This window comes from Pseudomonas sp. D4002, from assembly GCF_013385665.1.
GTDB lineage: Bacteria > Pseudomonadota > Gammaproteobacteria > Pseudomonadales > Pseudomonadaceae > Aquipseudomonas.
In genome coordinates, this window is record NZ_JACAPN010000009.1 from 379 (window position 1) to 55,893 (window position 55,515).

At 60.4% G+C, this 55,515-nt stretch carries 58 protein-coding genes and 1 pseudogene (1 of these 59 only partly in view); 23 read left to right on the forward strand and 36 right to left on the reverse strand.

What is annotated here, in order from left to right:
* Positions 1–51 precede the first annotated feature (51 nt).
* Positions 52–807: a spermidine synthase gene (locus HX824_RS02545; RefSeq protein WP_134326001.1), complete on the reverse strand. Its 756-nt coding sequence runs from the start codon at positions 805–807 to the stop codon at positions 52–54.
* A 118-nt stretch (positions 808–925) separates the two neighbouring features.
* On the opposite strand from HX824_RS02545, the gene HX824_RS02550 reads away from it, so the two are divergent.
* The gene (locus HX824_RS02550) at positions 926–2,272 is read left to right on the forward strand and encodes a class II 3-deoxy-7-phosphoheptulonate synthase (RefSeq protein ID WP_003218681.1); all 1,347 of its coding nucleotides are present in this window, start codon (positions 926–928) and stop codon (positions 2,270–2,272) included.
* Here the strand turns inward: HX824_RS02550 and HX824_RS02555 are convergent.
* Complete coding sequence (locus tag HX824_RS02555; RefSeq protein ID WP_177054103.1) at positions 2,252–3,481, reverse strand: winged helix-turn-helix domain-containing protein; 1,230 nt, start codon at positions 3,479–3,481, stop codon at positions 2,252–2,254. The genes HX824_RS02550 and HX824_RS02555 overlap by 21 nt on opposite strands.
* A 45-nt stretch (positions 3,482–3,526) precedes the next feature.
* Positions 3,527–3,733 carry a DUF1127 domain-containing protein gene (locus HX824_RS02560; protein WP_003218685.1) on the reverse strand — a complete coding sequence of 69 codons (207 nt, stop codon included), beginning with the start codon at positions 3,731–3,733 and terminating at the stop codon, positions 3,527–3,529.
* 70 nt (positions 3,734–3,803) lie between these two features.
* Between HX824_RS02560 and HX824_RS02565 the strand changes: the two genes are divergently transcribed.
* Entirely contained in the window at positions 3,804–4,685 is an 882-nt protein-coding gene (locus tag HX824_RS02565; protein WP_023659060.1) for a LysR family transcriptional regulator, read from the forward strand.
* Here the strand turns inward: HX824_RS02565 and HX824_RS02570 are convergent.
* Positions 4,675–5,424 carry a sulfite exporter TauE/SafE family protein gene (locus HX824_RS02570; protein WP_087693650.1) on the reverse strand — a complete coding sequence of 250 codons (750 nt, stop codon included), beginning with the start codon at positions 5,422–5,424 and terminating at the stop codon, positions 4,675–4,677. The two genes, HX824_RS02565 and HX824_RS02570, sit on opposite strands and share 11 nt — an antisense overlap.
* 108 nt (positions 5,425–5,532) lie before the next feature.
* Between HX824_RS02570 and HX824_RS02575 the strand changes: the two genes are divergently transcribed.
* From HX824_RS02575 to HX824_RS02590, 4 genes are all read left to right on the forward strand, one after another.
* Positions 5,533–6,483, forward strand: a complete 951-nt coding sequence (locus HX824_RS02575) for a LysR family transcriptional regulator (protein ID WP_008437773.1) — start codon at positions 5,533–5,535, stop codon at positions 6,481–6,483.
* A gap of 77 nt (positions 6,484–6,560) precedes the next feature.
* The gene (locus tag HX824_RS02580) at positions 6,561–7,013 is read left to right on the forward strand and encodes a MarR family winged helix-turn-helix transcriptional regulator (RefSeq protein WP_003218693.1); all 453 of its coding nucleotides are present in this window, start codon (positions 6,561–6,563) and stop codon (positions 7,011–7,013) included.
* 252 nt (positions 7,014–7,265) lie between these two features.
* Positions 7,266–7,685, forward strand: coding sequence for an organic hydroperoxide resistance protein (locus tag HX824_RS02585; protein ID WP_003218695.1), 420 nt, complete (start codon positions 7,266–7,268; stop codon positions 7,683–7,685).
* Between the two features lie 25 nt (positions 7,686–7,710).
* Entirely contained in the window at positions 7,711–8,727 is a 1,017-nt protein-coding gene (locus tag HX824_RS02590; RefSeq protein ID WP_102368442.1) for an alpha/beta hydrolase, read from the forward strand.
* Between the two features lie 67 nt (positions 8,728–8,794).
* Here the strand turns inward: HX824_RS02590 and HX824_RS02595 are convergent, their stop codons facing one another.
* Positions 8,795–9,367, reverse strand: coding sequence for an elongation factor P (locus tag HX824_RS02595; protein WP_003218698.1), 573 nt, complete (start codon positions 9,365–9,367; stop codon positions 8,795–8,797).
* Between the two features lie 49 nt (positions 9,368–9,416).
* Positions 9,417–10,550, reverse strand: a complete 1,134-nt coding sequence (gene earP, locus HX824_RS02600; RefSeq protein WP_003218700.1) for an elongation factor P maturation arginine rhamnosyltransferase EarP — start codon at positions 10,548–10,550, stop codon at positions 9,417–9,419.
* A 131-nt stretch (positions 10,551–10,681) separates the two neighbouring features.
* Between earP and HX824_RS02605 the strand changes: the two genes are divergently transcribed.
* Both HX824_RS02605 and HX824_RS02610 read left to right on the forward strand, forming a co-directional pair.
* Complete coding sequence (locus HX824_RS02605; RefSeq protein ID WP_003218702.1) at positions 10,682–11,050, forward strand: hypothetical protein; 369 nt, start codon at positions 10,682–10,684, stop codon at positions 11,048–11,050.
* Positions 11,051–11,065: 15 nt separating this feature from the next.
* Entirely contained in the window at positions 11,066–11,548 is a 483-nt protein-coding gene (locus HX824_RS02610; RefSeq protein WP_003218705.1) for a GreA/GreB family elongation factor, read from the forward strand.
* Between the two features lie 5 nt (positions 11,549–11,553).
* Here the strand turns inward: HX824_RS02610 and cysB are convergent, their stop codons facing one another.
* From cysB to HX824_RS02635, 5 genes are all read right to left on the reverse strand, one after another.
* On the reverse strand, positions 11,554–12,528 hold the full coding sequence (gene cysB, locus HX824_RS02615; protein WP_003218707.1) for an HTH-type transcriptional regulator CysB: 975 nt from the start codon (positions 12,526–12,528) through the stop codon (positions 11,554–11,556).
* A gap of 104 nt (positions 12,529–12,632) precedes the next feature.
* Positions 12,633–13,133 (reverse strand): universal stress protein, encoded by a 501-nt coding sequence (locus HX824_RS02620; RefSeq protein ID WP_003218709.1) that lies wholly within the window; start codon positions 13,131–13,133, stop codon positions 12,633–12,635.
* A gap of 63 nt (positions 13,134–13,196) precedes the next feature.
* Complete coding sequence (locus tag HX824_RS02625; protein ID WP_003218711.1) at positions 13,197–14,114, reverse strand: 5'-nucleotidase; 918 nt, start codon at positions 14,112–14,114, stop codon at positions 13,197–13,199.
* Between the two features lie 14 nt (positions 14,115–14,128).
* Positions 14,129–15,091, reverse strand: coding sequence for a putative 2-dehydropantoate 2-reductase (locus HX824_RS02630; protein ID WP_102368441.1), 963 nt, complete (start codon positions 15,089–15,091; stop codon positions 14,129–14,131).
* Positions 15,088–15,480, reverse strand: coding sequence for a hypothetical protein (locus HX824_RS02635; protein WP_003218715.1), 393 nt, complete (start codon positions 15,478–15,480; stop codon positions 15,088–15,090). Before HX824_RS02635 ends, HX824_RS02630 begins: the two co-directional genes overlap by 4 nt.
* Here HX824_RS02635 and HX824_RS02640 point away from each other — a divergent pair.
* Positions 15,479–15,913 (forward strand): PilZ domain-containing protein, encoded by a 435-nt coding sequence (locus HX824_RS02640; protein WP_003218717.1) that lies wholly within the window; start codon positions 15,479–15,481, stop codon positions 15,911–15,913. The two genes, HX824_RS02635 and HX824_RS02640, sit on opposite strands and share 2 nt — an antisense overlap.
* 133 nt (positions 15,914–16,046) lie before the next feature.
* Positions 16,047–17,123: a 3-deoxy-7-phosphoheptulonate synthase gene (locus HX824_RS02645; protein WP_003218719.1), complete on the forward strand. Its 1,077-nt coding sequence runs from the start codon at positions 16,047–16,049 to the stop codon at positions 17,121–17,123.
* Between the two features lie 114 nt (positions 17,124–17,237).
* On the opposite strand, the gene HX824_RS02650 is transcribed toward HX824_RS02645, so the two are convergent.
* Positions 17,238–17,519, reverse strand: a complete 282-nt coding sequence (locus tag HX824_RS02650) for a GNAT family N-acetyltransferase (RefSeq protein WP_003189869.1) — start codon at positions 17,517–17,519, stop codon at positions 17,238–17,240.
* Positions 17,520–18,145: 626 nt separating this feature from the next.
* Between HX824_RS02650 and oprI the strand changes: the two genes are divergently transcribed.
* Entirely contained in the window at positions 18,146–18,397 is a 252-nt protein-coding gene (oprI, locus tag HX824_RS02655; RefSeq protein ID WP_003172710.1) for an outer membrane lipoprotei OprI, read from the forward strand.
* 132 nt (positions 18,398–18,529) lie between these two features.
* Here oprI and HX824_RS02660 read toward each other — a convergent pair whose 3' ends face one another.
* The 3 genes from HX824_RS02660 to HX824_RS02670 all read right to left on the reverse strand — a co-directional run bounded on the left by HX824_RS02660 (position 18,530) and on the right by HX824_RS02670 (position 20,528).
* Positions 18,530–19,498, reverse strand: a complete 969-nt coding sequence (locus HX824_RS02660; RefSeq protein WP_177054104.1) for a L,D-transpeptidase family protein — start codon at positions 19,496–19,498, stop codon at positions 18,530–18,532.
* Positions 19,499–19,570: 72 nt separating this feature from the next.
* Entirely contained in the window at positions 19,571–19,864 is a 294-nt protein-coding gene (locus tag HX824_RS02665) for a hypothetical protein (protein WP_003218723.1), read from the reverse strand.
* A gap of 58 nt (positions 19,865–19,922) precedes the next feature.
* Entirely contained in the window at positions 19,923–20,528 is a 606-nt protein-coding gene (locus tag HX824_RS02670; RefSeq protein WP_003218725.1) for an arylesterase, read from the reverse strand.
* Positions 20,529–20,538: 10 nt separating this feature from the next.
* Here HX824_RS02670 and HX824_RS02675 point away from each other — a divergent pair, with 10 nt between their 5' ends.
* The gene (locus tag HX824_RS02675; protein WP_003218726.1) at positions 20,539–21,222 is read left to right on the forward strand and encodes an ABC transporter ATP-binding protein; all 684 of its coding nucleotides are present in this window, start codon (positions 20,539–20,541) and stop codon (positions 21,220–21,222) included.
* A complete protein-coding gene (locus HX824_RS02680; RefSeq protein WP_102605077.1) occupies positions 21,222–23,732 on the forward strand; it encodes an ABC transporter permease in 2,511 nt (836 codons plus the stop codon). Before HX824_RS02675 ends, HX824_RS02680 begins: the two co-directional genes overlap by 1 nt.
* A 46-nt stretch (positions 23,733–23,778) precedes the next feature.
* Here HX824_RS02680 and greB read toward each other — a convergent pair whose 3' ends face one another.
* Complete coding sequence (greB, locus tag HX824_RS02685; protein ID WP_008437752.1) at positions 23,779–24,252, reverse strand: transcription elongation factor GreB; 474 nt, start codon at positions 24,250–24,252, stop codon at positions 23,779–23,781.
* Positions 24,253–24,404: 152 nt separating this feature from the next.
* Positions 24,405–25,634 carry a hypothetical protein gene (locus HX824_RS02690; RefSeq protein WP_003218731.1) on the reverse strand — a complete coding sequence of 410 codons (1,230 nt, stop codon included), beginning with the start codon at positions 25,632–25,634 and terminating at the stop codon, positions 24,405–24,407.
* Between the two features lie 304 nt (positions 25,635–25,938).
* Between HX824_RS02690 and HX824_RS02695 the strand changes: the two genes are divergently transcribed.
* The 3 genes from HX824_RS02695 to HX824_RS02705 are packed head-to-tail and all read left to right on the forward strand — an operon-like array spanning position 25,939 to position 29,408.
* A complete protein-coding gene (locus HX824_RS02695; RefSeq protein ID WP_023659064.1) occupies positions 25,939–26,865 on the forward strand; it encodes an ABC transporter ATP-binding protein in 927 nt (308 codons plus the stop codon).
* Entirely contained in the window at positions 26,862–27,587 is a 726-nt protein-coding gene (locus tag HX824_RS02700; RefSeq protein ID WP_003218734.1) for an ABC transporter permease, read from the forward strand. The genes HX824_RS02695 and HX824_RS02700 overlap by 4 nt, the downstream gene beginning before the upstream one ends.
* A gap of 15 nt (positions 27,588–27,602) precedes the next feature.
* Complete coding sequence (locus HX824_RS02705; protein WP_177054105.1) at positions 27,603–29,408, forward strand: Gldg family protein; 1,806 nt, start codon at positions 27,603–27,605, stop codon at positions 29,406–29,408.
* A 4-nt stretch (positions 29,409–29,412) separates the two neighbouring features.
* Here HX824_RS02705 and HX824_RS02710 read toward each other — a convergent pair whose 3' ends face one another.
* The 3 genes from HX824_RS02710 to HX824_RS02720 form a co-directional block, all read right to left on the reverse strand.
* A complete protein-coding gene (locus HX824_RS02710; protein WP_003218736.1) occupies positions 29,413–29,721 on the reverse strand; it encodes a hypothetical protein in 309 nt (102 codons plus the stop codon).
* Positions 29,722–29,977: 256 nt separating this feature from the next.
* Positions 29,978–30,412 (reverse strand): DoxX family protein, encoded by a 435-nt coding sequence (locus HX824_RS02715; protein ID WP_134325988.1) that lies wholly within the window; start codon positions 30,410–30,412, stop codon positions 29,978–29,980.
* Positions 30,413–30,516: 104 nt separating this feature from the next.
* A complete protein-coding gene (locus HX824_RS02720) occupies positions 30,517–31,938 on the reverse strand; it encodes a transglycosylase SLT domain-containing protein (protein ID WP_177054106.1) in 1,422 nt (473 codons plus the stop codon).
* 238 nt (positions 31,939–32,176) lie between these two features.
* On the opposite strand from HX824_RS02720, the gene HX824_RS02725 reads away from it, so the two are divergent.
* The 3 genes and pseudogenes from HX824_RS02725 to HX824_RS02735 all read left to right on the forward strand — a co-directional run.
* Entirely contained in the window at positions 32,177–32,983 is an 807-nt protein-coding gene (locus HX824_RS02725) for a TatD family hydrolase (protein WP_003218739.1), read from the forward strand.
* Between the two features lie 96 nt (positions 32,984–33,079).
* Positions 33,080–34,561 carry a methyl-accepting chemotaxis protein gene (locus HX824_RS02730; protein ID WP_177054107.1) on the forward strand — a complete coding sequence of 494 codons (1,482 nt, stop codon included), beginning with the start codon at positions 33,080–33,082 and terminating at the stop codon, positions 34,559–34,561.
* Positions 34,562–34,669: 108 nt separating this feature from the next.
* Positions 34,670–34,927 (forward strand): annotated as a pseudogene (locus HX824_RS02735) (terminase); the annotation flags it as partial.
* 19 nt (positions 34,928–34,946) lie between these two features.
* On the opposite strand, the gene HX824_RS02740 reads toward HX824_RS02735, so the two are convergent.
* From HX824_RS02740 to HX824_RS02750, 3 genes are all read right to left on the reverse strand, one after another.
* Positions 34,947–35,744: an acyl-CoA thioesterase II gene (locus HX824_RS02740; RefSeq protein ID WP_008437738.1), complete on the reverse strand. Its 798-nt coding sequence runs from the start codon at positions 35,742–35,744 to the stop codon at positions 34,947–34,949.
* Positions 35,745–35,845: 101 nt separating this feature from the next.
* On the reverse strand, positions 35,846–36,610 hold the full coding sequence (locus HX824_RS02745) for a CHAD domain-containing protein (protein WP_087693691.1): 765 nt from the start codon (positions 36,608–36,610) through the stop codon (positions 35,846–35,848).
* A gap of 80 nt (positions 36,611–36,690) precedes the next feature.
* Positions 36,691–36,969 carry a hypothetical protein gene (locus HX824_RS02750; RefSeq protein WP_003218744.1) on the reverse strand — a complete coding sequence of 93 codons (279 nt, stop codon included), beginning with the start codon at positions 36,967–36,969 and terminating at the stop codon, positions 36,691–36,693.
* 217 nt (positions 36,970–37,186) lie between these two features.
* Here HX824_RS02750 and HX824_RS02755 point away from each other — a divergent pair, with 217 nt between their 5' ends.
* Positions 37,187–38,224 carry a patatin-like phospholipase family protein gene (locus tag HX824_RS02755; protein ID WP_087693690.1) on the forward strand — a complete coding sequence of 346 codons (1,038 nt, stop codon included), beginning with the start codon at positions 37,187–37,189 and terminating at the stop codon, positions 38,222–38,224.
* Between the two features lie 128 nt (positions 38,225–38,352).
* Here the strand turns inward: HX824_RS02755 and HX824_RS02760 are convergent, their stop codons facing one another.
* The 6 genes from HX824_RS02760 to kdpF all read right to left on the reverse strand — a co-directional run bounded on the left by HX824_RS02760 (position 38,353) and on the right by kdpF (position 46,357).
* Positions 38,353–39,048 carry a response regulator gene (locus HX824_RS02760; protein WP_177054108.1) on the reverse strand — a complete coding sequence of 232 codons (696 nt, stop codon included), beginning with the start codon at positions 39,046–39,048 and terminating at the stop codon, positions 38,353–38,355.
* Between the two features lie 37 nt (positions 39,049–39,085).
* The gene (locus tag HX824_RS02765; RefSeq protein WP_177054109.1) at positions 39,086–41,737 is read right to left on the reverse strand and encodes a sensor histidine kinase KdpD; all 2,652 of its coding nucleotides are present in this window, start codon (positions 41,735–41,737) and stop codon (positions 39,086–39,088) included.
* Positions 41,738–41,880: 143 nt separating this feature from the next.
* Entirely contained in the window at positions 41,881–42,426 is a 546-nt protein-coding gene (gene kdpC / locus HX824_RS02770) for a potassium-transporting ATPase subunit KdpC (RefSeq protein WP_087693688.1), read from the reverse strand.
* A 67-nt stretch (positions 42,427–42,493) separates the two neighbouring features.
* Entirely contained in the window at positions 42,494–44,551 is a 2,058-nt protein-coding gene (gene kdpB, locus HX824_RS02775) for a potassium-transporting ATPase subunit KdpB (RefSeq protein ID WP_003218752.1), read from the reverse strand.
* Positions 44,552–44,563: 12 nt separating this feature from the next.
* Positions 44,564–46,258, reverse strand: a complete 1,695-nt coding sequence (gene kdpA, locus HX824_RS02780; protein WP_177054110.1) for a potassium-transporting ATPase subunit KdpA — start codon at positions 46,256–46,258, stop codon at positions 44,564–44,566.
* A 9-nt stretch (positions 46,259–46,267) separates the two neighbouring features.
* The gene (kdpF, locus tag HX824_RS02785; RefSeq protein WP_003218754.1) at positions 46,268–46,357 is read right to left on the reverse strand and encodes a K(+)-transporting ATPase subunit F; all 90 of its coding nucleotides are present in this window, start codon (positions 46,355–46,357) and stop codon (positions 46,268–46,270) included.
* A 343-nt stretch (positions 46,358–46,700) separates the two neighbouring features.
* On the opposite strand from kdpF, the gene eat reads away from it, so the two are divergent.
* The 3 genes from eat to HX824_RS02800 all read left to right on the forward strand — a co-directional run bounded on the left by eat (position 46,701) and on the right by HX824_RS02800 (position 49,021).
* Positions 46,701–48,065 carry an ethanolamine permease gene (gene eat, locus HX824_RS02790; protein ID WP_003218757.1) on the forward strand — a complete coding sequence of 455 codons (1,365 nt, stop codon included), beginning with the start codon at positions 46,701–46,703 and terminating at the stop codon, positions 48,063–48,065.
* A gap of 110 nt (positions 48,066–48,175) precedes the next feature.
* Positions 48,176–48,343: a DUF2897 family protein gene (locus tag HX824_RS02795; protein ID WP_008437727.1), complete on the forward strand. Its 168-nt coding sequence runs from the start codon at positions 48,176–48,178 to the stop codon at positions 48,341–48,343.
* A gap of 99 nt (positions 48,344–48,442) precedes the next feature.
* Positions 48,443–49,021, forward strand: coding sequence for a TetR/AcrR family transcriptional regulator (locus HX824_RS02800; protein ID WP_008437726.1), 579 nt, complete (start codon positions 48,443–48,445; stop codon positions 49,019–49,021).
* Positions 49,022–49,049: 28 nt separating this feature from the next.
* On the opposite strand, the gene HX824_RS02805 is transcribed toward HX824_RS02800, so the two are convergent.
* The 7 genes from HX824_RS02805 to HX824_RS02835 all read right to left on the reverse strand — a co-directional run.
* A complete protein-coding gene (locus tag HX824_RS02805; RefSeq protein ID WP_008437725.1) occupies positions 49,050–49,382 on the reverse strand; it encodes a ComEA family DNA-binding protein in 333 nt (110 codons plus the stop codon).
* Between the two features lie 111 nt (positions 49,383–49,493).
* Positions 49,494–51,488, reverse strand: a complete 1,995-nt coding sequence (locus HX824_RS02810; protein WP_008437723.1) for a nucleoside-diphosphate sugar epimerase/dehydratase — start codon at positions 51,486–51,488, stop codon at positions 49,494–49,496.
* Between the two features lie 164 nt (positions 51,489–51,652).
* On the reverse strand, positions 51,653–52,831 hold the full coding sequence (locus HX824_RS02815; RefSeq protein ID WP_177054111.1) for a DegT/DnrJ/EryC1/StrS aminotransferase family protein: 1,179 nt from the start codon (positions 52,829–52,831) through the stop codon (positions 51,653–51,655).
* Between the two features lie 99 nt (positions 52,832–52,930).
* Positions 52,931–53,557 (reverse strand): acetyltransferase, encoded by a 627-nt coding sequence (locus tag HX824_RS02820; RefSeq protein WP_177008086.1) that lies wholly within the window; start codon positions 53,555–53,557, stop codon positions 52,931–52,933.
* Entirely contained in the window at positions 53,554–54,150 is a 597-nt protein-coding gene (locus HX824_RS02825) for a sugar transferase (protein WP_177054112.1), read from the reverse strand. Before HX824_RS02825 ends, HX824_RS02820 begins: the two co-directional genes overlap by 4 nt.
* The gene (locus HX824_RS02830) at positions 54,147–55,364 is read right to left on the reverse strand and encodes a glycosyltransferase family 4 protein (RefSeq protein WP_177008088.1); all 1,218 of its coding nucleotides are present in this window, start codon (positions 55,362–55,364) and stop codon (positions 54,147–54,149) included. The genes HX824_RS02825 and HX824_RS02830 overlap by 4 nt, the downstream gene beginning before the upstream one ends.
* Before the next feature lie 2 nt (positions 55,365–55,366).
* Positions 55,367–55,515 carry the end of a heparinase II/III-family protein gene (locus HX824_RS02835; RefSeq protein WP_371136004.1) on the reverse strand. The gene runs 1,396 nt beyond the window's last position, so only the last 149 of its 1,545 coding nucleotides appear in the window; its start codon lies beyond the right edge, outside the window; it ends in the stop codon at positions 55,367–55,369.

Below are 55,515 nucleotides of genomic sequence, written 5' to 3' on the forward strand. Positions count from 1 at the left end.
GAACCATAAGCGGCCGTTACCGCAGCAACGGATATGTACACAATCAAAACCCTACGTAGCCGGCCGAATCGCCTTGATCAGCGACTGCAACGAATACCCCAACCGCGGCGCCAACGCCTCAGCCCGCGCAGACAACGCCGCCACATCAAGCACCTGATCCAGATCCGCCGGCACCAGCAAAATCACATTCCCCTCCTTCACCGGCAACTCCCAATAATGCCGGTGATACAACCCACGCAACAACGCCGCTCCCAACGGCTTCCCATCATCCGTAGCCCACTGATTAATCACCAACCACCCCCCCGGGTTCAGCTTCTTCTGGCAGTTCTCCAAAAACGTCCAAGCCAGATGCCCAACGCCCGGGCCAACATCCGTATACAGGTCGACAAAAATCAGGTCCGCCGACTCAGCCGAAGGCAGCAATTCCAACGCATCCCCAACGCGGATATACAGCCGAGGATCATCATCCAGCCCCAAGTACTCAATGGCCAGACGCGGCACATCAGGCCGCAGTTCGATGGCCTCAACATCTTCCAAAGGCAAAAACTTCAGACAGGCCTGGGTCAACGTCCCAGCGCCCAAGCCCAGGAACAACGCACTCTCCGGCTGCTCATGGCACAACGCCCCAATCAGCATCGCGCGGGTGTAGTCATACTCCAACCAGCTCGGGTCAGCAGTAAACACACAACTCTGCTCGATGGCATCGCCAAACTCGAGAAAGCGGTAATCGGCCACTTCCAGCACGCGGATCATGCCGAAGTCATCATGGACCTCGGCCAGCAGGCGCTCGACGCGCTCCTCAGACATTGCAACTCCTAACGGCGTGCCAACGGGAAAGCCGGGATTGTGGGCGAACCGGCGGCAGCAGGTCACGTACTAATTGCTGATAACATGACGGCCCGACCGCAAATCACTCGAGTTCATGATGAGCCAACCCTGGAGCCCCGACAGCTGGCGCGCCCTGCCGATCCAGCAACAACCCCAGTACCCTGACGCCGCGCATTTGTCGCAGGTCGAGCAAAACCTGGCGAGCTATCCGCCGCTGGTGTTTGCCGGTGAAGCCCGTGAGTTGCGCCGTCAGTTTGCCGAGGTGACCCAGGGTCGCGCCTTCCTGTTGCAAGGCGGCGATTGCGCCGAGAGTTTTGCCGAGTTCTCGGCGGCAAAAATCCGCGACACCTTCAAGGTGCTGCTGCAGATGGCGATTGTGATGACCTTCGCTGCCGGCTGCCCGGTGGTCAAGGTCGGGCGTATGGCGGGCCAGTTCGCCAAGCCGCGCTCTTCCAACGATGAAACCATCGACGGCATCACCCTGCCCGCCTACCGCGGCGATATCGTCAACGGTATCGGCTTCGACGAAAAAAGCCGCGTGCCCGATCCGGACCGCCTGCTGCAGTCCTACCACCAGTCCACCGCCACCCTGAACCTGCTGCGGGCGTTTGCCCAGGGCGGTTTTGCCGACCTGCACCAGGTGCACAAGTGGAACCTGGACTTCATCGCCAACTCCGCCCTGGCCGAGAAGTACAGCCAACTGGCCGACCGCATCGACGAAACCCTGGCCTTCATGCGTGCCTGTGGCATGGACAGCTCGCCGCAACTGCGCGAGACCAGTTTCTTCACCGCCCACGAAGCGCTGCTGCTCAACTACGAACAAGCCTTCGTGCGCCGCGACAGCCTGACCAACGACTATTACGACTGCTCGGCACACATGCTCTGGATCGGTGATCGCACCCGCCAACTTGACGGTGCCCACGTCGAATTCCTGCGCGGGGTGAACAACCCGATCGGGGTCAAGGTCGGCCCGAGCATGAACCCCGACGACCTGATCCGCCTGATCGACATCCTCAACCCGGACAACGACCCGGGCCGCCTGAACCTGATTGCGCGCATGGGTGCCAACAAGGTCGGCGACCATCTGCCCAACCTGATCCGCGCGGTACAGCGCGAGGGCAAGCAGGTGCTGTGGAGTTCCGACCCGATGCACGGCAACACCATCAAGGCCAGCAGCGGCTACAAGACACGGGACTTCGCGCAGATTCTCAGTGAGGTGAAGGAGTTCTTCCAGGTGCATGAAGCCGAAGGCACTTACGCCGGCGGGATTCATATCGAGATGACCGGGCAGAATGTCACCGAGTGCATCGGTGGCGCACGGCCGATTACCGAAGACGGGTTGTCGGACCGCTACCACACCCACTGCGACCCACGGATGAATGCCGATCAGTCGCTGGAATTGGCATTCCTGATCGCCGAGACGCTAAAACAGGTCAAGCGTTAAAAGCTCTACCCGCAACCGTGCCGCACTGGCCCGCTGGCAATTGAGCTGTATCTGCTCAAGCCCGAGCCAGTCGGCCATCTGCCGCAGATTCAGGGCCAGCGCGCGCATGCCCTCCTCGCCCAGCCCCGGCTCTTCCTCGTGAACGGCATGCACCGCCAGGCGTCCGGCCGCCCGCTCCGCCCGCAGATCCACGCGCGCGGCAATCCGCTCGTTGTGCAGGAACGGCAGCACGTAGTAGCCATATACCCGCTTGTCCTGGGGCGTGTAGATCTCCAGCCGATAGCGGAAATCGAACAACCGCTCGGTACGGCTGCGCTCCCAGATCAGCGAATCAAACGGCGACAACAACGCGCTGGCAGGCACCTTGCGCGGGACTTTCGGCTCGGGCAGGCAATAGGCCGGCTGTTTCCAGCCCTGCACGTCGCAGGTGATCAATTGCCCATCCTCGACCAGCTCCGCCAGGCGCCCACGGCTGTCGGCCGGGTCCAGACGGAAGTAGTCGCGCAGGTCTTTTTCAGTGCCCACCCCCAGCGCCGTGGCGCTGTGCAGCAGCAAACCGCGTTGCGCCTCTGCCTCGCTCAACGGGGCTTGCTGGAGAATGTCGGCCGGGATCACACGCTCCGGCAGGTCATACAAACGCTCAAAACCCCGCCGCCCGGCGACGGTCACCTGGCCGGCGGCGAACAACCATTCCAGCGCATGCTTTTCATCGCTCCAGTCCCACCACGGGCCGGCGCGCTCCTCGCGGGTCGACAAACTGCCCGCACCCAGGGCGCCTTGTTGTTCGACGATGCCCAGCACCCGGGCGATGGTGGCCTGCTGCTCGCGACCAAAACGCGCCATTTGCTGATAGATCCCCTGCCCCCGGGCCGCCCGTTCCATGCGCCAGCGCATCAATGGGTACAACGCCATTGGCAACAACGACGCCTCATGGCCCCAATATTCGAACAGCGAGCGGCGCCGCCCCGAACTCCAGGCGGCCTGCTCTAGAATCAACGGAGAGTAATGCCCCAGACGGGAAAACAGCGGCAGGTAGTGCGAACGCACCACCGCATTTACCGAATCAATCTGCAACACGCCCAAACGCTCAACCAGGCGATTGACCTGCGCCGCCTTGATCAACGCCGGCGGCTGGCGCCCGGAAAAACCCTGGGCGGCCAGCGCCAGGCGTCGCGCCTGCTTGAGGGAAAAGGACAGTTCTGCGGGCATGGGCATCTCCTTGTGTGCTCGCGAACCACCCTACTGCATCCCGAGTCATTTTCGCAGCGGGTCTTCCCAAAAATGCCGGCGGCTTTCCTGCTCGACATCGCCACGGTTGAGCCCGATGTCCTTGAGCGCCTCATCGCTCATGCTCATCAACAGCTGACGCTCACGGTGCACGGCCATCCACCGGGAACCCAGTTGAAGCAGCCCGGAAAACGGCCGCTTCGCCATCAGTACAAAGCCTCTTTGACCTTTCATCATCTCGCCCTCCAGTGGGGATGACTGAAGTCTGTGCCTGGCGCTATGATCAATCCAACGAATGTTTCTTATGCAATACATCTCGGAGATTGATCAATTGTCCAGCTACCCGAGTATCGACACCGAGGTGCTGCGCACCTTCGTCGCCATCGCTGATCAAGGGGGCTTTACCCGCGCCGGCGAGCAGGTCAACCGCACCCAGTCGGCGGTGAGCATGCAGATGAAACGCCTGGAAGAAGATGTGTTGCAGCGCAAGTTGTTCGAGCGCGATGGTCGCCAGGTGCGGCTGACTCCGGAGGGCCAGGTGCTATTGGGCTATGCCCGCAGGATCCTGAAGCTGCACAGCGAGGTGTTCAACACCCTGCGCGAGCCGCACATGGTCGGGTTGGTGCGCATCGGCACCCCGGACGATTACGTGATGCGCTACTTGCCGGGGATTCTCAAGCGCTTCTCCAAGGCTTACCCGCTGATCCAGATTGAAATGCACTGCGAGTCGTCGCCGGTGCTGATGCAGCGCCGGGACCTCGACCTGACCGTTATCAGCCGCGAACCGGGAAATGAAATCGGCGAACTGCTGCGCCATGAACGCATGGTGTGGGTGGCGGCGCCCTGCTTCTGTATGGATGAGCACAGCGCCCTGCCCCTGGCCATTTCCGGCCTCGACAGTTTTTGCACGCAGTGGGCACGCGCCGCGCTGGACGCCCAGGGGCAGGAGTACCGACTGGCGTATCACAGCTCCAACGGGGCCGCGATCCTCGCAGTGGTGGGTGCCGGCCTGGCCGTCACGATCAATATGGAAAGCCTGGTGACCGAAGACCTGCGCATATTGGGCACAGCGGACGGTTTTCCGCCGCTGCCGTCGGTCAACCTGCGGCTGTTGCGCAACCCGCGCACCACCTCGCCGATTACCGAATGCCTCGCCGAATACATCCTCGAAGGCTTCAAACTTTAAACGTCAGCATCACCGCACACACCGCCAGGAACCCGCAGAACAGCCCGCGTAACATGCGCTCAGGCATGGCGTGGGCGACTTTCACGCCCCAACTGATACTGAGCAAACCGCCGACGGCCAAAGGCACGCCGATCAGCCAGTCCACTTCGTGGTGCCAGGCGTAGGTCACCAGGGTCACGCTGGTGCTCGGCAGCGCCAGGGCCAGCGACAGCCCTTGGGCCACCACCTGGCTGGTGCCGAAGATGCTGGTCAGCACCGGCGTGGCAACCACTGCACCGCCCACCCCGAACAAGCCACCCATGGAGCCTGACGCCGCGCCCAACACCCCAAGCCACGGCCAGGAATAACGCATCTGCGCTGACGGCGGTGCATTGTGGGTAAACATTCGCAGCAGGTTGTAGGACGCCAATACCAGCAGAAACGCGATAAAACCCACCCGCATCACGTCAGCATCGATCCCCACCGCCCAGATCGAGCCCAGCCAGGCGAAGGAAAAACCCATCACGCCCAACGGCAGTGCATGACGCAATTCAATCCGGTTGCGCTGGTGATAACGCCACAACGCCAGCATCACATTCGGCACCACCATCACCAGGGCCGTGCCTTGGGCGATCTGCTGGTCGAGGCCGAAAAATACCCCCAGCACGGGAATGGCAATCAGCCCGCCGCCGATGCCGAACAAGCCACCGACCGTGCCCAACGCTACGCCCAGCATTAAATACAACGCTAAATCTGCCACCCGCTCGCTCCTGCTGTTCCCAGGCTTTGCATGCTACGCAGTCCGCTCTGGTGCGGAAACGCACAGCAACGCACAATGGCTGTGCCAATCTCGCACAAGCAGACGCTGATGAACCCCAATACATTGACCGATCAACTGAGCCTGTTTCTCGACGTACTGGAAGCCGGCAGCTTTTCCGCAGCCGCGCGCCGTCACCCGCTCACGCCCTCGGCCGTGGCGCGGCGCATCGACAGCCTGGAAAGCTCGGTGGGTAGCCGGCTGTTTCAACGCAGCACCCATGCGGTGGTGCCGACGCCCGCCGGCCTGGCGTTTGCCGAGCGCGCCCGGCGGATTGTCAGCGAGCTGCAACTGGCGCGGGCCGAGGCGGTGTCGCTGAGTCATGCGCCTGAAGGCTTGATCCGCGTGGACGCACCGGCGGCTTTCGGCAGGCGGCATTTGGCGCCTGCCATCGCTGACTTTCTCAACGTCTATCCGGGACTGGACGTGCACCTGCACTTGATCGACAGCTTTGTCGACATGCAGGGCGAGCATCTGGGCAAGGTCGACCTGGTGCTGCGGGCCGGGCATATCGTCGACACCCGGCTGATTGCCACGCCACTGGCCAGCATCGTGCGTATCGCTTGCGCAAGCCCGGCCTACCTGAAAAGCCGTGGCACGCCGACCCATCCCAGCCAGTTAAGCGAGCATGACGGCCTGGATTGGGAAGGCCTGGCACCGATGTTCGCCTGGCGTTTTGAGCTCGATGGGCGCAAATCCACCTACCGCCCGCAGCGCATTCGCATGAGCGCCAATAACGCCGAAGCCCTGCTTTCAGGCGCGCTGGCCGGACTGGGTGTTGCGCATCTGCCCACCTGGCTCGCCAGTGAATACCTGGTGCGCGGTGAACTGGTCCCGCTGTTCTGCGAGAACGGCCTGCCGACGCCTGAAACCGCGGGCATCTATGCGCTACGCCTAGAGCAACACGCCAACGCCCGCAGCCGCTTGTTGCTGGAATACCTCAAGGCGCGCTTCAGCCCTGTGCCGCCCTGGGACCTGGCACTGCAAAGCGGCCTGGGTTGACCGGCCGGACAGAATTGTCTGGCGCGTTAAAGATTTGCCCGCTAGATTCGAAACCAGACACGTTTTAAGGCACTGCCATGACCAAGCCCCTCGATACCTGCGAATCCTTGTTGCTCGACAACCAACTGTGTTTTGCCCTGCATTCCACCTCGTTGTTGATGACCAAGGTCTACAAACCGCTGCTGCAAGCCCTCGGCCTGACCTATCCGCAGTACCTGGCCATGATGGTGCTGTGGGAAGAGGATGGCTTGACCGTAGGCGAAATCAGCAATCGCCTGCTGACGGATCCCGGCTCCCTGACGCCGCTGCTCAAGCGCCTGGAAGCCGAAGGCCTGCTCAGCCGCACCCGCAGCCGCGAAGACGAGCGCGTGGTGGTGGTTGAATTGACCGAGGCCGGGCGCGCCCTGCGGGACAAAGCCATGGATATTCCACAGTGCATCCTGGGCGCCAGCGGGCTGGACATCGAGCAGTTGCGCAAGCTGCAGGGCGATTTACTGGCACTGCGAAAAAACCTGCAAGTCTCCCTCTAAAGGCACCACGCATCAAAAATGTGGGAGCGGGCTTGCTCGCGAATGCGGTGGATCAGTCAATGCATCTAGTGACTGTCACACCGCATTCGCGAGCAAGCCCGCTCCCACATTTGTTTGTGCAATGCCTGGCTATCAAAGCACGCAAAATATTTTCCAAATATATCTTGCGCACTAACTATTAGCGCGATACATTCAACTCGCCACTTACTTAGCGCGCAAACATTTAGCGCAAAGACTGACGAGGAAATCACCATGCAAGCTCTCTACACCGCAGTAGCCACCGCCACCGGCGGCCGTGATGGTCGTGCTGTTTCCAGCGACAACATCCTCGATGTAAAACTCTCCACGCCAAAAGAACTGGGCGGCGCGGGTGGCCAGGCCACCAACCCGGAACAACTGTTCGCCGCCGGTTACTCCGCCTGCTTCATCGGTGCCCTGAAATTCGTCGCCAGCCAGACCAAACGCAAAATCCCGGATGACGCTTCGATCACTGCCCACGTCGGCATCGGTCAAATCCCCGGCGGTTTCGGCCTGGACATCGACCTGCACGTCAGCTTGCCCGGCCTGGCCCAGGACGACGCGCAAAGCCTGGTCGACGCTGCGCACCAGGTCTGCCCTTACTCCAACGCCACCCGTGGCAACGTCGATGTACGCCTGCACGTAACCGTCTGACCCACGCGGTTTTTTGGAGAAGAACATGAACACATTTGGCAAAGTACTCACCGGCACCCTGCTCGCCTTCTCGATCACCAATGCCTTTGCGGCCAGCGGTGACGTGGAACACAACACCCAGGCGTTTCTCGATGTACTGAACGCCGGCACCGGCAAACCGATGGAGCAACTGACGCCCAGGGAAGCCCGTGCGGTGCTGACAGGTGCACAGTCAGGCGTGAAACTGACGCTGCCCAAGGCCGACGTGAGCCAGAAGACCATTCAAGTCGATGGCCAGCCGCTGAGCCTGACCATCGTGCGTCCGGCCGGGGTCAAGGGCACATTGCCGGTGTTCATGTTCTTCCACGGCGGTGGCTGGGTACTCGGGGATTTCCCGACCCACGAGCGCCTGGTGCGTGACCTGGTGGTGGGGTCGGGAGCGGCGGCGGTGTTCGTCAACTACACGCCATCACCTGAAGCGCACTACCCTGTGGCGATCAACCAGGCGTACGGGGCAACCAAGTGGGTGGCCGAACACGGCAGCGAGATCAACGTCGATGGCAAACGCCTGGCCGTCGCCGGCAACAGCGTCGGCGGCAACATGGCAGCGGTGGTCAGCCTGATGGCCAAGGACAGGGGCACTCCGTCAATCAAGTTCCAACTGCTGTTGTGGCCGGTGACCGACGCCAACTTCGACACCGGGTCCTACAACCAGTTTGCCGAAGGCCACTTCCTGACCCGCAACATGATGAAGTGGTTCTGGGACAACTACACCACCGACACCAACCAGCGCGCCGAGATCTATGCGTCGCCCCTGCGGGCAAGCACCGCGCAGCTCAAGGGTTTGCCACCTGCGTTGATTCAGACCGCAGGCTCGGACGTGCTGCGTGACGAAGGCGAAGCCTATGCCCGCAAGCTGGATGAAGCCGGTGTACCGGTGACCGCCGTGCGCTACAACGGCATGATCCATGACTACGGTTTGCTGAATGTCGTCAGCCAGGTACCGGAGGTTCGTTCGGCGCTGCTGCAGGCGTCCGAGGAACTGAAGCAACACTTGAAGTAAAAACCGGCACCCACAAAAAAGCCCGACTCATGGTCGGGCTTTTTTTATCGTACCGGTGGCGCAAGAATTACTTCTTGGCGCGACCTTTGTACGAACCACCTTCACGGGTGTCGATCTCGATCAGGTCGTCGATTTCGATGAAATCGGCTACTTGCAGTTCGGTACCGTTAGCCAGCTTGGCAGGCTTCATCACCTTGCCCGAAGTGTCGCCGCGAGCGGAACCTTCGGTGTAGGCAACCTTACGCACGATAGTGGTCGGCAGCTCTACGGAAACCAGACGGTCTTCGAAGAAGATAGCTTCGCAGACGTCTTCCATGCCTTCTTCCACGAACGGCAGAACGGCTTCGATGTCTTCAGCGTTCAGCTCGTACATGGTGTAGTCGGTGGTGTCCATGAACGTGTAGGTGTCGCCGCTGATGAAGGACAGGGTCGCTTCTTTGCGGTCGAGGATCACGTCGTCCAGTTTGTCATCGGCGCTGTAGACGATCTCGGTCTTGTAACCGGTCAGCAGGTTCTTCAGCTTGGTCTTCATGATTGCGCTGTTACGACCAGACTTGGTGAACTCAGCTTTCTGAACCAGCCAAGGGTCGTTTTCGAGACGGATCACTGTACCGGGTTTCAGTTCTTTACCAGTTTTCATTGCGAATATCCGAAATTTGGATGGGATTTACAAAAATCAAGGTCGCGTATCATATCCAATTTACATAAAACTGTACCAGCGCCGTCGCAAGATCGGTCCGCGAGCCTTGTTCCAGAGCCCATTTCTCGGCGTTCGCGGTCACTTCCGGCCAGTGTTCCAGCAGCATTTTCCAGCAAAGTGCCATATCGCCATCAGCGTTCCAGGCCTGCCAAAGGCCGACCAACGCGACTTTCGCAGCCGGAGACAGACCTTCGGTATACAGCTCAAGGAACGCATCGAGCTTGTCCAGGTGAATGTCTTCGTCCTGGCGATAGATATGCCACAACAGTGGCCGCCCGGCCCATTGCGCCCGCACGAACGAGTCTTCGCCGCGCACGGCGTTGAAGTCGCAGCACCACAACAGCCGGTCGTATTGCTCCTGGCGCACAAACGGCAGCACTTGCACGGTCAACCCGTCGCGCCGGTGCACATCACCTACTTCCAATGACTCGACCCCCAGCCAGCCCTGCACATCTCCGAGGATCCGCCCTTCCGGCACCAGCAGATGAGTGGCGCGCCCATCGGCCGCCAGCACGTCGAGCCAACTGGCCAGCCCGGCGTTTTCATAGGCGAACAACGACATCATCCGCGCACCGTCCACCGGGAAAACCCCAAGCGCCTGCAGAAACTGCTGCCGGGCGGCGGCGTCTTGCTGGAAGGCATCGCGCTGTTCCAGCAGCCCCGCCTCACGCAATAAACCGCCGGTGCCGGGACGGAATCCGGGAAAGAAGAAGTACTTTTGCACGCCCTTGAATTTCACCGAGGGCAAACCGTGGCAGCCGACCACCCAGTCTTCGGCGCTCAGGTAATCCAGGTTCATCCACAGCGGCGTGCGGTCGCGTGCGGCCATCGCCTCCATGTAGTCAGGCGGCAATTGACAGGCGAACGCAGCGATCACCACGTCTGCCGCGTCGGTCGCCGGCCAGTCGGAGGGCCAGTAGCGCACGTCGACGCCCTCTTGCCATTGCTGGTGCACCTGCACATCAATCTCGGGGCACATGCGTTCGAACGCCCGCAGGTCATCGACCCACAAGCGCACCGCACACCCTTGTTCCGCCACCAATTGCCGGGCCAGGCGCCAGGTCACGCCGATGTCGCCGTAGTTATCGACGACGCTGCAAAAAATATCCCAGCGGGCTTTCATTCCGGGCTCCAACGCTCAAAGGCTCGATTGTCCGTATAAATGCCTCGATACAGAAGGGTTGATCGCGATTATTCTGCGCGCGGCTGTGGGACAATCGGCGCCATGCCGCACGTGCCTGCCAGGAGGCCACCATGTCTGATCGTTCGTTCTCGCTGTTCAAGCTCAGTATCGCCGTGGCCTTCGGCCTGTGGCTGGGGTTTATCGCCATTGTGCTGAGCGTGTGGCTGGCTTCCCGCTACCTGCCCGAGCAAACCGTGGCGCCGGTGGCCCGAGTGGTGCAGCAACTGGGCAAGCCGGAGGTGGTTGCACCGGAGCCGCCGAACCGGATGTTCGAGCAGTACCAGGAGAACCTGCGCAAGCAGGAGCAACAGCAAACCCTGGACCAGGCCCGCAACAACCCGCGTAACCTGTCCAACCCCAAATGCCAGTTCTGGCTGCAACAGGACCAGAACGCCCCCAACGACAAGAGCCGGGCCAACGTCCTGCAATTTTGCGATTGATCACGAAAGCCGCCCATGAATAAACACGCCGTTCACCAGTTGGTTTTGGACAAACTCGCGGTCGATCTCGATATCGCCCAGCGCGCTGCGCAAACCGCGTACGAAACCGCGACCCACGAAGAAAACATCGCCGAGAACAAGTACGACACCCTGGGCCTGGAGGCTTCTTACCTGGCAGCCGGCCAGGCCCGACGCGTCGAGGAGATCCGGCAGGCGCTGACGCTCTGCCAGAACATGCAACTGCGGGCCTACGATGACCAGCGCGGCATCGAAGTGGGCGCATTACTGGGGTTGGCAGATGAAAACGATCGCCAGCAGTGGCTATTCCTGGCGCCGGACGGCGCAGGCTTGAAGGTCGATGTGGTGGGGCAACCGGTGACCGTCATCACCCCACGCTCGCCCTTGGGCAAAAGCCTGTTGGGCAAATTCGAAGGGGATGAGGTGGAGATTCTGGTGGGGGGCGCTCGGCAACAGTTTGCTGTTACCGAGGTGAAGTAAGCCGATCAGTGAACCGGTAGTTCTACGCCGTCGAACAGCTCTTCCAGTTCCTGCTTGTTGTGGCACTGGATGGCCTTGGCCATCACTTCGCGCGTCAGGTGCGGCGCGAATTTTTCAATGAAGTCGCACATGAAACCACGCAGGAAGGTGCCACGACGGAAGCCGATCTTGGTCACGCTGGACTCGAACAGCTCGCTGGCATCGAGCACCACCAGGTCGTTGTCGAGCTTGGTGTCGACCGCCATCTTGGCGACGATACCGACACCCAGGCCCAGGCGCACATAAGTCTTGATGACGTCGGCATCAGCCGCGGTGAACACCACTTTCGGCGTCAGGCCACGATGGCTGAAGGCTTCATCGAGTTTCGAACGGCCGGTGAAACCGAACACGTAAGTCACGATCGGGTATTCAGCCAGGGCTTCCAGGGTCAGCTTCGGCAGCTTGGCCAATGGGTGACCTTGTGGGACCACGACGCAACGGTTCCAGCGGTAGCACGGCATCATCACCAGGTCGCCGAACAATTCCAGCGCTTCGGTGGCAATCGCGAAATCGACGGTGCCGTCGGCGGCCATCTCGGCGATCTGCATCGGCGAGCCCTGGTGCATGTGCAAGGCCACGTCCGGGTACTGCTTGATAAAGCTGCTGATCACCGGCGGCAGCGCATAACGCGCCTGGGTGTGGGTGGTGGCGATCGACAGGGTGCCCTTTTTCTCGTTGGAGAATTCCTGGGCGATCTGCTTGATGCTTTCGACCTTGCGCAGGATCTCGCCGGCGGTGGTGATGATGCGCTCACCGGCCGGGGTGACACGGGTCAGGTGCTTGCCGCTGCGTGCGAACACTTCAACGCCCAACTCATCTTCGAGCAGGCGGATCTGCTTGCTGATACCGGGTTGCGAGGTGTAAAGGCTTTGAGCAGTAGCGGAAACGTTGAGGTCGTGGTGCGCCACTTCCCAGATGTAGCGCAGTTGTTGAAGCTTCATATGTGTCCCTCAAAGCGGATAGACGCCACGGGTATCAGCGACGGTATATAACTATATTAAAGGTTAGACGGATAAATCTAGAACTTTTTATCGTTTTCTACCAATCACACGTCGTCACTGCGTCGACGCTGCAACAGCGGCACCAGGTACACCGGCACCTGGGACAGCTGCAGCACCCGTGCGGCGGTTCTCCCCAGAGGTGTTGCCACCCCGACCGCCTGGCTGTGACTACCTACGATCAACAAATCCACAGAGAGTTTCTGCGACTGGTCGAGAATCACTTCACAAGGATCACCCTGGATCACCCGCACCGAACGGATCAACTTGAGGTCCTGCTCCCCGTCCCCCAGCTCCTCGCGAAAACTGTCGAGCACCCGTTGTTCGATGGTCGCCATCACCGTCGTCAGGCCCTGACTTTGCCATTCACTCAAGGCCTTCTCATCAAGGTAGCTCTGCAACACCGATTCGGCGAACAGCCCGATGGGCTCGACCACGTGAATCACATACAGATCAGCCTTGAACGTTCGCGCCAGCGCCAGGGCATGTTGCATCACATAGGGGGCATACAGACCGAGGTCAGTGGCGTACAGCATCGAACGAATCATAGAACCTCCTGGGCAGCCAGGATGGCGGGGATTGATTCAGCTTAGCAGCGCCTTTGGCAGTGCTCAGCCCTCGGTCTGAATTTTCAACTCGTTACTGATGCCATGGGGTACGTGGCCGGTAGCCACGAACTCCCGGGCCTTCTCGCAATGCCCTTCCTGGTCATCGAAAAACACATCGGCGGCGAAGGCTTCGAGGAACGCCGACTTCTCCAGGCCACCAAGAAACAGCGACTCGTCGAGACGGATATCCCACTCGCGCAGCGTGCGAATCACCCGCTCGTGGGAAGGCGCCGAACGGGCGGTCACCAGCGCAGTGCGGATGGGGCAGGACTCGTCGGGGAACTCGCGCTGCAACAGGTTGAGTGCCGCCAGGAAGCCCTTGAATGGGCCGCCGCGCAACGGCTCGCGGGCGGATTCGCGCTCGCTGGCCTGGAAGGCTTCAAGGCCGCCCGACTGATAAACGCGCTCGGACTCGTCGGAAAACAGCACCGCGTCGCCATCGAAGGCGATCCGCAATTCAGCACTGGAGGCCCGACCTGCGCCGCCCGACAGAATCGTCGCTGCGGCAAACCCGGCATCCAGGGCGCTGCGCACATCCTCGGCATGGGTGGACAGAAACAGGTGGCAGCCAAACGCCGCCAGATAAGGATAAGGGCTGCGCCCGCCGACAAACGCCGCGCGGGAGATGTCGAGCCCGTAATGCTGGATCGAATTGAATACACGCAAGCCGGTGTCGGCACTGTTGCGCGACACCAGCACCACCTCGACCCGGGCGCGGCCGAGGCTGGCGTTGAGGCTCAGGAGTTTCTTCACCAGCGGGAAGGCGTCACCGGGCTCGAGGGTTTCTTCCTCGTGGTCGATCTGGTACTTGCGGTACGCCTCGACGCCTTGGGCCAGGTAGACCTTGTGGCTCTCGCTCAGGTCGAACAGCGCTCGCGAGGAAATCGCCAGCACCAGTTTGTCGCCCAATCCCTTCGCCATGGTGTTCCCCCCAATCAGCGGTTATGCCGATCCATAAAACTCAAGGCCTGATACAGCGCCTGCATGCGTGGCAATTCACAACCCGCCGCGTTGGCCGCGGCCAAGGGGCGCGCGTAGATCGCCGCCAGTTCCAGCGGGCGCTTGTGCACGTAATCGTGATACATGCTGGGCAAGTAGTCATCCATGCTCTCGGTCATGGTGAACATCTGCCCGGCGTAACTGGCGGGAATCTCATGCCCGCAGGCGTGGGCGCCCTGCACCACTTCGGCCATCAGCGCCTGGATCAGTTCGCGGCTGGACTCATCCGCCATCATCGCCGTGGTGCCCGTGCCGAACACTACCGAGAGACCGTTGTAAGGCACGTTCCACACCAGTTTATGCCAGCGCGCCTGGTGCACATTGGCCATGGCCTGGGAATCGATACCGGCCTGGTGAAACAGCGCGGCGCCTTCTTCGACGATGGCTTGCCGACCGTTGTCATCGTTGGCCGCGGGGCCACTGTGGTAACCCAAGTTGACCCGGCCCAGCGCCTGATGCTCGACGATCCCGGGACCGGAACGGTGCACGCCGATGTAGCACAAGCCACCCAGCAGGTGCAGCGACGGCGGCAGGTGTTCACGCAGGCTGTCCTCTACGTCGAGGCCATTTTGCAACAGGATTATCCTGGCGTCCGGGGCGGCAACCTGAGCGATGGTCGGGGCCAGCTCGACATTCCCGGTCGATTTGGTGCCCACCAGCAGCCAGTCGCACGGCGGCATGTCGGCGGCGCGGGCATAAGCCTGTACCGGGTGAAGGTGCACGGTTCCGTGGATCGTGCTGTTGAGTTGCAGGCCGCGCTCGCTGACCGCCGCGTACTCGCTGCGCAGCAGGAAATGCACATCGAAGCCGGCGCGCGCGAGCATCACACCGTAGTAGCCACCAATGGCCCCGGTGCCGATGATCCCGATCCGTGGCGACTGTTTTGTTACTTCGGTCATGGCAACTCCTCTGGTATTCGTTTGAGCGCCTGCTGCACACCTTGAGTCAGGTCGCTGGCGGTCAGACGCGTCAGTGACGCTAATATTCCATGGAATTTCCCGTCACACACCACAAACAACGCCGGCAGGTGAAAGATCTCGTAGCGCTCCACTGCCCCGCCATTGTGACCCGCATCCACCCAGCACACCCGGTCCACCGGCAAGTCCCAACCCGGCAGTTGCTGGTGCAGGAAGCGGCAACGCGAGCAGCCGTCACCGGTAAACACCACCAGGGACGTGCCGGGAAGCCCCAGTAATTGCTGGTCGATATCCAGGTCGGTAAGTTGCAGCTCTTTCACTATACTGCTGCCACCGCCGTCAACTGGACGGTGCTCGGAGTCCGTGTGCATGGGTCGTTTCTTTCCTCACCCTGATGATGTCGCTGTCGAAATAACCCAACGCCCCATTTCCGGCATTTCCCGCCAACGGCTGCACACTATCGGCCTGGGCGGCGTCGCATGCAATTGCCCGCGCGCCTGGCGCCAGGGCGCGGCCATCGAGTTGCACATCCCCTCACTGGGCCAGACGGCCCGCTATCCGGGCTATGTGGCATGGTGCCGCAAGGCCGAAAACGGCTACCGCGTCGACATTGCCTTTACCGATGAGCAGGCCTTGTTCGGTGCGCGGATGGGTGAGCAAGTGTGCCAGATCGAACGGTACTGCCGCCTCCACGAAGGCGTCGAGCCCACACCCGGGCAGAGCGAAGCGCTGGCCCGGGAATGGGTCACGCGCCATGCCGGCGAGTTCTCCCATGAGGCTTTTGTGCTGCCAGCGCTGGATTAAAGCGGACGTTGCCCATTGTCTCGCAGCCTTGTAACGCGCTAAGGTTCCGCTCCCCGCTGCACTTAAATCATGCTGTGCTCCGCCGCACGGGGATCGCTGGCGGCCGGCACCCGTGACCCTGACGAGTAACACGATGGCTGATTTACCGATCAACGACCTTAACGTCGAATCCAACGAGACCCTGATCACGCCCGATCAGCTCAAGCGCGAAATCCCCCTGAGCGACGCTGCCCTGCAGACCGTCACCAAGGGCCGCGAAGTCATCCGTGAGATTCTCGACGGCACCGACCACCGCCTGTTCGTGGTCATCGGGCCGTGCTCGATCCATGACCTCAAGGCTGCCCACGAATACGCCGAGCGCCTGAAGGTGCTGGCGGCGGAAGTGTCCGACACCTTGTACCTGGTGATGCGTGTCTATTTCGAGAAGCCGCGTACCACCGTCGGCTGGAAAGGCTTGATCAACGACCCGTACCTGGACGACTCGTTCAAGATCCAGGATGGCCTGCACATCGGTCGTCAATTGCTGCTGGACCTGGCGGAAATGGGCCTGCCGACGGCAACCGAAGCCCTGGACCCGATTTCCCCGCAGTACCTGCAAGACCTGATCAGTTGGTCGGCAATTGGTGCACGCACCACCGAATCCCAGACTCACCGCGAAATGGCTTCCGGCCTGTCCTCGGCCGTGGGTTTCAAGAACGGTACCGATGGCGGCCTGACCGTGGCGATCAACGCCCTGCAGTCGGTCTCCAGCCCGCACCGCTTCCTGGGCATCAACCAGGAAGGTGGCGTGTCCATCGTCACCACCAAGGGCAACGCCTACGGTCACGTGGTACTGCGTGGCGGCAATGGCAAGCCCAACTATGATTCGGTCAGCGTGGCCTTGTGCGAACAGGCGCTGAACAAGGCGAAGATCAAGCCGAACATCATGGTCGATTGCAGCCACGCCAACTCCAACAAGGACCCGGCCCTGCAACCGCTGGTGATGGAGAACGTGGCCAACCAGATTCTGGAAGGCAACCAGTCGATCATCGGCCTGATGGTCGAAAGCCACCTGAACTGGGGCTGCCAAGCGATTCCAAAGGACCTGGCCGACCTGCAATACGGCGTGTCGATCACCGATGCGTGCATCGACTGGTCTGCCACCGAGACCACCTTGCGCAGCATGCACGCCAAGCTCAAGGACGTGTTGCCCAAGCGCCAGCGCGGCTGAGCACAGACTGCGGACACAAAAACGCCGGGCTAAACCCGGCGTTTTTTTTGATCGTTCCCCCGCCCTGCGTGGGAATGCATCCTGGGATGCTCTGCGTACCGCCCTACTCAATGCTCAAAGCTTCGCGGCATGGCGCTGGTGGCGCTCCATGTAGCGCTCAACGTAGGAGCAGGACGGGATCACCGTATAACCTGCCTCTTCGGCGAACTTCAACGCTTCCTCGGTCAGCGCGGCAGCAATGCCACGGCCGCGCAATGCGTTGGGCACGAAGGTGCGATAGATATCCAGGGTCTGCTTCCCGAGATCCATATAGGTCAGATAGGCACGATGACCGTCCACATTGGTCTCGAACTGATGACCAGCCTGGTCATGGTGGATGGACAACGCCTCGCTCATCACTACTCCTCGCGGGTCTTGGTTTCTGACCCCTACCTTACCGATGTTTTTCCGGCGAAGGAACATCTACGCCACCCGGTGCCGGTTTCGACAACGAGAAAAGCGGCCAGTGCCTTGCACTAGCGCTCACAACCAGCACAGGGAAATAGTAGGCGCCAATCGCACAATTGCTCAAGACGCGCTCGTCTTCCGTTGCGCTGGCGGACATAGAAAGGGCCAATCGAGATTCCTTACGTCGATGGCCTGAACATTGCCGGCAGTTGAAGCTTGAGACGAACACGCGCTCTTAAAGTCACCTCAACATGCACAAAAGATACCGAATGGCGAAAAGACAATCTGAACAATAGTGTCAGGGACGATATATAAAATGACTTATGTTTACATGGCTTAACACATGCCAGCCGGCCCTTTCAGGCTGGATCCAATCCTCGGCCGAGTGCAAAAATCTGCATATTTTTTATACAGACTCTCGAAAGATTAGCCAAAATAGATTGGACGCGAGAATTTTTTTTGCTTCTTGCGCTACGTCAGTTTACTTACTACAAGTAATGGGTAGTATGTACGCCGGCTATTAGCTCACTCTGAGAAAGTAGCCATTTAATAGAAAGTCCTTGAAGGGGAACACGATGAACAACGTTCTGAAATTCTCTGCTCTGGCTCTGGCCGCAGTTCTGGCTACCGGTTGCAGCAGCGTCTCCAAAGAAACCGAAGCTCGTCTGACTGCAACTGAAGACGCAGCAGCACGCTCCCAGGCTCGTGCAGACGAAGCCTACCGTAAAGCTGATGAAGCTCTGGCTGCTGCTCAAAAAGCACAACAGACTGCTGACGAAGCTAACGAGCGCGCTCTGCGCATGCTTGAAAAAGCAAGCCGCAAGTAATAATCCTCCGGGGTTGTTATCAAGCCGATCCATTCTTGGATCGGCTTTTTTTTGCCTGTGATTTGGCTGGATTCCAGACAATAAAAAACCCGTCACCGCGCGAGGCGATAACGGGTTATGGATCGTGCAGGCTTACTGCTGCAGATCGACCGGCGTACTCGACACCATCGGCGCCCCGCCCGGCACACCGATTTCCGTCGGGATACCGTCTTCGGCCGCAACCACGTCACGCACCTGGTCCCAGTTGACCCGCAGGTTGCTGGACAGGTCTTCACGCTTGAGCAAGGCGTTGATGACGGCGGTGTGCTTGTCGACGACCGATGGGGTGCCATCGTCGTTCAGCGGCGTATGGGCTTCCAGATAGACCTTGCCCCCGGCCGCGCCGAACTTGTAGGCGTCGTTGATAATCCGCACCGACGTGCCCACCGGCACCATGTCGGCCATTTCCAGCACGTTGTTGTTGAACATGCGGAAGCAACCGTGGCTGGTACGGGTACCGATGCCGAACTTCATGTTGGAACCGTGGATCAGGTAGCCCGGCGTGCCGAGGGTGAACTTGAACGGCCCCAGCGGGTTGTCCGGGCCGGCCGGCACGACGTTGGGCAACGGGTCGCCATTGGCGGCGTGTTCTGCCTTGATCGAGGCTGGCGGGGTCCAGGTCGGGTTCGGGATCTTGCCCGTGATGGTGGTGTGGGCCACTGGCGAGCCCCAGCCTTCACGGCCAATCCCCAACGGGAACGTGTACACCACGTTCTGGCCCTTGGGGTAGTAGTAGAGCCGGTACTCCGCCAGGTTGATCACGATGCCTTCACGCGGGCCGGGCGGCAGGATGAAGCGCGTCGGCAACACGATCTCGGTACCCGCTCCCGGCAGCCAGGCATCCACGCCCGGGTTGGCCGCGACCATCTCCGAATAACCCAGGTCGTAGGTGGTGCCGAGGTCCGCGAAGGTATCTTCGTACTTGGCCTTGATCACCTGGACCTGGCCAACGATATCTTCACCCGGTGGCGGCAAAGGCAACTGCAAGGCTGCAGCAGAACCGGCCGCGCAGAGCGCAGCGAGAGACAGGCAGCAGGTGACGGCGGAAAGGCGCGACAACATCCGGGAATTCCTTCGCAGATCGACGGGTAGTAGAAAATGGATTGTACACGGCTGCCCGGCGGGCACCCATATTCAAAGCTCGAAGCGCAGCTCTGGCCAGATCGGCGGTGTGCCGCGTTTTTGCGACTCGAGGATCGCCCGGCACAGGGGGCACAAACGCTGGTCCTGGAAGATCGAGCGATCCACCGATGACCAGCGCGGCTGGGCAGGCAACAACGTGCCGCAGAGGGTGCGGTCGATGGACCCGCCCAACTCCAATTGACGCGTCACCAGATGCACCCGGACTTCCTGGCAGGCGAACAGATCCAGCTGTTCGTCAGGCTCGATCAGTTGGTAGGCAAACAGTGACCAGGCAGGACGCGACATCGGGGGCTCCAAATCGGGGGGGCGCCACCTTAGCCGAAAGACCGCTGCTAGAAAAGCGTCATAGCAGTGGTTTTAGCGTTGGCCAGACATTTTCCAGCAACTTGCCCTGCGCGCCAACCGCCGGGTGCAATTGGTCAGCCTGCATCAGGTCCGGATGACCACCGACGCCTTCAAGGAAAAACGGCACCAGCGGGACGCTTTTTTCCTTGGCCAGGGCCGGGTAGACATTAGCAAACGCGGTGGTGTATTTCGGCCCGTAATTAGGCGGCAACTGCATGCCCAGCAGCAGCACCTTGGCACCGCTGGCCTTGGACTGTTCAATCATCGATGCAAGATTTTGTTTCAATTGCTCGGGTGGCTGCCCGCGCAGGCCGTCATTGCCGCCCAGCTCGATGATCACCAGGTCCGGCTTATGCTCTGCAAGCGCCGCCGGCAGCCGCGCCCGGCCTCCGGCACTGGTGTCGCCGCTGATAGAGGCGTTGACCACTTTATCGTCGAAACCTTCGCTCTTGAGCCGTTGTCCCAACAACGCTACCCACCCTTTGCTGGTATCCAGCCCGAAACCGGCACTGATACTATCGCCAACGATCAGGACTGTACCCGCCGCTGCGTTCTGGGCCATGCACATCAAGGCCAGGCCAGCACTCAAAAACCACATTCGCATTGGATTCTCCATGGGCGCAAGCATTCTCACCGCGCGAAACCTTAGCAAAGTGGTTCCCAGCGCGGAAGGTGAACTGACTATCCTGCACGAACTGAGCCTGGAACTGAACAAGGGCGATAGCCTGGCTATCGTCGGCGCCTCCGGTTCCGGCAAATCCACCCTCCTCGGCCTGCTGGCCGGCCTCGACCTGCCCAGCAGTGGCGAAGTCACCCTCGCCGGCCAGGCCCTGAGTACGCTCGACGAAGACCAGCGTGCACGCATCCGCGCCGAGCACGTGGGGTTTGTGTTCCAGTCCTTCCAGTTGCTCGACAGCCTCAACGCGCTGGAAAACGTGATGCTGCCCCTGGAGCTGGACGGCCGCAAGGACGCCCGCGAGCGCGCCAAACACCTGCTGGAGCGTGTCGGCCTGGGCCAGCGTCTCACCCACTCGCCGCGCCAACTCTCGGGGGGTGAGCAGCAACGGGTAGCGATTGCCCGGGCGTTTGCTGCCGAACCGGACGTGCTGTTTGCCGATGAACCCACCGGCAACCTCGACAGCCATACCGGCGAGCGCATCAGCGACCTGCTGTTCGAACTCAACAAAGAGAGCGGCACGACCCTGGTGCTGGTGACCCATGACGAGCGCCTGGCCCACCGTTGCCGTCGCCTGATCCGTCTTGAAGCCGGCCTGATGGTCGCGCCCCTGGAGCCTTGATGGCACGCTTGCCCTTGTTGCGCCTGTTCAGCCTTGCCCTTCGCCAGTTGCTGCGCGATGCCCGCGCCGGCGAACTGCGTGTGCTGTTCTTCGCCCTGCTGGTGGCCGTGGCCGCCAGCACCGCCATCGGTTACTTCGGTGCCCGCCTGAACGGCGCGATGATGTTGCGCGCCACCGAGTTCCTGGCGGCCGACCTGGTGCTGGAAGGCAGTTCACCCGCCCGCACCGAGCAAATCCAGAGTGGCACCGAGCTGGGCCTGCAGCACGCCAGAGTGGTGGAATTCTCCAGCGTGATTGCCACTGACGCTGGCATCCAGCTGTCCAGCATCAAGGCGGTCAACGAGGCGTATCCGTTGCGCGGCGAGCTGAAGAGCGCCGCCGAACCCTTCGCCGAAGAAACTGCCGGAGGTGGCCCCAAACCCGGTGAAGCCTGGGTGGAAGCACGGCTGTTGACGGCACTGAACCTGAAAATCGGCGACAGCATCGACGTCGGCATGAAGACCCTGCGCCTTTCCCGCGTGCTGACCTATGAGCCGGATCGCGCCGGCAACTTCTATAGCCTGACGCCCAGGGTGATGATCAACCTGGCCGACCTTGACGCCACCGGCGTGGTGCAGCCCGGCAGTCGCGTGAGTTATCGCGACCTGTGGCGAGCGCCACAGGGCGGCACCGTGCTGCAAACCTATCGCGACCTGGTCAAGCCCGGCCTGGCTGCCAACCAGCGGCTGCAGGATGCGCGCGACGGCAACCAGCAGATCGGCGGCGCGCTGGGCAAGGCCGAACGTTACTTGAACATGGCCAGCCTGGTGGCGGTGCTGCTCTCCGGCGTGGCCGTGGCGCTCTCGGCCAATCGCTTCGCCAGCCGACGCTTTGATGCCAGCGCCTTGCTGCGCTGCCTCGGGTTGTCGCGACGCGAAACCATGTTGCTGTTCAGCCTGCAATTGGCCGTGCTGGGGTTGCTGGCCAGCCTGACCGGCGCCCTGCTCGGCTGGCTGGCGCAATTGGGCCTGTTTGCGCTGTTGCATGACCTGCTGCCGGCGGACGTTCCACCCGGCGGGCTGCTGCCGGCCGTTGCCGGGATTGGCACCGGGCTGGTAGCCCTCGCCGGTTTCGCCCTGCCGCCGCTGGCCGCCCTGGGGCGGGTGCCGCCACTGCGGGTATTGCGCCGCGACTTGCTGCCAATCCCTTCCAGCACCTGGATGGTCTACGGCGCCGCACTCTTCGCCCTGGGCCTGATCATGTGGCGCTTGAGCCTCGACCTGGTGCTGACCTTCGCCCTGCTGGGCGGCGGCGTGATTGCCGCGCTGGTTCTCGGCGGCCTGCTGCTCCTGTTGCTGCAAAGCCTGCGACGCCTGCTGGCCCGGGCCTCCCTGCCATGGCGCCTGGGGCTGGGCCAGTTGCTGCGTCATCCCCTGGCGGCCGCGGGGCAGTCACTGGCGTTCGGGCTGATCCTGTTATCCATGGGCTTGATCGCGTTGTTGCGCGGCGAATTGCTGGATACCTGGCAGAACCAGTTGCCCAAGGACGCCCCCAACTATTTCGCCCTGAACATCCTGCCCGCCGACAAAGACACCTTCGGCGCACGCCTGCTGGAATTACAGGCGCAATCGGCTCCGTTGTATCCGGTGGTACCGGGACGACTGATCAGCATCAATGGCGCGCCAGTGCAGGAGATTGTCAGCAAGGACTCCAGCGGCGATCGTGCAGTACAGCGAGACTTGAGCCTGACCTGGGCCGCCGACCTGCCACCGGGCAACAAGCTGACGGCGGGCTCCTGGTGGACGGCGCAACCGACCGACGAGATTCCAGGCGTCTCGGTGGAGGCCAAGGTCGCCGACAGCCTGAAACTCAAGCTCAACGATCACCTGGTGTTTACCGTCGGCGGGGAAAACCGCGAAGCGCGGGTCACCAGCCTGCGGGAAATCAACTGGGACAACTTCCAGCCCAACTTCTTCATGATCTTCCAGCCCGGCACCCTGAAGGACCTGCCGGCCACCTACCTGACCAGCTTCTACCTCGCACCCGGCCATGACCAACAGATCGTCGACCTGTCCCGGGCCTTCCCGGCGGTGACCATCCTGCAGGTGGAGGCACTGCTGGAACAACTGCGCAGCATCCTGGCCCAGGTCACCCTGGCGGTGGAGTACGTGCTGTTGTTTGTCCTGGCAGCGGGGATGGCCGTGTTGTTCTCCGGGCTCCAGGCAACCCTCGATGAGCGGATTCGCCAGGGCGCCCTGCTGCGGGCGCTGGGGGCTGAGCGCAAGTTGCTGGTCAAGGCCCGGCGTATCGAGTTCGGGTTGTTGGGCGCAGTCAGCGGGCTGTTGGCAGCGCTGGGCACTGAACTGGTGACACTGGTGCTGTACCGCTACGCGTTCGACCTGACCTGGCACCCGCATCCGTGGCTATTGCTGCTGCCGGTGATCGGCGCCGTGCTGATCGGCGGTGCCGGCGTGTTCGGCACCCGCCGCGCACTGAATGCCAGCCCGTTGACGGTGCTGCGCGAGGGCTGAAAACGCAAATGGCCCGCACGCGTTCATGCGTACGGGCCATCCGTTGTCACTTCACATATTCGATAGCGGTGATCCACCAGCACACTTCGCCACTCGGGGTCTGCACGAGCGCCTCGTCATCCACTTCCTTGCGCAACAGTGCCCGGGCCATGGGTGAGTCGATGGAGATGTAGTCCATACGCTCATAGATCTCGTCGTACCCCACGATGCGAAACCGCTTGGTCTCGCCCTGTTCGTTTTCAATCTCCACCCAGGCGCCGAAAAACACCTTCCCTTCCTGCTCGGGCATGTACTCGACCACGCGCATGTCTTCCAGGCGCTTGCGTAAATAACGCACCCGACGATCAATTTCCCGCAGCAGCTTCTTGTTGTACTGGTAGTCGGCGTTTTCGCTCCTGTCCCCCAGGGAGGCCGCCCACGTCACTTTGCGGGTGGTATCAGGGCGCTTTTCTCGCCACAGGTAATCAAGCTCCTTTTTCAGGGCCTCATGACCTTCTTTGGTAATCAGCTTGGTGCTCAAAAGCTCTACATCCCCTGGAAGTTTGCATTTTTCAGACCCGCTGCCGCATCAGGCACAACGCATTTAACGCCCGATGTCGGCTGTGGGGGTCGATGATAAATGAACTCGGGAAAGTAGCCAGACCCACCGGCGGATTCCGGCAACGACGCGTATCAGTCAGCCTCCGTCTGGGTCGGGCCGCATTCAGGCTGGCCGCGCCCGTTCTCGCCAAGCCATGCAAGTGACTCATCCAGGGATTGAAGCGTAACCCTCAGGTTGTCCCGCAGGACAGGCAACTGGAACAGCGCAGCCGTCAGCTGTTGCTCCTTGAGGCGCACCGCAAGGTCACGGTCATGCAACTGGGCTTCCTGGCTCTCCAGGTAGCGCGCACGCTCGTCCATTCGACGCTGCTCTGTCTGGTTCAGCGCCGAGCTGCCAGCCAGATGTTCCTCCCGGAGGGCCAGCGTGCGGGCCAACTGTTCCAGGGACGTTTCCTTTTCGGCAATCCTGTCGGCACTCCGCTGACTCTCCTGCTCAAGGTCAGCCTTTTCCTGGCGCAGTTCGAGACGCAACTGATCAAGCGCTTCTTCCTGCTTGAGCACGCTGAGCTTTTGCTGCGTCAGCTCCTGTGACAATCGGGAAAGATTGGCCAGCGTATCGTCCACTTCAAACAACGAGGCTGACTCATTCCGGGCAGGCATGGGCGGCGGCGCCTGGGGGACCGGTTCAGGTTGTTGGACTATGGGCGCCGGCACTGGCGCAGCGACAGCAGGCGCCTCGATCGGTGCCTGTAGTGGCGCCTCAACGAGCGGCTCGGATATCTCGAGCTCAGCCTCGGGCGCCTGCGCCACCGGCTCGGGCAATGACCGCGCAGGCTCTGAAGGATCGGGGGACCTGGGAGCAGACACCATTCTTGAGGAGAAACGAATCGACGGCACGATCAACGTATTGCTTTCAATGGCGGGCAAACCGGGCGCCGACGTTCCCAGGGTAATCACCTTCATCACCAGGGATTTCTTGATCGTCAACGAGTGATGATCTTCAGGCCTGGCCGGGGGCAATTTGCAGCCTTTCAAATCAACAAAATGAAAGGGAATCTGAGTTTCGCCGCCGCTTGCAGATTTTGCCCCGGGAGCAGCCGCGAGCGTCAGGATTTGCTTGAAGACATGGGTCGCTATTTGCAGGTCTTCCTTGGAGTCTATCGCCCCCAGAAAGTAACGTTCGGACTTTTTGCGCAACGCTGCGATGTACACCCGTGAACTACCGGGCTCTGTTTCTTCATCCAGACTGTAGGCAAGAAAGTTTGAAGAGATCTGCGCCACCGCAAAACCACAAAGCAGTGCACCATTGACCGGTGCATCATGCCCGGACTGTTCAAGAACAAGGGTACGTAGAAGCAGCATGACATCAGGCTCCATTTCAAATTGGCATAAACTTTAAATAAACACCAAATAAACAACGACTGTAATTAAATCATCAAAACCAAAACAATTGTTTCAGCGAGTCATAGTCTGGCATGTAGGACTTATCTTATTCAGCCCCCTCAGCATTTCCAAGAGCGTTTATTGAACGTACCATTTTTTAACAGTGCGACACCGGAAAAGCTTCAACATAAAAAGATTTCAAGCATTGAATTTCGAACATTCACAACCTGCTGTTCACCCAGGTTAATCCAGCCTTGCCATATCCATTCAGTAGAAAAGCATAATGATCGAGATAACGAGCCTGACAAAAACCATGGGCGGAAAAAACATTATTCATGACTTCTCATTCAACGCCCAACCCCAGGAATGCCTCGGGCTGTTTGGAAATGATGGTGCGGGAAAAACAACTATTATCAAAATGATCTCAGGCTCGACTACACCCTCTTCAGGCCATATAAAAATATTCGGTAACGATATCGCCCTGAACGCATTCCAGGCAAAGAAAGTCACCGGCTACCAGCCAGAGCGACTCTTGAGCCATGGTGCAATGAGTGTAAAGGCCTTTCTCGGTTTCATTGCCGAAATACGCGGATTCCGCGGCGCGGAAAAACGCAAGATGATTGACCGGGCAGTTGCACGGCTTGAGTTGTGGCGGATACTCAAAAGCCCGGTGGAAACCCTCACGGACGGGTTGAAACGCAAGGTAGCCATCGCCCAGGCAATCCTGCATGACCCCAGCCTGCTGTTGCTCGATGAGCCAACAGAAGGTCTGAATGCCGACCAGAAACACAAAGTCAGAATGCTCATCAAGTCGCTCAGCGACGAGATGACGGTCATTGTCGCGTCCCGTGCGCCGGAAGAACTGACCGGTATTTGTACCCGCGCACTGGTGATAGCCGACGGCCGATTGGTGGCAGACACTTCGGTGCCCGAACTGCAGCGCAGCTCCCGTCATCACCAGGCGGTCACCCTTGCAGCCGACACACCGCTGGACCTGTTGGCCCTGGCGGTATTGCCCGGGGTCGCCGGCATCGAGGAAGACCGCGAGACTCCCGGCACAGTGACCGTACTCGCCCTGCCGGGGCAAATCATCTACCCCCACATCAATGCACTGGTCACCCAGCGCCGCTGGAAGCTCAATGCCCTGAACCTGGAAGCCGGGCGCCTGGATGACGTTGTGCACCATATGAGCCAGGAGGCATCGATTTGAAACTTCTCCCGGTCATATTCAAGCGTCAACTGGTCAGTTATCTTTCGGCTCCCCTCACTTACCTGAGCACTGCGGTTTTCCTGACCGCCGCTGCTGTATTTGGCTTCCATGCAACCCGGTTACTGGAAGTCGGCAGTGCCGACTTGCAGGGCTTCTTCCAGTTGCACCCCTGGCTCTACTTACTGTTGACACCTGTTCTATGCACTCGGCTTTGGGCCGACGAGCCCACCACCGGTTCCATGGAGTTCCTGAAAACCCTGCCCGTCACACGTTTCGAGATAGTGGTCGGAAAGTTTCTGGCGGCCTGGATTGTTTCCGGCGTGGCCCTGCTGTTGACCTTCCCGATAGTCATCACCGTCAACTATTTTGGCAATCCGGACAATACAGTCATTGCGTCACAATACCTGGGAAGTTGGGTATTGGCCGGATGTTATCTATCCGTGGGTTGTTTTATCTGCGCACTGACACACCATCGCGCGATTATATTCACCGTAACCCTGTGCTTGCTGCTGACCGCCAGTGGCCTGTCATCCATTCTTGATGCAATTGAACATCAAGTTCCGGTATGGCTGATTGACCGCCTTCTTTCCCTGAGCCCATCTGCGCGTTTTGACGCCATTGACCAAGGGGTACTGGCTCTTCAAGACAGTTTGTACTTCATCAGTATGATCATCGCCTTTCTTGGCGCGACGGTCATTGTCCTGAATGTAAGAAACGGTTGAGAGGGACACATCACGATGAAAACGCGACTAAGTGCCAGCCTCACAATTATTACGCTCCTGTTACTGTTTCTCGCTTTTAACCTGGTCTGGGCACTGAAACTTCCAAATCCACGGCTGGATTTTTCGGAACAGAACATCCATACACTTTCCGATCCTGTACAGACTATGCTCGGTTCACTGGAAAGACCGGTGGATCTGTACTTCTTCAATTCAAGCAACCGTGCACACAAAGCCAACGCCGTTGAAAGCTACGCTAAACGGGTAGAGCTGTTGCTCAAGGAATATGAAAAAGCGGCAAAGGGCAAAATCAACCTGCACCTCATCGACCCCACCCCTTTTTCTGAAGATGAATACAAAGCCAGGTTACTGGGACTTGACGAACAACACGGATTCTTCGGCCTGGTGGGTACCAGCGCGGGCCATGCGCCCCATAGCATCCCGTCATTCAGCCCGGACAGGGAGTCACTGCTGGAGTATGAAATCAGCCATTTGATTCATAAGGTGATCCACCCCGAGCAACCCATTGTGGGCGTGATCTCCCGGCTGCCAATAAACGGTGAGCGAGATGAACGCAACGGCGTTAATACGCCTCCCTGGCAGGTGTTGCAGGAGATCCGTCGCCAGTTCAACGTGGTGAGCCTGGAGCCGGGTATCGCGCAAATTCCTGAACACGTCAAAACCCTGATGGTGATTCATCCCGGCAACCTGCCTGACCAAACCCTCTACGCAATAGACCAGTTTGTATTGGGCGCAGGCAAGTTGATGATGTTTATCGACCCGCTTGTCGGGCTGGACACCAGCGTCACGGCCCCGGAAAACCCCAAGCTGGAAGCATTGCTGTCCGCCTGGGGCATCCAGATGCCCGCGAACAAGGTGATTGCCGATCGCGACTATGCCACTTCGGTGATCCTGACCACGGGCCAGCCGCCTGTGCGCCATCCCGCGGCACTGACCTTGCCCCGCCAGGCGATGGCACAGGATGACATCAGCGCCTGGAAACTTCACAACGTCAACGTCTTGAGCAGCGGCGCCCTGGCCCCTGCCAAGAGAAGCCGCATGACCTTCACCCCGTTGCTGCAAAGCTCCGCGCACGCCGCGCTGTTTGAGACAGAGCACTTTGTCCTGCCAGCGCAGCTCAATTCACTGATCAATGAAACAGCCACTCGCGCTCAACAACAGGTGATCGCCGCCCGCGTCGAAGGGCCCGCCTATTCCGCCTTTCCTGACGGCATCAGTGGGCGTAACACCGGCTTGCAAAAGGCTGCGAACATCCATGTGGTCGTGGTCGCCGACACTGACCTGCTCAGCGATCGTGTGTCTGGAATGCTCCAGAAGCATCGCGCGGCGGGTAGCCCGTTGTCAGATAACGCGATGTTTGTATTGAACACCCTGGACAACCTGGCGGCGCCCGATGCACTGATGAACATTCGCCCCCGCGCAGGCGGTGCTCGATCACTGCAGGTGCTGCAGGCAATGCGCGAAGACGCGGCACTGGCCTACGGTGAGAAGTCCGCCGAACTGGCGCAACGCCTGGAACAAACGGAAAAGGAATGGCAACTGCTCAACCCCCCGACAATTTCCCCGGGCCCTCAGGCTGCAACCTCCAACACACTGCTGCAAGCGCTCAACAAGGAGCGGTTGCGAATCCCCATGGAAATTCACGCGCTGAAGGTCCAGTCATACGCCGAGGTTCACGCCCTGGAACGCAAAGTGAAGCTGCTCAATATCGTGCCTGTACCGCTGATACTGTGCCTGATTGCGGGGGGTATTTTCCTGTTGCGTCGCCGTCACCGGCACCTGCCTTCAGCAGCGTTCTACTGAGGGCTCAACGCCGGGCGATCAGCCCTTGCCGGGCAATGCGGGTCAGTTGGCGTATCACTTCGCCCGCGTCGCTGGCGCTGGGTGCCTGAATGACGGCCAGGTCGAAGCTGTTGGACGCAAAGCGCGCAAGGGAGTCGCCGTCTTCGACAAACTGGATCAGAAAGGCCGAAGGCCGCCCCGTGCGGCGCGGCCAGCCATCCAGATAGCGCAGCAACGTCGGCTGATGCTTGCCGCCCAAGAGGATTTTAGGATTGCGTTGGGTAAGGTCCGCGGTGATCGGGGCCAGGCGTATGAGGGGGCGTAGTGCATTCATTGTGTCGTGTCTCTGCCTCAAAAGTCTGCGGGCAGGTGAGAGGCAACACCGAACCAGCGCTTTAGCGGAATTTCGAAGCTGGCCCATGGCTCTGGCTTCTGTCGGGACTGTGATCAGTCACCCGTGGCGCCCCGCAATTAGCTGTTTAAATCGGCGCATGGGCAACATCCTAGAGAAGCCTGTAGGGCGGTGTCAAGAATCCCGAGCAACGAAAAGGCCCGCACTGGGCGGGCCTTTTAAGGGGGGGGGCGCGGTATCAGTGAGTGATGGCGCGGTCTGCGGACAATTTGCCCGCACCTTCCAACAACACGGCAAGCGTACCGCCCAGCAGCGCCAGGGCGAACTCGTAGCCGTTGTTGGCCATGAACAAACCGTTATGGATATGCACCGAGAAAATCGCCACCAGGGAAATGATCGACAGGCCGAGTGCCGCTGGCCGCGCCAGCAAGCCAATGATCAGCGCCAGCCCGGCGAAGAACTCGGTACCACCGGACAACACCGCCATCAGGGTACCTGGGGCCAGGCCGATACTTTCCATCCACTGGGCAGTGCCCGCCAGGCCGCCGCCGCCAAACCAGCCAAAGAGCTTTTGCGAACCGTGGGCGGCGAAGATGATCCCGACAAAAATCCGCAGGACAGTCAGGCCGTAGCCGGCGCGGGTGGAGAGGACGCGGGTGATCAATGGGCTCATGCTGATAATCCTTTTCAAGGTAGGGGTTGGGTTGGCCACTATATTAATCAGTTTAAGCAATGATAAAAGCCGATAAAGCGGCTAATTATGATCGAATTAATAGATTATTTCCGTGAGGCAACCTGTGGCGCTGCCGGCTCCAACGACTCCCGCTCACGATCAAACGCCAGGTAATACTTGTTCACGCTATTAACATAGCTGACGCCGCTCATTCCCACCTGCTCCATGGCAATTCGCTCGACCTGGAAAAACCATTGGTTTGGGTTAAGCCCCCGCCGCCGCGCCTCGGCACGCATTCCCTGGACCCGCTCGGGCCCCATGTTGTAGGCCGCCAGCACAAACGCCATGCGCTCGCGCTCGTTGAGCTTGGGGCTTGAGAAGAACTTGCGCCGGATCATCGCCAGGTACCGCGCGCCCGCCTGCACATTGTTGTCCAGGCTTTCGATGTTGTTCACCCCGACCCGCTGCGCCGCCGATGGCGTGATCTGCATCAGCCCGGTGGGGCCGCCGCTGCTGCGAGCGCCAGGGTCCAGGGCAGACTCCTTGAACGCCAGCGCGGCCAGGTTCAGCCAGTCCATGCCCTGCTCGCGGGCATGCTTTTGCAGCACCGGGCGCAGTTTTTCCAGGCGCTGGCGGTCGACGCGAGCCAGTGGATAACGTACCTGGTAGAGGCGGCGGTAGATGCGCTGGAACGCCACATCCTGATCGGACGGCGTGCGGTAGGTCTTGAGGAAGCGATCAATACTGGCCCGCAGCATCGAGGCATCCTGGCGCACAAACCAATACTCTTCGCCCGGCTCGCTGATGGTCACTTGCCGGTCGAAACGCAGCTTGGGCAGGATCTTCGCCCAGCGTTCGGCAATCGGCCGCTCGACAATGGTCAGGTGGAAAATCCCGGCCTGTACCATCTCCAGCACGTCCTCTACCGCGAGGCTCGGATCCACCCATTCCACCTTCACCGGCGGCAATTTGTGCAGCGCCAGCTTCTGGTTGACCTGGCTGATCGCGTCCGACGCGGCACTGCCCGTGGTCAAGGCCAGCGTGCGCCCGGACAGTTGCTCCAGCCGGGTAAACCGCCGCTCGCCCTTCAGCCCCACCAGCCATAACGGCACGTCGCTGGCGATCGGGTCGCTGGTGGCAATCTTGTGGGCGGCCTTCACATCCAGCAATTCGCCGGGTGCCACCAGGTCGCCCTCGCCACGGGCCAATGCGCCAATCAGCTGATCCTTGGCCTTGGGAATAATCTTGAGGTTGATTTCCTCGCCGTCACGGGCGTGACCGTTGAGGTATTGCTCGAAAGCGCGCAGGCGATGGTATTCAACACCGATGGCCTGGCCCTGGACTTCGCCGGAACTGTTGCGGCTCTGGTTGACCAATACCCGCAAGGTGCGGCTGCTGCGGATTTCAGCAAGGTCGCGGACCTTGCCGGGCCGGGTCACTTCCAGCGGCCCGTCCAGACGCGCAACCGCCGCCATGGGCAGCAGTAACGTCAGGCACAACACAAGCAACGCCGAGGGTCGGATCATCCGCTCTCCGGAAGAAAGAATACTGCCCATTGCTTCGCGAAAAACGAGGCGTTGGGGGACAGAAACAGAGCGCCATGAGCGCAGGCTTTGGGCGCAAGGGTGGCACGGCAGATGGCGACAAACCAAACACGGTGTTACTTGCGACTTTCAAAGACAGCTTTAACTCGTTGTAGTTCTTGGCTTTTCTTATAAATCTACAGCTCTGATATGCTTTCCGACCGCAGGCGGAGGTAGCACCATGCAACTCATTGATATCGGCGTCAACCTGACCAACCCAAGTTTCGACGAAAAGCACCAGGCCGTTCTCGACCGTGCCTACGCCGCCGGGGTGAGCCAATTGGTGCTCACCGGTACCAGTGTCGATGGCAGCGAACAGGCCCTGGAGCTGTGCCAGCAACTGGACGAAAGTGGCCAACGCCTGTTCGCCACCGCCGGCATTCACCCCCACTCTGCCAGTGACTGGAACGCCGAAAGCGCCAGGCGCCTGCGCGGCCTGCTCAAGGAAAGTCGCGTGCGTGCGGTGGGTGAATGCGGGCTGGATTTCAACCGGGATTTCTCGCCGCGCCCCCAGCAGGAAAAAGTCCTCGAAGAACACCTGGCCCTGGCCGTGGAGTTGAAGCTCCCGGTATTCCTCCACGAACGTGACGCCAACCAGCGCCTGCTGGAAATCCTGCGGGACTACCGCGATCACCTGTCGGCCGCCGTGGTGCACTGCTTCACCGGCGAGCAGCGGGCGCTGTTCAGCTACCTCGACCTGGACCTGCATATCGGTATCACCGGCTGGATCTGTGACGAGCGCCGTGGGACGCACCTGCATCCGCTGGTCAGGGAAATTCCCCGGGGCCGTCTGATGCTGGAAAGCGACGCGCCCTACCTGCTGCCTCGCACCCTGCGGCCCAAGCCGAAAAACGGTCGCAACGAACCCGCCTATTTACCGGAAGTCCTACGGGAGGTCGCGTTGCACCGCGAAGAAACCGTGGAAGACCTGGCGCAACACAGCACCGCCTGTGCCCGCGCCTTTTTTGGATTGCCTGTGCCGGATTGACGCGGCGCATTGACCCATATCAAAACCCGGCATCCCGATAGCGGCAAAATAATGGCACCTTGCCAATGCTGTTTCCGCTATCAGAGAAAACCTTCCATGGGTGCCTGGCTTAGCAACATCTCGCTGAAGTACAAATTCTGGGCCGTGAACGCGGTCGCCTTCATCACCACCCTGCTGCTGGTGTTGTACGCCGTGCAGCTCGAACAACAGGTCCGCAGCCAGGCCTCACAGGCGTCGGCGCAAGCCCAGGGGCGCTTGCTCGGTGCCTGGCCCGCCGGCCAGCCACTGCCCAAGGGCGAGCACTGGCTGACGTTTGCCAGGGGCAAAGTCCCACAACTGGGCGACGAAGATCTGTCAGCCCTGGCCAACGCCAGTGGCTGGGTGGATTTCAATCACATGCCACTGCTCGGCGAAAACCCGCTGATGGGCGCCGAAGTAATCAGCCGTGCCGACGGTCAACAGGTCGCCGTGCTGGCCTACGGGCCCAGCTTGAGCCAAGTGTTCGAAGAACGCTTCGCCAACTACGCCGTAGCGGTGATGATTCTGATGCTGGCCATGCTCGGCGCCTCACAGCTGCTGATCCGCTTTCTCCTCAGCCAGCTCAACACCTTGAAAGACGTGATGCTGCACGTCGAGAAAACCGGCGACCTCTCGGCCCGCGTCCCCCTGGCCTGCAAGGATGAAGTCGGGCAGATGGCCAGCGCGTTCAACGCGATGCAGGCGGGTTATCAACGGGTGGTCAACACGGTTGCGCGCACCGCCAGGCAACTGGACGACGGCGCCGCACGCCTGGCCAGCAGCATGAACGAGGTGCAGCACGGCATGCTCGGCCAGCAAAGCGAAACCGACCAGGCCGCCACGGCGATCAACGAGATGACCGCCACCGTCTACCACATCGCCCAGCACGCCGGCGCCACCCGCGACCTGTCCCAGACGGCCGACACTCTCGCCGGCAGCGGTCAGGAAGTGGTCAGCCGGGTACAGCGCTCGATTGCCGGGCTGTCCACCGGCGTGCAGCAGACCGCCGAAATGATCCAGAAGCTGGCCGAGGACAGCCAGAAAATCAATGGCGTGGTCGGGGTGATTCACAGCATCGCCGAACAGACCAACCTGCTGGCCCTCAACGCCGCCATCGAAGCCGCCCGCGCCGGCGAAATGGGCCGGGGTTTTGCCGTGGTCGCCGACGAAGTGCGCAACCTGGCCAAGCGGGTGCAAAGCTCCACCGATGAAATCACCCGCATGGTGTCCGCCCTGCAAGCCGGCACCCGGGACGCGGTGGATTTCATGCAGGAAAGCTCGTTCAAGGCCGACGACTGTGTGCAACAGGCTCAAGAAGCCGGGATTGCCCTCGCCGAGATCACCGGCGCGGTGGCGCAGATGCGCGAGAGCAACACGCAGATTGCCGTGGCTGCCGAGCAGCAAAGCCATGTGGCCGAGGAAATGAACCGAGCGGTGGTGAGCATTCGGGACGTCACCGAAAACACCGTGCAGCAGACAGTAGACTCGGCGACCACCAGCAATGAGCTGGCGACCCTGGCCGGGGAACTGAGCAAAGCCATCGGCCAGTTGCGGCTCTAAACCCTGAAGGGGTGGCTATGGCCCCCATAGCCATCCTTGATTCGCGGCCCCACCCTGCCCGACCTAAACTCTGCTCAAGATGTTTCAACGGACAGAGGAATCACGATCATGGGCAAACGTCATCCGAATATCCCCGCCTGGCAATGGCGCACCCACCCGCAAAATCACCAGCACGGGACCAATCAAGTGTTGCAGCTGATTGCGCTGCCACTCCTGGTCATCGGTTTTCTGTTGATGGCATCGGGCGTGTTCAGCGAGAACCTGGCGAGTGCCGCCATCGGTATCGTCGGCATTCTGGCAGCCCTTGCATTGCAGCATCACGGTCGCCGCCTGGAGGCACGCGGCAGCGACGCCTCCAGCGATCAACACTTGCTGGTCTGAGGACTCAGGCGAACACCACCACCGACTGGCGGCTGATAGCGATCAACTGGCCGTCGGGGCTCCACAACTGCGCAGCCGCATGGCCATAGCCATCGCGGGCGTGCTCGATGTGGACCAGGTATTGGCACCAGTCCAGGGTGCTCAGGTTTTGCAGCGGTTGGACAAATTCGATGGTCCAGGTCAGGGTGCTGCCGGCCGCCGGTTGTTTCAGGTGCGGCAACACCGACGGTGGCCACGCATCCACCAGCGCGAGGATGTGCGCTTCGGTCAGCGGCTCTTCCTTTACATCGCCACGCAAGCGCACCCAGCCGCCCATCTCCCGGGATGTATTGCCGGTGAACGGCAGGCCACCGACGCTCCAGCGCATCGCCAGGTGGCGCATGAACTCCGGCGTCACGCCTTTGATGTAGGGCAACTCCTGGCATTCATCCCAATGCTTGAAGGTGGGCGCCGGTTCGGCGGCGACGTCAATCTGCGAAGGCCGTGATGCGCCAAAACTGGCCTGCACTAGGGTCATCGTTTCACCGTTCTGCACCACACGTCCCAGCACTTGGCTGACGGCCTTGCCTTCGCGCAACACTTCGACCTCGTAGCGGGCCGGCACATCCGGCGCCACCGGCCCCACAAAGGTGATCGCCAGTGAGCGCAACGGGCGATCCGCCGGGACTTTCGCCCGCAAGGCCTCGTACTCCAACGCCGCAACCAGCCCGCCAAAGCTGGCGCGGCCCTGGGCCCATTCGGCCGGGATCGAAACGTCCAACGGGTGGCTGCGGGCAGCGTCGAGCAAATCACTAAAGCGCATGGCGGTCTCAACTTGAAAAAGGAGTTGAGGGATCTTAACCAGCCGGCCTACACCATGCAGCGCCTATTCCGGCCAAAATCCCGGACAGATAGGTCGCAGGGTCAAGCGAAGCAGTCGGCGTTCAACTTATCCAAAACCCGATCCGCCTGCCCTTCCGCCTCGGCCATGGTGCGGTGCCAACCAGGCACGCACGCCTGCAAATCGGGCTCGTGCCCGGCTTGCGCCAGCCATTGCCAGCAATCGTGCCAATCACCCAGGGCGCCCTGGGCCGCCTTGAGACGCGATATGGCTTTGGGCGGTAGCTTGTTCAGCTCGGGATAAGCCTCGGCCGCATAACGCACGCGCTTGATCAACAGGCGCAGGCGATGACGGTCGTGGTTGGGGTCGTGCAGCGCTTCGCCGAGCTTCTTCCATTGCTTGGCCAGGCGTTTTTCAATGCGCGTGCGCAGGCCCTTGAGCAATTTCTGCCGTTGGGAGGCGCGGATAAAGCGGGGGAATGCTTCGAGGATCAACAGCAGTTGCGCCAGATCAGGCCCTTGTGCAACCGAGCGGTAGGTGGCCGGCTGCTGCCGGATACGCCGCTCGGCCGCCTCATGATGGCCGTGTTGGTGGAGGTACGCCGCCAGCACTTCGCGGTCGCGAAATGGCGTGGTCAGTTGGCCGACGGCACTGGCGGCCGCCTCGAGCTGCTCGACACCGGGCAACCCGCGCAATGGCCGCAACAGGCTGCGCAAGCGCCGCACCGTGGTGCGCAGATCATGCAGGGCCTCGTCGTCCGTGACGGCGGCGAGGCGCGCCTGGCAGCTCAGTAACCCAACTTCCAGGCCGATGACCTGAGCGACTAGCTGATCGACCAAGGCTGACATCCTTTCCTCCTCAATGATTAAACCTTCGGGCTTGAGGCCGCCGACGCAACCTCGTTGCACTCGACAACTGCTACGCGGGGTTAGCGCCCTGCGCGCGACTCACGAATATAGAAGCGGGCTTTCTCGGCCTTGGTCGAGCAGCCTTCGAAGGCTTCGAACTGCTGCTGGGTCTTGGCGCCAGTCAACAACGACAGAGCCTTGGAGTAACTCACGGTGCCGGCGAAACCTTCGGCCTTGGCCAGGTCCAGCTCGTGCCACGCAGCATCCAGTTGCGTGCCGCAGCTGTCGCGATAAGCGGTTTTCCCGGCACAACCGGCCAGGGCCAACACGATCACAGGCACACACATCCAGGCTTTCATCAAATGACACCTCAAGAAAAGAAAAAACAGTCACAGGTGTAGACGTTGCCTACACCGAAAAGTGCCTTATCCGACTGCCTGAATCCGCAGTCCCGATTGCCAGAGCATACCCGAGCGTGGTGGCCCGCTCGCGAAAATAATCGGTTGTGACAGTGATGATTGAAGCGCGCCCCTCGATGGGTGCATTGTGGTCACCTGTTTTGCGAAGGATCAGGTCATGAAGAAACGTGTTGCATTGGTGCTGGGCTCCGGCGGCGCCCGGGGCTACGCCCATATCGGCGTGATCGAGGAAATCGAAAAACGCGGCTACGACATCGCCTGCATTGCCGGTTGCTCCATGGGCGCCGTGGTGGGTGGGATCTATGCCGCGGGCAAGCTGGAAGAGTACCGAAACTGGATCGAAAGCCTCGACTACCTGGACGTACTGCGCCTGGTAGACGTGAGCTTTCGCCTGGGGGCGATCCGTGGCGAGAAGGTGTTCGGGCAGATCCGCAAGATCGTCGGCGAGATCAATATCGAAGACCTGCGCATTCCCTACACCGCCGTGGCCACGGACCTGACCAACCAGCAGGAAATCTGGTTCCAGGAAGGCTGCCTGCACCAGGCCATGCGGGCCTCGGCGGCGATTCCCAGCCTGTTCACCCCGGTGATGCAGGGCAATCGCATGCTGGTGGACGGCGGCTTGCTGAACCCTCTGCCGATCGTGCCGGTGGTGTCGAGCCACTGCGACCTGATCATTGCGGTCAACCTCAACTCCACCAACCAGAAGCACTACAAGCTTCCGGTGATCCAGCGTCCGCCGGCGTTCAGGAGCCGCTTCGACAACCTGGTGCGTTCACTGGGTTCGCACTTGCCGTTTCGGCGCAAGCAGGCCGAGCAGTTGTTGATGCTGGAACAGGAAGCGCTGCTGGCCCAGGCTGCCGACATCAACCCGTGGCTGGACTCTGCCGAACCCGAGGCGCAACAACCGGCGGCGGCACCGGAAAAGGCCGGGGCGCCAAAGTCGGCGACCGGCTCGTTCATCATCGATAACGTGGGGCCTGCATCGCTGCTGGATTTGATCAACCAGAGCTTTGAGGTGATGCAGACGTCATTGGCGCAGTACAAGATCGCCGGGTATCCGCCGGATATTCTGATCAACGTGCCGAAGCGCGTGTGCCGGTTTTTCGAGTTTTACAAAGCGCCGGAGTTGATCGCGCTGGGGCGGGAGATCGCGAGCGATACGCTGGATCGTTACGAGAGCGAGCAACACTGAGGTTTGATAAGCAGGGCTTGTGTGGCGAGGGAGCTTGCTCCCGCTGGAGTGCGAAGCGCTCCCAGGATTCTGGGGCTACTGCGCAGCCCAGCGGGAGCAAGCTCCCTCGCCACAGGTGAGCTAACGCTTCAGGCTTCGGTGTTCAATAGCCGATACCCAACACCGGCCTCAGTCACGATAAACCGTGGTCGGGTCGGATCATCCGCCAGTTTCTGGCGCAGATGCCCCACCACAATCCGCAGGTAATGGCTGTCTTCGGTATGGGTCGGGCCCCAGATATCCTTGAGCAGTTGCTGCTGGGTGATCACCCGCCCGGGATGCCGCGCCAGTTGCGCCAGTACCGCGTATTCCTTGCGGGTCAGCGCCACTTCGACACCGTCCAGCAGCACCCGCCGATAAGCCAGGTCTACCGTCAGCGGGCCAAAACGTAGTGCCGCTTCCTGGGCCTCCCCCGCCGGTGCCTGGCGCAACAACGCCCGCACCCGTGCAAGAAACTCCTGGATGCCAAATGGCTTGGTCACATAGTCATTGGCGCCGTTGTCCAGCGCCTCGACTTTTTGCACTTCACTGGCTCGCACCGACAACACCAGTACCGGTACCGTGGACCACTCACGAAACTCGCGCAGCACCTGCTGGCCGTCCATGTCCGGCAGGCCGAGGTCGAGCACCAGCAGGTCCGGTTTACTCAAGGCGGCCTGCGCCAGGCCTTCGTTGCCGGTGCCGGCCTCGATCACTTTGTAGCCCTGGGAGGCCAGGCTGATACGCAAGAACTTGCGGATCTGCGGTTCGTCGTCAATGACCAAAATCGTCGCAGTCTGGCTCATGGTGTCCAATCAAAATCCGTGAAGAAAAGAGGGTAGCTCAAGGTTCGCTTTCCAGGCCAGGCTGGGCCTGCAATGGCAGGAATAAAGTGATGCAGGTGCCACGGCCCTCAATGCCGTCGGCCACGCTGATATGCCCGCCGTGGGCGCCGACCATGCCCTGGCAGATCGCCAGGCCGAGCCCGGTGCCCTGCCCGCCGCGATCCCCCCTGGCGGCGGTGTAGAACATATCGAAAATCTTCGCCCGCTCCTCCTCGGGAATCCCCGGTCCCTCATCGGCAACAGCAAAAAACAACTGGTTATCCTGCACGCCCGCGCTGAGTTTCAGCCGGCCTTGTGGCGGCGAGAAGCGTGCGGCATTTTCCAGTACGTTGACCAGTGCTTGCTCGATCAACGCGGCATGCACGTAGAGCAGCGGCAGCTCGGGCGGCACGTCGGTGATCACCTGCAGCGGCGCCAATACCGCACGCAAGCGGCCCAGGGAGCTGCCGACGATATCGCCGGGTGACACCCAGTCCCGCGCCAGCTTCAGGGCGCCGTGGCCCAGGCGAGTCATGTCCAGCAGGTTCTGGATGTAGCGATCCAGGCGCTCAGCCTCATCGCGAGTGCCTTCCAGCAGCTCCCGGCGATCTTCCAGGGGAATCGCCTCGCCGAGGGCCAGCAGGCTGTCGATGCTGCCACGCATGGAGGTCAGCGGTGTGCGCAAATCGTGAGACACCGAAGCCAGCAAGGCGCTGCGCAATTGCTCGGTTTCGCCGTGCAGGCGCGCGGCTTCCAGCTCCTGGCCGAGTTGTGCACGGGCCAGGGCTTGAGCCAAGGGCTGGCTCAAGGCCGTGAGCAGGCGACGGCGCTGGCCGCTCAGTTCAAGCCCGGCCTTCGGGCTGACCCCCAGCAGACCCAACGGGCCTTCTTCGCTGGACAACGGCCACCACCACCAGCGCCCGAACGGCAAGGTGCCGGTGCCCATGCCGGCCGGCTGATCGTGCTGCCAGGCCCAGTCGGCGGCGGCGCGTTCGGCTTCAGTAAAGGTGATCGGGCCACCGGTCTCGACCTTCCAGTCGCCCTGCCCGTCGCGGTTGAGCAGGCACAATTGCAGGTCGCTCCAGCCTTCCAGATGATGCGCGGCGGCACTGATCACTGCCTGGCGATCGGTGGCGGCGGTGAGTTTGCGGGACAGGTCGAGCAGCTCGGTGGTTTCTTCCTGGGTATCGCGCAGCGCCTGCAACTGCCGGCGCTGGCGTGCAGCGAGATTACCGGTGAGCGCCGCCATCAGCAGGAAGAACAACAGCGTCAGCACGTCTTCTTCACGCTGGATCGCGAAGGAGAAATTCGGCGGGATGAACAGGAAGTCGTAGCTCAGGAATGACAGCGCCGCACACGCCAACGCCGGCCCCAGGCTACTGCGCACCGCCACCAGCAATACGGCGGCGAGGAACACCAGCGAGATATTCGGCAACGGCAAGGCACTGGCGACACCCCATGCGACTGCGGCCGCGATCACGGTCGCCACCACCGCCAGGGCATAGTCAAACCACACCAGCCCACGCACATCCGGCAGGCGCGGAGGGGCCGGAACTTCGTCGCTGTCGAGGACGTTGATTTCCAGGCCCCGTGCATTGCGCAGCAGGCGTGCCGCCAAGCCGCCACCAAACAGATTGCGCCGCCAGCGCGGCCGGGACTGCCCCACCAGAATCAAGCTGGCGCGACGCTCGGCGGCGTGCTGGATCAGGGTCTTGGCCACCTCCCCCGCTCGCAGCAACACCACTTCACCGCCAAGACGCTCGGCCAGTTGCTGGGCGTTTTGCAGACGCAGGCGCGATTGTTCATCCCGCACCCGGCCGTTATCCACATGCACCAGGCTCCACGGCAAATGCCGACGCTGGGCTACGCGGCTGGCATGACGCACCAGGCGTTCGGCCTGGGCATCGCCGTCCACGCCCACCAGCAAGCGGCCACGCACAGCCGGTGCGGCCTGGCCCAATTGGCGATAACCCTGGGCCAGGTCATCGTCGACATGGGCCGCCGCGGTTTGCATCGCCAGCTCGCGCAGGGCCATGAGGTTGGTCTGGGTGAAGAAGGCATCGATGGCAGCACGGGCCTGTTCCGGCACGTACACCTTGCCGTCCCGCAGGCGCTCCAGCAGTTCCCGGGATGGCAGGTCGATCAGCAGCAGTTCATCGGCTTCCTGCAAGACCCAGTCGGGCAAGGTCTCGCGCACTTGCACGCCGGTAATGCCGCGCACCTGGTCGTTGAGGCTTTCCAGGTGCTGGACGTTGACCGTGGTGAAGACGTTGATGCCCGCCGAGAGCAATTCCTGAATGTCTTGCCAGCGTTTTTCGTGGCGGCTGCCGGGGGCGTTGCTGTGGGCCAGTTCGTCCACCAGCACCAGTTTGGGCTTGGCGGCGAGCAGGCCGTCGAGGTCCATTTCCTCCAGCATCACGCCGCGGTATTCGGAACGCAGCAGCGGCTGTTGTGGCAAGCCGCTGAGCAAGGCTTCGGTCTCGGCGCGGCCGTGGGTTTCCACCACGCCGGCGATCAGCCGCACGCCCTGGCGCAGCTGGGTGTGGGCAGCCTGGAGCATGGCGTAGGTCTTGCCCACGCCGGGCGCGGCGCCGAGGAAGACTTTGAGCCGGCCACGGCCGTCCCGGGGTAGATCGGCTAACAGGGCATCGGCGCGGCCGGAGTCGCTCATGCGGGCGGTCTTCCTTCAGGTGTTGATGTGGGTTTCTTGAGTCCGCCTTCGCGAGCAAGCCCGCTCCCACATTCGACTGAGTTTCACCTTTGGAATGCGGTCAAATGTGGGAGCGGGCTTGCTCGCGAAAGCGGCGCCACGGCTTACAGTTTTTCCAAGGCCATGTTCAACGCCAGCACGTTCACCACCGGCGGCCCCACCAGCGGGCTTTCGATGTGCTCGTCCATCAAGCGCTGCAGGGTCGCCACCGGCAGATTACGCGCGGCAGCTACCCGGGCCAGTTGATAGGCAATTGCCTGCGGTGGCAAGTGTGGATCAAGACCGCTGCCGGAGGTAGTCAGCAATGCCATCGGCACCGGTCCCTGGTCTGGCACCAGCATTTTCCTGGCATCGTCAAATACACGAGTGGCCAGTGCGGGGTTGCTTGGGCCGAGGTTGCTGGCGCTGCTGGAAACCGTAGCAAACGCACCGGCAGATGGCCGTGGGTGGAACCAGCCGTCACCGGTGAAATCCTGGGCAATCAGGCTCGAACCACGCACCTTGCCGCTGGCATCGTGCACCAGGCTGCCGTTGGCCTGGTCAGGGAACGCGACTTGCGCCACACCGGTGACAACCAGGGGATAGGCCACGCCGGTGATCAGGCTCATCAACACCAGCAGGCTCAGGGCCGGGCGGATAATGTTGGACATTTCAAATTCCTCAATTCGGTCATTGCAACCTGCAGGCACCGGTTTGCCGGTACCTGCGGGCATCGAGTCAAACCAGGTGCAGCGCGGTCAACAGCATGTCGATCGCCTTGATGCCCACGAACGGCACCACGATCCCGCCCAGGCCGTAGATCAGCAGGTTGCGACGCAGCAATGCCGCCGCACTCGCCGCCTGTACGCGCACACCGCGCAGCGCCAGGGGGATCAGCACCACGATGATCAGCGCGTTGAACACGATGGCCGAGAGGATCGCGCTCTGCGGGCTTTGCAGGTGCATCACGTTGAGCACACCCAGTTGCGGGTAGATCGAGGCGAACAGCGCCGGCAGGATCGCGAAGTACTTGGCCACGTCGTTGGCGATGGAAAAGGTGGTCAGCGCACCACGGGTCACCAGCAATTCCTTGCCGATCTGCACCACGTCCAGCAGCTTGGTCGGGTCGCTGTCGAGGTCGACCATGTTGGCCGCTTCACGGGCGGCTTGCGTGCCGTCGTTCATTGCCATGCCGACGTCAGCCTGGGCCAGCGCCGGGGCGTCGTTGGCGCCGTCGCCGCACATCGCAACCAGGCGACCATCGTTCTGTTCGTGACGAATGCGCGCGAGTTTTTTCTCTGGGGTGGCTTCGGCGAGCACGTCATCCACACCGGCTTCAGCGGCAATCGCAGCAGCGGTCAGCGGGTTGTCGCCGGTCACCATCACGGTGCGGATCCCCAGCTTGCGCAGCTCGGCAAACCGTTCGCGGATGCCGGGCTTGACCACGTCCTTGAGGTGAATCGCGCCGAGCAATTTGCCGTCGGCACACACCAGCAATGGTGTGCCGCCGCTCTGGGCGATCTTGTCGATTTCCCGCGACAGCGCCGGTTGCAGGTCGCGGCGTTGCAGGCCAATGAACGCCAGCAGCGAATCCACGGCACCCTTACGGAACACACGGCCCTGGTAGTCGACGCCGGACAGGCGGGTTTCCGCGCTGAACGGTACCGAGGTCAGCTCATCCGTCGACGGCTCGGCTTGCGGGTGCTGGCCGCGCAGGTATTCGACGATGGACTTACCTTCGGCCGTGTCGTCCGCCAGGGATGCCAGCAGCGCGCCCTCGGCCAATTCCTTGCCGCTGACACCCGGCGCGGCGATCACGTTGGTGCAACGACGGTTACCGAAAGTGATGGTGCCGGTCTTGTCCAGCAACAGCACGTGCACGTCCCCCGCCGCTTCCACCGCGCGACCGGATTTGGCGATCACGTTGAGGCGCACCAGGCGGTCCATGCCGGCAATACCGATGGCCGACAACAGGCCGCCGATGGTGGTCGGAATCAGCGTCACCAGCAGCGCCACCAGAAACACCAGCGGCAGGTTGCCATTGGCGAAGTGGGCGAACGGCTGCAGGGTCACCACCACCAGCAGGAAGATCAGCGTCAGTCCGATCAGCAGGATGTCCAGCGCGATTTCGTTGGGGGTTTTCTGGCGCTTGGCGCCTTCCACCAGGGCGATCATGCGGTCCAGGGTCGACTCGCCCGGGTTGGCGGTGATGCGAATCATCAACCAGTCCGAGACCAGGCGGGTGTTGCCGGTGACGGCCGAGCGGTCGCCGCCGGATTCACGGATAACCGGGGCCGATTCACCGGTGATGGCCGCTTCGTTGACCGCGGCAATCCCTTCGATGACTTCGCCGTCACCCGGGATCATTTCCCCGGCGACCACGCGTACCACATCACCTTTGCGCAGGCTGGTGGCCGGCACGACCTTGAAGCTGCCGTCGGCTTCCTTGCGGCGGGCGCTGAGGCCCTCGCTGCCGGCCTTGAGGCTGTCGGCGCGGGCCTTGCCGCGGCCTTCAGCCAAGGCTTCGGCGAAGTTGGCAAACAGCACGGTGAACCACAGCCACACGGCGATTTGCACGGAGACGTAGGTCGGTACGGCCACCTCCGGCACGAAGCACAGGATGGTGGTGAGGATCGCGGTCAGTTCGACCACCAGCATCACCGGCGAGCGTTGCAGCTGGCGCGGGTCCAGCTTGACGAACGCCTGGACCAGCGCCGGGCGCCACAGGGCCGACATTGCGGTCTTGGCTGGCTCCTGGGTTTTCACCGGAGCCGCGTTTTTTGCAGGCATATTCATTTTCATATCCCCTTAGAAGCCCATGCTCAGATGTTCAGCGATAGGCCCAAGTGCCAGCGTCGGCAGGAAGGTCAGGCCGCCCACCAGCAAAATGGTCACGGTCAACAGGGTCACGAACAGCGGGCCGTGGGTCGGGAAGCTATTCTGGCCAATCGGTGCGGTCTTCTTCATCGCCAGGCTGCCGGCCAGGGCCAGTACCGGGAGGATGTAACCGAAGCGGCCAAGCAACATCGACAGGCTCAACATCAGGTTGTGGAACGCGGTGTTGGCACTGAAGCCGCCGAACGCCGAACCGTTGTTGGCACTGGCCGAGGTGTAGGCGTACAGCAACTGGCTGAAACCGTGGGGGCCAGGGTTACTGATGGCACCGGCCGGGCCAGGCAGGCTGGCGGCGATGGCACCGAGTACCAGGGTGCCGACCGGCATGACCAGCAAGGTCACCACCAGCAACTGCACTTCCTTGGCCTGGAGTTTCTTGCCGAGGTATTCCGGTGTACGGCCAATCATCAAACCGGCGAGGAACACCGCGATCAACACGTTGAGCAACATGCCGTACATGCCGGCACCGACGCCGCCGAAGATCACTTCGCCGACCATCATGTTGACCAGCGACACCATCCCGCTCAGGGGGTTGAGGCTGTCTTGCATACCGTTGACCGAACCGTTGGACGCGGCGGTGGTAGCCACCGACCACAACACGGTGCCAGTGGTGCCGAAGCGCGCTTCCTTACCTTCCTGCGGCGCGGCCTGTTCAACCGCCGGGTTGTTCAGCGCCGGGTTGGGCTGGTATTCGGCCCACATCGCGGTAGCACCGCCGATGATGAACAGGGCCAGCATGCAACCGAGGATCGCCCGGCTCTGACGCAGGTCTTTCACGTAGTGGCCAAAGGTGAACACCAGCGCCACCGGAATCAGGATGATCGCGCCCAGCTCAAACAGGTTGGCCCAGGCAGTCGGGTCTTCGAACGGATGCGCCGAGTTGACACCGAAGAAACCACCACCGTTGGTGCCCAGTTGCTTGATCGCAATCTGGCTGGCAGCCGGGCCCAGTGGGATGACCTGGTCAACGCCCTGCATGGTGACCGCGTTCACATAGTGAGCGAAGGTTTGTGGCACGCCCTGCCAGACCAGGAACAACGCGAACACCAGGCACAACGGCAACAGGCCGTAGAGCGTGGCGCGAGTCATGTCGACCCAGAAGTTGCCCAAAGTCTTGGTGGATTTGCGACCGATCCCACGGCACAACGCGACCAGTACGGCGAGGCCGGTGGCGGCACTGACGAAGTTCTGCACGGTGAGGCCGATCATCTGACTGAGGTAGCTCAGGGACGCTTCACCGCTGTAGTTCTGCCAGTTGGTGTTGGTCATGAAACTGATGGCGGTGTTGAACGCCAGGGTCCATTCCTGACCCGGCAATTTCTGCGGGTTCAGCGGCAGGTATTCCTGGAACAGCAGGATCGCGAACAGCAGCACGAAACCGGCAAGGTTGAACGCCAGCAACGCCAGCGCGTATTTCTGCCAGCTCTGTTCCTGGTCTGCATCGACCCCCGAAAGGCGATAGCACACGCGCTCGACCGGGCCGAACACCGGCGTGAGCCAGGTTCGCTGCCCTTCCATTACCTTGTAGTAGAACCGCCCCAGGGCCGGTGCCGGAATCAGCACCAAGGCAAAGAAGGCGATGATCAGCCAATAGTCATAACTGTGCATAGCCTGCTCCTAGTTCCGATCCGCGCGTAACAGCGCAACCAGCAGATAAATGAACAGCGCCACAGCCAACAGCAGTGACACCCCGTCCAGAACGCTCATGGAAGTTTCTCCGTCGTGCGGCGACTGCCGCGTGTAGGAGGATTGTCCGCAGGAGTGGCGTAAAGGAACGAGAGCGACGGTATGGGTGGGGCGTAAAGACGGCGTAAAGAGTGGGTTTATGCGGGGTTTACGGGGGTATGCACTTCAAATGTGGGAGCCGGGCTTGCCCGCGATAGCGTCAGACCAGACACCAACGCCCTCATCTGGTGCAGCGCTTGAAATGATTCAAACGCCAAACCGTTCCCTTGGCGACAGTTCGGCGCCTTTACGACACCGCATTGGCTAATGGCATGTCCGCTGCAATGCCCTGAAACATTCCAAACCGTTCAGGGAGAGCTACACGATGAACACACAACTCAAACCCACCTTGGGCACTCTGCATTTGTGGGGCATCGCGGTCGGGCTGGTGATTTCCGGAGAGTATTTCGGCTGGAGCTATGGCTGGGGCGTGGCGGGAACATTGGGCTTCCTGGTGACCTCGTTGATGGTCGCCGCCATGTACACCTGCTTTATATTCAGTTTCACCGAGCTGACCACCGCGATTCCTCATGCTGGCGGCCCGTTTGCCTACAGCCGCCGGGCGTTCGGCGAGAAAGGTGGCTTGATTGCCGGGCTGGCGACGCTGATCGAGTTCGTCTTCGCCCCACCCGCGATCGCCCTGGCCATCGGCGCATACCTGAACGTGCAGTTTCCGGCCCTCGATCCGAAACATGCGGCCGTCGGCGCCTACATTGTGTTCATGGGCCTGAACATCCTCGGGGTGAAGCTCGCGGCCACCTTTGAATTGGTGGTCTGCGTGCTTGCCGTGGCCGAGTTGCTGGTGTTCATGGGCGTGGTCGCTCCCGCCTTCAGCTTCAGCAACTTCGCCCTCAACGGCTGGGCCGGCTCCGACACCTTCGGCGCACCGGCGATCGCCGGAATGTTTGCGGCCATACCCTTTGCCATCTGGTTCTTCCTCGCCATCGAAGGCGCCGCCATGGCGGCCGAAGAGGCGAAAGATCCCAAGCGCACTATTCCAAAGGCCTACATCAGCGGCATCCTCACCCTGGTGATTCTGGCCATGGGCGTGATGTTCTTTGCCGGTGGCGTGGGTGACTGGCGCACCCTGTCGAACATCAACGACCCGCTGCCCCAGGCGATGAAAACCGTGGTCGGCGACAGCTCGGGCTGGCTGCACATGCTGGTGTGGATCGGCCTGTTCGGCCTGGTGGCCAGCTTCCACGGGATCATCCTGGGTTACTCCCGCCAATTCTTCGCCCTGGCGCGCGCGGGCTACCTGCCCTCCTTCCTCGCCAAACTGTCGCGCTTCCAGACGCCGCACCGGGCAATCATCGCCGGCGGCATCGTCGGCATCGCCGCCATCTACAGCGACGGGCTGATCAACCTGGGCGGCATGACCCTGACCGCCGCGATGATCACCATGGCGGTGTTCGGTGCCATCGTCATGTACATCATGAGCATGCTCAGCCTGTTCAAACTGCGCAAGACCGAACCGCTGCTGGAGCGGACCTTCCGCGCCCCGGGCTATCCAATCGTGCCGGGGATTGCGCTGGTACTGGCCGTGGTCTGCCTGGTGGCGATGGCGTGGTTCAACGCGCTGATCGGGCTGATCTTCCTGGGCTTCATGGTGGTGGGTTTTGTGTACTTCCAACTGACCGCGCAAGACCGCGCCGATGCACCGGCGGACGCTATGTTGACCGGGCTGTAAGGCTACCGGGGCAGAACGGGCCTACAATGAACTACTAAGAAAGCCCGTTACTCAAAGCAGTCATTACCGTGGGAAATTTCCCCACGGTTTGCTGCCTCAAGGAGAGCCCTATGCCGTGGTATGCCTGGTTGATTTTAGTGGTCGCGATCGGTTCGATCGTCGGTGGTTTGTTGATGCTGCGAGACAGCGCCAACAAGGTTGAATTGACTGATGAACAACGTAAGCGCGTGGCAGAACGCAATGCCCAAGCGGACGCCAAGGATGCGCAGGATCGCTGAGACTGAAGCGGCTCCCCGTTGAGCCGCACAATTTTGTAAACACCCGCGTATGCCCAGCGAAGCTTGGTTAATATGGCCTGATGTTTCGGAGGCCTTCCCATGCGCTATTCACAAGACCACAAAGCTCAAACCCACCAGCGCATCATCAAGGAGGCCTCGGTACGCTTTCGCCGCGACGGCATTGGTGCGACCGGCCTGCAGCCGCTGATGAAGTCGCTGAACCTGACGCATGGCGGGTTTTACGCGCACTTCAGGTCAAAGGACGAGTTGGTGGAAAAGGCGTTGCAAGAGGCCGCAGCTCAACTGGATGAACATTGCAAAAAGCTGTTCAGCCAACAGCGACCGTTGGACGCGTTCATTGATAGCTACCTGTCGCAATGGCATCAGACATCACCTCATGAGGGGTGCCCGCTGCCCACGATGTCTTCCGAGCTGGGGTTGCGCGGGCAGAACAGCAGGACGACGGATGAGGTGCTTAACGCCCGGCTCAAGCAGGTCGAAGCGGCCCTTGATAGCCCGAATGCCCGCGAACAGGGCCTTGTGCTGATGTCGACGCTGGTGGGAGCGTTGGTGTTGGCAAGAAGTGTGGAGAGCGCCGAATTGGCCACGCGGATTCTTGATGTGGTGCGGGGGAGCTTGAAAGCGGGGTTCTGCGGCCAGAAGAAAGCCGGTCAATGACCGGCCTCCTCGCCTGCTTTTCAGATGTTCAATTGACCTCAAGCCTGTCGCGGTTCTTCTCCAGCAATGCCTTGCCGATACCTTTTACTTCCAGCAACTCATCTATCGCAGTGAAGGGCCCGTTGGTTTCGCGGTAAGCGACGATGGCCTTGGCTTTGGCTGCGCCAATGCCGAAGAGGTCCCGGCGCAGGGTTTCGGCGTCTGCGGAGTTGAGGCTGACCTTGGTGGTGTGGTCGACCTTGGTCATTTGTGTGGAAATGGAGGTTGGCGTTTCGGGTTTGGTGGAAGGTGCGGCAGTAGTGGCTAGGGAGAGGCTGGCAAGAAAGGCAAAGACAAAGGATGAGAAATAAGCTTTACGCATAGGTGACACTCCATGACATCGATAAGGGAAAAGCAGCTTTTCCGAAGCTGCTTTTCAAACTTAGGCGATGTTTGGGGAGAGTCAAAAATGGGTGAGTTACAGGGTGTGAGCTCAGGGCTCAAGACGACGCTGCTGGTAGATCCAGTCGACGATTTCACCGTCCGGGGAATAGCCGCTGACCGTTTCGCGCAGCAACTGACGCACACGCGTGTAGTCATCCTGTTCCACGGCGCTGAGCAGCTCCGTTAATCGGCCCTTCAACACCTCCCAGGGCAAGTAGTCTTCATTGGCACTCATAATCATCGGGTGCGGCGTCGTGACTACGTTGTCGCCGATCAACAGTTCCTCATAAAGTTTTTCGCCGGGACGCAGCCCCGTAAACTCAATGGAGATGTCACCTTGAAGATTTTTATCAGAGCGAATACTCAAGCCGGAAAGGTGCACCATCTTCTCGGCCAGCTCGACGATTTTCACCGGCTCGCCCATATCCAGAACAAATACGTCACCGCCCAGCCCCATGGAGCCCGCCTGGATAACCAATTGAGCGGCTTCAGGGATGCTCATGAAATACCGGGTAATCTTGGGGTGCGTAACCGTCAGCGGGCCACCGGATTTGATTTGCTTGTGGAACAACGGGATCACTGATCCTGATGAGCCCAGCACATTGCCGAACCGCACCATGGTAAAGCGCGTCTTGTTCACACGGGAAACATTCGAAGTCTCACCGAAAAGCACCGGAGCAATTTCACTGCTGAGCGCCTGCAGTGTCATTTCTGCGAGACGCTTGGTGCTTCCCATTACATTGGTGGGACGCACTGCCTTATCAGTAGAAATCAGCACGAAGTTCGCCACATTGGCGCGTAAAGAGGCTTGCGCGGCGCTCAGCGTGCCCATCACATTATTCAGCACGCCTTCAGCAATATTATGCTCGACCATCGGTACATGCTTGTAAGCCGCCGCATGGTAGACCGTGTTCACGCGCCAGGTTTTCATGACGTCAAAGAGCTTTTCCTGATTGCGCACAGAACCCAGGATTGGCAATAACTTAACTGAAAGCGACTCACGCACGATTCGCTGCTCAAGTTCTTGCAGGATGCTGTAGAGATTGAACTCGCTATGCTCATACAACAGCAGTGTCGTGGGTTGCAGCGTGAGAATCTGCCGGCAAAGCTCAGACCCGATTGAACCGCCCGCCCCGGTTATAAGAACCGACTGCTCCTTGATGCAATGTTCAAGCAGCTCGTCCTGAGGAGGGACAGAGTCACGGCCCAACAAGTCAGCAATATCAACTTCCTGGATATCATCGACTTTCACTCGCCCGCTGGCCAAATCCATAAAACCGGGCACGCTTTGCACATGGAGTGCGAACCCCTCCAGGAAGGTCAATATCTCCCGGCGGCGCCCACGATTGGCAGACGGAATGGCGAGAAGAATCTGCTGGGCACCGGTGACGTCAACCATCTGCTGGATATGCTTTGGCTTATAGACATGCAAGCCTGAAATCACACGATCGGCAATGCTGCTGTCATCATCAATAAAGGCGACAGGACGCAACAGCCTCCCCATGCGCAATGCAGCAACCAATTGATTACCGGCTGCCCCCGCACCATAGATGGCCACCTTCGGCAGTCCATCATCTCGATTGGTAAAAGGAACATGTTGCGCAGCCGCGAACCAATCTCCCAGGAAATACTGGCGCATCGCGAGGCGTAGCCCCCCGATCATGACCATGCTCAACCACCAGTAATTGAAGATGACCGAGCGTGGAACAAACAACTGATGGTTGCCGCTCCAGTAAACAACCAGCGCGAGAATCAACGATGACAGGCTGACGGCCTTGATAATTGCGATCAGCGCATCGTTTCCAAAATAGCGCATGACTGCACGGTACATACCAAACCGTACAAACAGCGGAATAGCGATGACCGTGGCGCTCAGGAATAGCCATAGGTATTCAGTGAAAGGATTGATCAGCTCATCAATCCCCAAACGAACGACAAAGGCCATCCAAAGGGCAAACCAGACAAGAAAAACGTCGGTCACTACCTGGAAGGCACGTTTCTGCCGCCGCGTTAAACCCAGTAATAAGGTTCTCAACTTATCCATAACGCCTTGAAACACCTCTGTTACTCCTAAAGTACATCCGCCACCACCATGGATGATTCCAAGGGACTTCATACCATGATGATGGAAAATTCCATTTGACTGGCCCGCAGCTCAAATCCTTCTGCGTTGCAAACAAAGACGGGCATTCCTGACTGTCTAACTGATTACTCTTCGGTAGCCAACTGCATAACGGTCTTGAGCACCGAGCATGTCTTGTCGATCTCATGCTGCGTCAACGTCGGGTGCACGAGAAACATTACACTTGTCTCGCCGAGCTCCCGTGCTACCGGCAACCGGCTCGCCGGACGCCAGCCAGTATTGTCAAACGCCTTCTCCAGATAGACCTCGGAGCAGGAACCGGAAAATACCGGAACGTCTCGTGCCGAAATCTCCGCCAGAATACGATCACGATCCCATCCGGCCTTGAGAGCCTGAGGCTCGACAAACACGTAGCACTTATACGCCGCGTGAACACTGCCCTCAGGCATGATTGGCACACGCAAGCCTTTGAGTTGGCTGGCGCACTCCCATATCTGCCCGGCATTCGCCAGCCGGCTGGCCTGCCAGTCGGTCATGCGCTTGAGCTGAATCCGACCGATGACGGCCTGAACCTCGAGCATTCTCCAGTTCGTACCGAAGCTTTCATGCAACCAGCGAAAACCAGGAGGATGGTTACGTTCGTAGACAGCTTCCCAGCTTTTGCCATGATCCTTGAACGACCACATGTCCGACCACAACTTACGATCGTTGGTTGTGACCATTCCGCCCTCGCCACCTGTGGTCATGATCTTGTCCTGACAAAAGGACCAGGCAGAGATATGGCCAATTGACCCCACCGGGCGCCCCTTGTAACGGGCGCCATGGGCCTGGGCACAATCTTCGATCACTTTAAGGTCGAATTCCTCGGCCAGGGCCATGATCGGATCCATATCGCAAGGCCAGCCAGCCAAATGCACACAGATTACGGCCCGGGTGCGAGGAGTCAGTACAGCGCGGATAGTCTGCGCGCTGAAGTTTTGCGAATCGCGATCCACATCGGCGAAAATCGGAACAGCCCCGGCATTCACAATGCTCGAGACGGAAGCAAGAAACGTGCGTGAGGTGACAATCACTTCATCGCCAGCACCGATACCCAACGCCTTCAAGGCAAGGTCCAGGGCAACCGTTCCGTTGGCCAGGCCGATGGCGTATTCGGTGCCCGCCCATGCAGCGAACTCCTTCTCAAACTCACGCCCCTGTGTACCGGTCCAGTAGTTGACCTTATTGGACAGAATCACATCACGTACGGCGTCAGCTTCCTCTTCAGTAAAAGAAGGCCAAGGAGAAAATGGTGAATTCAACACAACCAGTACCCGTCAGTTTTCATTCGAAAATATGAAAGACTCGTCACTACGAGCCCCGTTGCAATTCGCTCAATCCGCTGTTCGCGCGGCGACGACTTTTCAAGAGCCGTCCAATAACCTGGCCGGCACTCCGGCGACCGTAACCTTGTCTGGCACGTCTCTGACAACTACGGCACCCGCACCAACCATGACCTGTGAACCGATGCTCACAAGTTGTCGTATGCAGGCACCTATGCCAATCCAGCTCAGATCCTGTACGCAGACGCCCCCTGCAAGCCGGGCGCCGGGGCTGATGTGCACACACGATCCCAATAGACAATCGTGGTCGACACTGCTGCCCGTATTGAGAATAGCGCCCCTGCCAACTTTGGCATCGGCGTTTACCACCGCGCCAGCAAACACCACCGACCCCTCACCAAGCGTGGCATACCGGCTGACGGTTGAATCCGGATGGCGCAGCGTTACCAGCGTAGCGCCTGCCGCCTTCAGCTGGTCCAGTTTTGCCTGGCGAACCCGATTATTGCCGATCGCCACCAACACACCGTCATATTCATGCACAGCCGCCAACAGTCTCTCGGTGTTGCCTACAACGCTCCAGGCACCATTTCGAAGCAAACCGGGCCAGGCGTCATCAAAGAATTCAATCGTGTCCCAACCGCAGCATTCGGCCGTATCCGCGACGACTTTGCCATGGCCGCTTGCACCCAGCACCGCAAGGCGGCTCATGGCTTGGAGCCCGTGAACTTCGATGCTGTAGCTTCGCCTTCGGCACTGATACCGTCACGCACCAGAACTTTCTTGATCGTCAGGAAAATCACCTTCATATCCAGCCAAAAAGACTGATTATCGACATACCAGGTGTCCAGCTTGAACTTTTCTTCCCAGCCTATTGCGTTGCGCCCGTTGACCTGTGCCCAGCCGCTGACGCCAGGGCGAACCTCATGGCGACGATATTGTTCGGCGCTGTAGAGAGGCAGGTATTCCATCAGCAACGGTCGCGGGCCCACCAGGCTCATATCGCCCTTGACCACATTCCACAACTCGGGCAATTCATCCAGGCTGCTGGATCGCAGAAAACTGCCAAAGGCTGTCATGCGCTGGGAGTCTGGCAAAGGCTCACCGTTTGCGTCATGAGCATCACGCATCGTACGGAACTTGATCATTTCGAACGATTTGCCATTCCGACCTGGTCGAACCTGACGAAACAGAACGGGAGATCCCAATTTCTTGCGAATGTTCCAGGCAATTACTGCTATGACCGGAGAAAGCAGAATTAGTCCAAGCAACGACGCAAATAAATCAAAACCACGCTTGATCATCTGGCAACACCCTCCAGCCAATCCACAAACCGGTCAGCCAATTTACGTCGGTCAAACTCTCTGACCGCCAATTCTCTGCCTCGTGCGCCCTTCGCCCGCAGCTCGTCACGATCATCTGCCGCCTGTATCAACGCATCTGCGAAAAGCGCAGCATCATCTGGAGGTACGACAAAACCGCAGTTCTCGGTGGAAATCATCTCGGCGAGCCAGCCCGGGTAGTTATTTAAAACAGGCAACCCTGACGCGATATAGTCGAAAAACTTGTTAGGCGACGTTCCGTAGTAAAAGGCCGGTACGTTTGCCAATATCTGCAGCCCCAGGTCCGCGCTGGCCATCAAACCGGACAACCGGGCCTTGTTCACCGGATCATGAAATATCACATTGTCCAGCTGCTCTTCCGCTGCACGCTTCTGAAGCGCGGGCTTGAGCTTGCCCTGCCCGATCAAAACCAGCCGGATATCATCGCGCTTACGCAGTTTAAGCTCTCGAGCCGCATCGAGCACCGCGTCCAGCTTGTTGGCCACTCCATGAGTACCCGCGAAGACCGCTACCAGATGGCTTTTATCCACTCCAGCCGGCAACCATGGCTCAGCAGGCGTGTTGAAAATATCAAGGTCACAACCGTTTGGGATCATTTCGATTCGATCACGCGCCACACCGCGGTGCGCAATTCCATCCACAATACCTGGAGACAATCCAATGACCCGGTGAGCCGAGCGATAACTTGCCCACTCAAGAAAAGACATGGCGGCAAGGATTACCGGATTACGAATGACGCCCATCGCTTTCGGCAGCTCGGGCCAGAGATCCCGGACCTCAAATACAAACGGCTTATTGCGAAACCACCGGGCGAATATCCCGGGGATACCGGCTGTCAACGGCGTCGTGGTCGCAAAGACCAGGTCGTAACGCTCGGTTAGCGCAATACCGATACTGCGCACTGCAAACTTTAAAAAGCTGAGCGCTCGAACGAACAGGCCATCGCTGTTGGAGTACGCCAGGTCAAATTCGATGATCTCGATACCGTCGACGGTACCTTTGCGTTTTCCACCAACGAAAGGGCTTTCCAGCCCCGTTTGGCCACCACCGTAGCTGCCGCAGACCATCGTCACCTGATGCCCCCTGGCAACCAGGCGGCGGGCCATCTCATAGGACCGGATACCGGTCGCTCCTTTCGGAGTAGAAAAATGCTGATGAAAATAAAGGACTTTCATGTCTACCAGTGATACTCCGTAGTCAAAACGCCCGCCGAAGTCACCTCAACCTCAAGCACCGGCACTTCAGTTTTTTGTAAGTAGTAACGAGACTCCCAACCCTGGACGAGCGCTCGTCGCACGATAGGCATGCTGCCTGCAACCGACAATC

What these genes read in the sequence shown, in the direction of transcription:
- HX824_RS02545 (WP_134326001.1), bottom strand. Translation starts at nt 807, where the DNA reads ATGTCTGAGGAGCGCGTCGAGCGCCTGCTGGCCGAGGTCCATGATGAC.
- HX824_RS02550 (WP_003218681.1), top strand. Translation starts at nt 926, where the DNA reads ATGAGCCAACCCTGGAGCCCCGACAGCTGGCGCGCCCTGCCGATCCAG.
- HX824_RS02555 (WP_177054103.1), bottom strand. Translation starts at nt 3,481, where the DNA reads ATGCCCGCAGAACTGTCCTTTTCCCTCAAGCAGGCGCGACGCCTGGCG.
- HX824_RS02560 (WP_003218685.1), bottom strand. Translation starts at nt 3,733, where the DNA reads ATGAAAGGTCAAAGAGGCTTTGTACTGATGGCGAAGCGGCCGTTTTCC.
- HX824_RS02565 (WP_023659060.1), top strand. Translation starts at nt 3,804, where the DNA reads ATGCAATACATCTCGGAGATTGATCAATTGTCCAGCTACCCGAGTATC.
- HX824_RS02575 (WP_008437773.1), top strand. Translation starts at nt 5,533, where the DNA reads ATGAACCCCAATACATTGACCGATCAACTGAGCCTGTTTCTCGACGTA.
- HX824_RS02580 (WP_003218693.1), top strand. Translation starts at nt 6,561, where the DNA reads ATGACCAAGCCCCTCGATACCTGCGAATCCTTGTTGCTCGACAACCAA.
- HX824_RS02585 (WP_003218695.1), top strand. Translation starts at nt 7,266, where the DNA reads ATGCAAGCTCTCTACACCGCAGTAGCCACCGCCACCGGCGGCCGTGAT.
- HX824_RS02590 (WP_102368442.1), top strand. Translation starts at nt 7,711, where the DNA reads ATGAACACATTTGGCAAAGTACTCACCGGCACCCTGCTCGCCTTCTCG.
- HX824_RS02595 (WP_003218698.1), bottom strand. Translation starts at nt 9,367, where the DNA reads ATGAAAACTGGTAAAGAACTGAAACCCGGTACAGTGATCCGTCTCGAA.
- earP (WP_003218700.1), bottom strand. Translation starts at nt 10,550, where the DNA reads ATGAAAGCCCGCTGGGATATTTTTTGCAGCGTCGTCGATAACTACGGC.
- HX824_RS02605 (WP_003218702.1), top strand. Translation starts at nt 10,682, where the DNA reads ATGTCTGATCGTTCGTTCTCGCTGTTCAAGCTCAGTATCGCCGTGGCC.
- HX824_RS02610 (WP_003218705.1), top strand. Translation starts at nt 11,066, where the DNA reads ATGAATAAACACGCCGTTCACCAGTTGGTTTTGGACAAACTCGCGGTC.
- cysB (WP_003218707.1), bottom strand. Translation starts at nt 12,528, where the DNA reads ATGAAGCTTCAACAACTGCGCTACATCTGGGAAGTGGCGCACCACGAC.
- HX824_RS02620 (WP_003218709.1), bottom strand. Translation starts at nt 13,133, where the DNA reads ATGATTCGTTCGATGCTGTACGCCACTGACCTCGGTCTGTATGCCCCC.
- HX824_RS02625 (WP_003218711.1), bottom strand. Translation starts at nt 14,114, where the DNA reads ATGGCGAAGGGATTGGGCGACAAACTGGTGCTGGCGATTTCCTCGCGA.
- HX824_RS02630 (WP_102368441.1), bottom strand. Translation starts at nt 15,091, where the DNA reads ATGACCGAAGTAACAAAACAGTCGCCACGGATCGGGATCATCGGCACC.
- HX824_RS02640 (WP_003218717.1), top strand. Translation starts at nt 15,479, where the DNA reads ATGGGTCGTTTCTTTCCTCACCCTGATGATGTCGCTGTCGAAATAACC.
- HX824_RS02635 (WP_003218715.1), bottom strand. Translation starts at nt 15,480, where the DNA reads ATGCACACGGACTCCGAGCACCGTCCAGTTGACGGCGGTGGCAGCAGT.
- HX824_RS02645 (WP_003218719.1), top strand. Translation starts at nt 16,047, where the DNA reads ATGGCTGATTTACCGATCAACGACCTTAACGTCGAATCCAACGAGACC.
- HX824_RS02650 (WP_003189869.1), bottom strand. Translation starts at nt 17,519, where the DNA reads ATGAGCGAGGCGTTGTCCATCCACCATGACCAGGCTGGTCATCAGTTC.
- oprI (WP_003172710.1), top strand. Translation starts at nt 18,146, where the DNA reads ATGAACAACGTTCTGAAATTCTCTGCTCTGGCTCTGGCCGCAGTTCTG.
- HX824_RS02660 (WP_177054104.1), bottom strand. Translation starts at nt 19,498, where the DNA reads ATGTTGTCGCGCCTTTCCGCCGTCACCTGCTGCCTGTCTCTCGCTGCG.
- HX824_RS02665 (WP_003218723.1), bottom strand. Translation starts at nt 19,864, where the DNA reads ATGTCGCGTCCTGCCTGGTCACTGTTTGCCTACCAACTGATCGAGCCT.
- HX824_RS02670 (WP_003218725.1), bottom strand. Translation starts at nt 20,528, where the DNA reads ATGCGAATGTGGTTTTTGAGTGCTGGCCTGGCCTTGATGTGCATGGCC.
- HX824_RS02675 (WP_003218726.1), top strand. Translation starts at nt 20,539, where the DNA reads ATGGGCGCAAGCATTCTCACCGCGCGAAACCTTAGCAAAGTGGTTCCC.
- HX824_RS02680 (WP_102605077.1), top strand. Translation starts at nt 21,222, where the DNA reads ATGGCACGCTTGCCCTTGTTGCGCCTGTTCAGCCTTGCCCTTCGCCAG.
- HX824_RS02690 (WP_003218731.1), bottom strand. Translation starts at nt 25,634, where the DNA reads ATGCTGCTTCTACGTACCCTTGTTCTTGAACAGTCCGGGCATGATGCA.
- HX824_RS02695 (WP_023659064.1), top strand. Translation starts at nt 25,939, where the DNA reads ATGATCGAGATAACGAGCCTGACAAAAACCATGGGCGGAAAAAACATT.
- HX824_RS02705 (WP_177054105.1), top strand. Translation starts at nt 27,603, where the DNA reads ATGAAAACGCGACTAAGTGCCAGCCTCACAATTATTACGCTCCTGTTA.
- HX824_RS02710 (WP_003218736.1), bottom strand. Translation starts at nt 29,721, where the DNA reads ATGAATGCACTACGCCCCCTCATACGCCTGGCCCCGATCACCGCGGAC.
- HX824_RS02715 (WP_134325988.1), bottom strand. Translation starts at nt 30,412, where the DNA reads ATGAGCCCATTGATCACCCGCGTCCTCTCCACCCGCGCCGGCTACGGC.
- HX824_RS02720 (WP_177054106.1), bottom strand. Translation starts at nt 31,938, where the DNA reads ATGATCCGACCCTCGGCGTTGCTTGTGTTGTGCCTGACGTTACTGCTG.
- HX824_RS02725 (WP_003218739.1), top strand. Translation starts at nt 32,177, where the DNA reads ATGCAACTCATTGATATCGGCGTCAACCTGACCAACCCAAGTTTCGAC.
- HX824_RS02730 (WP_177054107.1), top strand. Translation starts at nt 33,080, where the DNA reads ATGGGTGCCTGGCTTAGCAACATCTCGCTGAAGTACAAATTCTGGGCC.
- HX824_RS02740 (WP_008437738.1), bottom strand. Translation starts at nt 35,744, where the DNA reads ATGCGCTTTAGTGATTTGCTCGACGCTGCCCGCAGCCACCCGTTGGAC.
- HX824_RS02745 (WP_087693691.1), bottom strand. Translation starts at nt 36,610, where the DNA reads ATGTCAGCCTTGGTCGATCAGCTAGTCGCTCAGGTCATCGGCCTGGAA.
- HX824_RS02750 (WP_003218744.1), bottom strand. Translation starts at nt 36,969, where the DNA reads ATGAAAGCCTGGATGTGTGTGCCTGTGATCGTGTTGGCCCTGGCCGGT.
- HX824_RS02755 (WP_087693690.1), top strand. Translation starts at nt 37,187, where the DNA reads ATGAAGAAACGTGTTGCATTGGTGCTGGGCTCCGGCGGCGCCCGGGGC.
- HX824_RS02760 (WP_177054108.1), bottom strand. Translation starts at nt 39,048, where the DNA reads ATGAGCCAGACTGCGACGATTTTGGTCATTGACGACGAACCGCAGATC.
- HX824_RS02765 (WP_177054109.1), bottom strand. Translation starts at nt 41,737, where the DNA reads ATGAGCGACTCCGGCCGCGCCGATGCCCTGTTAGCCGATCTACCCCGG.
- kdpC (WP_087693688.1), bottom strand. Translation starts at nt 42,426, where the DNA reads ATGTCCAACATTATCCGCCCGGCCCTGAGCCTGCTGGTGTTGATGAGC.
- kdpB (WP_003218752.1), bottom strand. Translation starts at nt 44,551, where the DNA reads ATGAATATGCCTGCAAAAAACGCGGCTCCGGTGAAAACCCAGGAGCCA.
- kdpA (WP_177054110.1), bottom strand. Translation starts at nt 46,258, where the DNA reads ATGCACAGTTATGACTATTGGCTGATCATCGCCTTCTTTGCCTTGGTG.
- kdpF (WP_003218754.1), bottom strand. Translation starts at nt 46,357, where the DNA reads ATGAGCGTTCTGGACGGGGTGTCACTGCTGTTGGCTGTGGCGCTGTTC.
- eat (WP_003218757.1), top strand. Translation starts at nt 46,701, where the DNA reads ATGAACACACAACTCAAACCCACCTTGGGCACTCTGCATTTGTGGGGC.
- HX824_RS02795 (WP_008437727.1), top strand. Translation starts at nt 48,176, where the DNA reads ATGCCGTGGTATGCCTGGTTGATTTTAGTGGTCGCGATCGGTTCGATC.
- HX824_RS02800 (WP_008437726.1), top strand. Translation starts at nt 48,443, where the DNA reads ATGCGCTATTCACAAGACCACAAAGCTCAAACCCACCAGCGCATCATC.
- HX824_RS02805 (WP_008437725.1), bottom strand. Translation starts at nt 49,382, where the DNA reads ATGCGTAAAGCTTATTTCTCATCCTTTGTCTTTGCCTTTCTTGCCAGC.
- HX824_RS02810 (WP_008437723.1), bottom strand. Translation starts at nt 51,488, where the DNA reads ATGGATAAGTTGAGAACCTTATTACTGGGTTTAACGCGGCGGCAGAAA.
- HX824_RS02820 (WP_177008086.1), bottom strand. Translation starts at nt 53,557, where the DNA reads ATGAGCCGCCTTGCGGTGCTGGGTGCAAGCGGCCATGGCAAAGTCGTC.
- HX824_RS02825 (WP_177054112.1), bottom strand. Translation starts at nt 54,150, where the DNA reads ATGATCAAGCGTGGTTTTGATTTATTTGCGTCGTTGCTTGGACTAATT.
- HX824_RS02830 (WP_177008088.1), bottom strand. Translation starts at nt 55,364, where the DNA reads ATGAAAGTCCTTTATTTTCATCAGCATTTTTCTACTCCGAAAGGAGCG.